Genomic DNA, 57,671 nt, shown 5'->3' with positions numbered 1-57,671 from the left:
TCGACCGGTACGAGGCGGCCCCCGTGGGGTCGCAGGAGATCGACGCCCTGGAGCGCTCGGTCGAGGTCTTCCGCGCCTGGGACGCGGCCCGCGGCGGCGGGCTGCAGCGCAAGGCCGTGGTGGGCCAGCTCAACGAGGTGGGCGGCATGCTCGCCTATCGCCACCCCGAGCACCTGCAGCGCAGGCTGTGGGGGGTGGCGGCCAACCTCGCCGTCCTGGCGGGCTGGATGTCCCACGACGTGGGGCTGGAGCCCACCGCCCAGAAGTACTTCGTCATCGCCGCCCACGCGGCGCGCGAGGGCGGCGACCGGCCGCGCGCGGGCGAGGCGCTCTCCCGGGCGGCCCGCCAGATGGTGCACCTGGGCCGCCCCGACGACGCCCTGGACCTGATGAAGCTCGCCAAGTCCGGTTCCGGTGGCGAGACCCTGCCCCGCACCCGCGCGATGCTCTGCACGATCGAGGCGTGGGCCCAGGCGAGCAAGGGCCAGGGCCAGGCCATGCGGCGCACCCTGGGCGAGGCGGAGGAACTGTTCGTCTCCGACCGGGGCGACGTACCGCCGCCGAGCTGGATGCAGATGTTCGACGAGGCGGACCTGCACGGTATGCAGGCCCTGGCGTTCCGTACGCTGGCCGAGCACGACCCCAGGGCGGCGAAGGTCGCCCAGGCGCACGCCAAGCAGGCGCTGCGGCTGCGCGACAACGGCCGGCAGCGGTCGCAGATCTTCGACTACCTCTCGCTCGCCTCCGCCTGCTTCATCGGCAACGACCCCGAACAGGCCGACCGCTACGCCCGGCTGGCCCTGGTCTCCATCAAGGAGAACTCCTCCCACCGCACCTGGGACCGGCTCCGGGAGATGTACCGGCTCACCGGCCAGTACGCGAACTACGCCAAGATCCAGGACCTGCGGGAGGAGATCCAGCGGGTGATGCCGAAGGCGAAGGCCAAGGGGCTGGGGCCGGGGATCGGTCCGGTGAGCGCCGGCCTGCGGATCTGATGCCCGCGGGCGGACGGGTTCCTACGGAGAACTCCTGCTGAGACGGGTTCTTACTGAGACGGGTTCCTACTGAAGAGCCATGACCCGTGACCCCGGTCCTGGCCGTAGGGCGCCGCAGGCGCACCGCGTACCCGTATGCCCGTACGCCTGCCTGGGCACCTGTACGTACCTCACCCGCTCACCCCGGCTCAACCGCTCACCCTGGCGATCAGCACACACGCGTCGTCCTCGCGCTCGGCACTGCCGAACTCCTCGGCGATGACGCGGACACAGTCCTGCGCGTTCCGCGCCGCGGCGAACCGCGGTGCCAGTGACAGGAGGCGCTGGGCCCCTTCGTGGGGTGCGAGCGCGCCGTGCGCCCGGCGCGGCACCAGACCGTCCGTGTGCAGCACCAACAGGTCACCGGGCTGCAACTGTTCGCACCGCTGCGTGTAGACGGCTCCGGTGGTGGCACCGAGCAGGACGCCCTCCGGGGGGTTCAGCGCGCTGCCCGAGCCGCCGCGGAACAGCAGCGGGGCGGGGTGGCCGGCCTGGGCCCAGACGAGCTGACGGGAGGCCGGGTCGAACCGGCAGCAGACGGCGCTGCCCAGGGCGGGCTGCGCCGAGGTGTCGAGCAGCTGGTTCAGGAAGCCCATCAGCGGGCCCGGCTCCTGGCCGGACACCGCCATGCCGCGCAGCGCGCCGAGCACCATGGCCATGCCGGAGGTGGCGGTGGCGCCGTGGCCTGTCAGGTCGCCGACGGTCAGCAGCGTCTTGCCGTCCGGGAGTTGCAGGGCGTCGTACCAGTCGCCGCCGATCAGGGCGCTGGTGGCGGAAGGGAGGTAGCGGGCGGCGAGGTCGAGTGCGACGGGCCCGCCCTGCGGGAACCGCAGGGAGCCGCGCCACGGCGGCAGCACGGCTTCCTGCAGCTCGACCGCAAGCCGGTGCTCGGTCTGCGCCCTGTGCCGCTGACGCTGCAGCGAGTCACGGGTCTCGCGCACCGCCCGCTGGCTGCGGCGCAGCTCGCTGACGTCGCGCAGCACGGCCCACATGCACGCCGTGCTGCCGTCGGCTTCGAGCACCGGCTCGCCCACCATGTGCACCGTACGGACGCTCTGGTCGCCGCGTACGATGCGGAACTCGCCGTCGATCGGCCGGCCGTCCACCAGGCAGTCCGTGACCATCGTGGTCAGCAGCTGCTGGTCCTCGCTGAAGACCAGGGACGGCAGCTCGTCCAGGGTCAGCGGGCCCTCGGCCGGATCCCGGCCGAAGATCCCGAACAGCTCCTCCGACCAGCTCACCTCGTCGGTGAGGAGGTTCCACTCGGCACTGCCGACCCGGCTGAGCAGCGAGCCGCGCGGATGCCCGGCGGGCTCGGGCGGCGCCACCGGCAGCCGGTCCTCCCCGCCCGCGTCCGCGGCCGCGGGGTCGGCGGGCAGGCCCTCCCGGAGCTGGTCCAGGTGCCCGCCGAGGTCGTCGAGGTGGTGGACGGCGAGGTCGCACAGCGCCCGCTGCCAGCGCAGCTGGGGGTCGTCGGGCTCGTCGTCGCCCGCCGAGGTCTCCCGGCGTACGGCGTCCAGGCCGCCCCGCAGCCGGCGTGCCTGGCTGATCAGGGCCTCGACCGCGTCGCGCTCGGGTGGCTGGGCGGGTGGTCGGTCCGCGAAGAGAGGGGACGGCATGACGTACTCCGATATCAGGCGGCGCCGGGGCCTGGTCTGACGGAAGGGCCGGTAACGACTGTTGCACAGGCTGCGACCGCCCGTAAGGGATTTGGCATTACCCGATACGGTGGTGCATTCGGCATATGCCCCCGGCCTTCCGGGGGCCACCCTGCGCCGAATCAGCGGAACCGAGCGTTCCAGGCTAGGCTTCGGCCGCCGTAGCGCGCTCGGTCCCACCGATCCATGGTGGGAACGACGCATACGACCCGTGGTCACCGGCAAGAATGCCGGTCAGCGGAAATCCCGTTGCCAGCCTGTCCCCCGCACCGGATGCTGACCTCATGTTCGATCCAGACATAGCGCCCAGTGGCACCCTGCTCGGCCTCCTGCAGCGAGGCCGCGGCGACGGGGTCCTGCACGCCCTCGCGGCGCCGCGGCCCGAGGCGCTCGCGGCACTGAACGACAGCGTGCTGCGCGACCCCCGCCGTGACTGGCAGGTCGAGAACCGCTCCCTGTACTACGCGCGCCTCTACATGCAGCTCGACGGCGGCCTCGAAGAGATCGAACGGCATCTTTTCCACCCCGACGACCTCACCGACCCCGGCGAGGAGCGCACGGGCCTCGCCCTCGCCGTCCTCGGCCACCTCGCCGCGTACGGCCGGGACGCCGCCCTCCTGCTGCTGCGCAGCTACGCCGCCGCCGGTACGAACTGGCGTTGGGCCCTGGACGAGCTGGCACTGCGGGACGACGACGCGGGCCTGGCGACCCTCGCCCCCGCCGTCCTCGCCCGCTTCCCCGAGACCCCCGAGGGCGACGCCGAGCTGGCCGCCGCCGTACGGGACGCCTTCGAACCCCGCCCGTGGCGGCTGTGGGCCGAGGACCCCCGCTACGGCGAGCGCATCCGCGCCGCCCAGGAACAGGGCTGTTTCGACCGCTGGCAGCGCCAGCTGAGGACCGGCGGGCCCCGCCCGGGCTGGAGCGTCACCGAGGTCCTCGACTGGGCCCAGCAGGGCCTGGAGCTGCACCCCGAGGAGTGGCGCCAGGTCCCGGCCGCGCGCTGCCTGGCGGCCGTCGCGAGCCCCGAGGACCGCCCCGAGCTGCTGCGCGCCGCGCGCACCGGCCCGGACGCCGCCCGCGCCGCCGCCCTGCGCCACCTCGCCGAGCGCGACGACCCGGAAGCCCTCGACCTCATCGAGGCCGCGGTCGCCGACCCCTTCTCCAGCCGGCCGCTCGCCGAGGCCGCGCTCGCCGCCTTCGAACGGATGCGCGGCCTGGCCGCCATCGAACGGGCCCGCCGGTGGGCCCCCCGCCCCGGCCCGCTCGGCGCGGCCGGTGCCACGATGCTGGCCCGCCGCGGCAGCCGCGGCGACGCCGACCTGGTGCTGGCCGCGCTGCGCCGTACGGTACGGACCGAGGGCCCGGACGCGGACGGGCTGTGGGAGCTGGTCGACGGGGCGGGCCGCCTGGGTGTGGCCTGCGCGGCGCCGGTGCTGCGCCACATCTACCGCGAGACCTCCTCGTCCCACCTCAGAGGCCGCGCCGCGGGCGCGCTGGCCGTCACCGACCCGGGGTTCCCGGCGGGTTTCGCCGTCGAGTGCCTGTGGGACTGCGAGGAGAGCACCCGCGAGCTGGCCGCCCGGCACGCCGCGACCGGCGACGACCGCGTGGTGGAGCAGCTGCGCCGGCTGGCCGCCGATCCGGCGGAGGAGGCCGAGGTGCAGACGGCGGTACGCAGCCGCTTCGGGCCGGACGCGCCGGCGCTCTGAGGAGCGCGGCCGGGGACCGTTCCGGCCGCTTTCCGGTCGCGGGCGCCAACGCTCATGGGACGTTCCCCGGCTGGAAAGATCCCCGTGGCCGGAATCACGCCCGGCGGGCGGACAACAGCCGTATGCGTGTCGTCATCGTCACCGAGTCCTTCCCGCCCGACGTCAACGGCGTGGCCCACTGCGCCCTGGAAACCGCCCGGCACCTGGTGCGGCGCGGGCACGACGTGCTCGTCGTCGCCCCGGCCGGCGCCGACGGGACACCGGACGGCGGGCGGGCCGGGCCCTGCCCCGTCGTCCGTGTGCCCTCGATGCCGCTGCCGGGCTACCCGCAGGTCAGGGTGGCTCTGCCCAGCCGCCGGCTGGCCGCCGCGCTGGACGGGCACCGGCCGGACGTGGTGCACCTGGCCGGCCCGTTCGTCCTCGGGGCCCGCGCCGTGGCCGCCGCCGCGCGGCGCCGGGTGCCCGCCGTCGCGGTCTACCAGACCGACCTGGGCCGCTACGCCCGCGCCTACCTGGGCACCGGAGGCGGCGCGGCCTGGCGGCGCCTGCGGTCGGTGCACGCCGCGGCCGACCGGACCCTCGCGCCGTCCGCCTCCGCCCTGCACGACCTGGCCGCCCACGGCGTGCCCCGGCTGCGGCTGTGGCCGCGCGGGGTGGACTCCGCCCGCTTCCACCCGGCCCGCCGCGACACGGTGCTGCGCAGCTCGCTCGCCGCGGGCCGGGAGCTGCTGGTGGGCTACGTCGGGCGGCTGGCGCCCGAGAAGGAGGTGCGGCTGCTGGCCCCGGTCTCGCGGCTGCCCGGCGTACGGACCGTGGTGATCGGGGACGGGCCGAGCGCTGCCGGGCTGCGTGCCGCCCTGCCCGGTGTGCGCTTCCTGGGGAGCCGTACGGGCGACGAACTGGCGCGGCTCATGGCTTCCCTGGACGTGTTCGTGCACACCGGCCGCCACGACACCTTCTGCCAGACCGTCCAGGAGGCGATGGCGGCGGGCGTGCCCGTCGTGGCGCCTGCCGCGGGCGGCCCGCTGGACCTGGTGGCGCACGGCCGGACGGGGCTGCTGGTGCCGCCGGGGGACGGGGCGGCGCTGGGCGACGCCGTAGGGCTGCTGGGCGGCGACCCGGCCGCGCGCGCACGGCTGGGCGCGGCGGGCCGTGCGGCGGTCGAGCACCGCACGTGGGAGGTGGTGGGTGACGAGCTGCTGGGCCACTACGAGGACGTGCTCGCCGGCCGGACGGCGGTGGCGGTATGACGACGGGGCCGGGCACGTCCGCGCGGTTCGTCCTGGACGAGACCCGGTACGTCGGTGCCGGGCTGCGCATCGTACGGCTGGCGAACTTCGTGACGCCGGAGTCGGGCGGGCTGCGCGCACCGCCCTGCGTGCCCTGGGCGCCGGCTACCGCGCCGCCGGGCACGACCCGGTGCTGATCGTGCCAGGACCGGCCGCACGCGACGAGGAGACCGACCAGGGCAGGGTGATCACCCTGCCCGGCCCGGTGCTGCCCGGTACGGGCGGCTACCGCGTGCTGGCCGACCGGCGGCGGGTCCGGCGCGCCCTGGAGGCGTTGGCGCCCGACCGGCTGGAGGTCTGCGACCGTACGACGTTGCGGTGGACCGGCGAGTGGGCGCGGCGGTCCCGCGTCCCGGCGGTGATGGTGTCCCACGAGAGCGTGGACGGCGTGCTGCGGACCTGGGGCGTGCCGCGCGGCCCGGCGCGCGCCGCCGCCGACCGGATCAACGCCAGGACCGCGCACGCGTACAGCCGTGTGGTGTGCACGACGGAGTGGGCGGCGGCCGAGTTCACCCGGGTCGGCGCGCGCAACGTCGTCCGCGCGCCGCTGGGTGTCGACCTGACCGCCCGGCACCCCGCCCTGCACAGTCCGGAGCTGCGGCGGCGGTGCGCGGGCGGCCACGGCGTCCTGCTGCTCCTGTGCTCGCGGCTGTCGCCGGAGAAGCGGCCGGGGCGCGCGCTGGACGCGCTGGCGGAACTGCGGTGGCGCGGTGTCGACGCGGCGCTGGTCGTCGCGGGGGACGGGCCGCTGCGGTCCCGGCTGACGGCCCGGGCCCGTACCGAGCGGCTGCCGGTCGCGTTCCTGGGGCATGTCACTGATCCGGGTGAACTGGCCGCCCTCCAGGCCGGTGCGGACGTGGCCCTGGCGCCCGGGCCGGCGGAAACGTTCGGGCTGGCGGCCCTGGAGGCCCTGGCCTGCGGCACGCCGGTCGTGGCGAGCGCCGCGTCGGCTCTGGCCTCGCTGGTCGGCCCCGGCGGAGACACCGCCCCCGACGACGGCGCCTCCTTCGCGGACGCGGTGCTGCGCGTCCTCGGGCGTCCTGAAGCGCACCGCCGGGCGGCGGCCCGGCAGCGCGCGGAGGGGTACGGCTGGCAGCCGGCGGTGGCCGCCTTCCTCGCGGCCCACGACGCCGCCGTGCTGCCCGTACGGAACGGTCAGACGGACGGTTCGCCCTCGGCCGGCCGGGAGCCCAGGCGCAGCGGCGGCTCCGGTGCGGCCGGAGTGCTCTCCGGGTGACGGGACCAGCGGGCGGCGACGACCGCGCAGACCATCAGCTGGAGCTGGTGGTAGAGCATCAGCGGCAGGATGACCGGCCCGGCCGCGCCGCCGAAGAGCACCGCCGCCATCGGCAGCCCGGTGGCGAGGCTCTTGTTGGAACCGCAGAAGACGATGGTGACGCGGTCCGCCCGGCAGAACCCGAGCCGGCGGGCGGCCAGCGAGGTCGTGACGAGGGCGGTGGCCAGCAGGCCCGCGGCCAGGAGCAGCAGGGCGAGCAGCCGGACGGGGGTGACCTGGTGCCAGATGCCCTCCGCCATGCCCTTGCTGAAGGCCGTGTAGACGACGAGGAGGATCGAGCAGCGGTCCAGGAGGCCGAGGGGTTTCTTGTGCCGGGTGAGGAAGCCGCCGATCCAGGGGCGCAGCACCTGACCGGCGAGGAAGGGCAGCAGCAGCTGGGTGGCGATCGACAGCAGGCCCGCCGCCGAGAAGGTGAGGGCGGAGCCGATCAGCCAGGCCGCGAGCAGCGGGGTGGCGGCCATGCCGAACAGGCTGGAGTACGTGCCGGCGCAGATGGCGGCCGGGACGTTGCCGCGGGCCGTGGCGGTCAGGGCGATGGAGGACTGGACGGTCGAGGGGACGACGCACAGGAAGAGCAGTCCCGTGTAGAGCCGGTCGGTGAGCAGGAACGGGACGAGGCCGCCGGCCGCCAGGCCCAGCAGCGGGAAGAGGACGAAGGTGCTCGTCCCGGTCAGCAGGTGGAGCTTCCACTGCCGTAGGCCGTGCACCGCCTCGCGGGTGGACAGCCGCGCTCCGTACAGCAGGAAGAGCAGGCCGATGGCGAGGTCGGCGGCGGTGTCCGCGGCCACCGCGCCCGCTCCGGCGGCCGGGAGCAGGGTGGCGGTCAGGACCGTGCCGAGGAGAGCCGCCACGTACGGGTCCACGGCCCGCGCCGGCCGGCGCGCGGTGCGGGCGGCCGGTGCCGGGTCACTCATCGTCACCGGTCTGCCAGGGCGGGTGTCCGACACGCGCCGGGTCGGCGCCGGGGCCGTTCGCGTCCCGGGTGTGCACGTCGATGGCGCCGCCGCCCCCGTCGTGGTCGCTGCCCGCCGTTCCCTTGCCGGCGAGGAGGGTGTTCAGTGTCCGGTCGACCTCCAGCCAGGAGTCCGCCGAGGAGTTGTCGACCACCAGCAGGCCGATGGCCGTTCCCGCGCGGGGCGGTGCCGGTGTCTCGTCCTCGTCGTCCTGGGACTCGCACGGGGGCGCCGGTGGCGGTACCGACGGCGGTGTCGTGGCGTGGGCGGTCCCGCCGCCCCACAGCACGCTCAGTACGGCCGCGACGGCGACGGACAGTGCGGACGGGCGCACGGCCCGGGACCGCGTACCGCGGTCCCGGAACCGTCCGGCGCCGCCCCGGAAGGGGTTCGGTGCCATGCAGTCAACCTCGTCTCAGACGGGGGCCGGTTCGCGGTGCGGGTGCCGCCTGCTGATGTTCTTCTCCAACAGCTCGGTGGCGCAGCGCAGTTCGACGCTGCCGGTCTGGCCCGTGCCGGGCAGCCGGCCGTCGGCGTTCTTCAGGTCGGCCAGCGCCCCGTCGATGGCGCCGTGCGCGGCGAACAGGCAGGGGGTGCTGTAGATCGCCACGTCCACGCCGAGTTCGGTCAGTTCACTCAGCGACAGGCGTGGCGACTTGCCGCCCGCGATCTGGTTGAACAGCAGCGGTTTGCTGCCCACGACGGACCGGATCCGTTCGATCCACGCCACGCTGCGCACCCCGTCCACCAGGACGACGTCCGCGTCCGTCTCGGCGAGCGCCGCCGCCCGCCGGACGATCTCCGCCTCCTCCGTGGCGTCCGTACGCGCCACCACGACCAGGTCCTTGCGGCTGCTCAGTACGAGGTCGAGCTTGTCCAGGTACTCCTCCAGGGGGAGGATCAGCTTGCCGTCCGCGTGACCGCACCGGCGCGGTCTCTTCTGGTCCTCCAGGATCACGCCCGAGGCCCCGGCGCGCTCCAGGCTCTGCACGACGTGACAGGCGACCTCCGGGTCCACGTAACCGTCGTCGATGTCCACCAGCAGGTGGTGGGACGGGAAGGCCAGACGCAGCCGCTGCGTGAACTGCACCATGTCCGGCCAGGCGATGAACCCGATGTCGGGCAGGCCGTAATACGATGCGGCGAACCCGAATCCGGAGACGAACATGCCGTCGTAGTGCTGGGCGGCGATGGAAGCCGAATACATGTCGTAGATGCCGATGAGCGGTGTGGTGCGAGGCGACCGGACCGCCTCGCGCAGGGCGCTGCCGTACTGCATGTTTCTCCTGCCTCCCGGACCTGCCGGCCGCGGGTCCTTGGGGTGTTCTTGACCCGACGGTCCCAGGAAACCAAGAGCTAGTAAAAGGATTCCGGGAAGCAACACTCGATTGAGGAAACGCCGCAGGTCGCAGGGGTAATTCGGAAATGATGACGGAGTGATGGGCATACCGCGGAAGTGACGTTTCGGCGGGGGCTCACGGGGGCGTAAACGCGATGAGCTGAAATGCGCCGGACGCTGTGGCCCGTTCAGGAGCGGCCCGGCCCGCCCGCCCGGGCGGACACCGGGGCGGAGAACACCGGCGCCGCCAAGTCCGCTGCCACAATGGCGGTATGACGGGACGCTGGGAGTTCTGGGTCGACCGGGGCGGCACGTTCACGGACGTGGTGGGGCGGCGGCCGGACGGGCGGCTGGTCACCGGCAAACTGCTCTCGCACCGACCGGGGAGCACCGAGGACGCCGCCGTCGCCGGCATCCGGTCCCTGCTGGGGCTCGCGCCCGGCGAACCGGTGCCCGCCGAGCGGATCTCCGTCGTCAAGATGGGGACGACCGTGGCGACCAACGCCCTGCTGGAACGGAAGGGCGAGCCGACCGTCCTGATCGTCACCGAGGGTTTCCGGGACGCGCTGCGCATCGCCTACCAGAACCGGCCGCGGATCTTCGACCGGCGGATCGTGCTGCCCGAGGCCCTGTACGAGCGGGTGATCGAGGTCCCGGAGCGGGTGGACGCGCGCGGCGGTGTCGTCCGGCCGCTGGAGACGGACCCGGTGCGGGCGGAGCTGGCGCGGGCGTACGGGGACGGGCTGCGCAGCGCGGCGGTGGTGCTGCTGCACGGCTACCGCCATGCCGGCCACGAGAAGGCGGTCGCCGCCCTGGCGAAGGAGGCGGGGTTCACCCAAGTCAGCTGTTCGCACGAGGTCAGCCCGCTGATGAAGCTGGTGCCGCGCGGCGACACCACCGTCGTGGACGCCTACCTCTCGCCGGTCCTCGGCCGGTACGTGTCCGACGTGGCCCGTCAACTCCCGGGCGTACGGCTGATGTTCATGCAGTCCAACGGCGGCCTGCGGGAGGCCGCGCACTTCCGCGGCAAGGACGCGGTGCTCTCCGGTCCGGCGGGCGGCGTGGTGGGCATGGCGCGCGCCTCCGCCGAGGCGGGCGACGGGTACGACCGGGTGATCGGCTTCGACATGGGCGGCACCTCCACCGATGTCTCGCACTACGCGGGCTCCTTCGAGCGGGTCTTCGGCAACGAGGTCGCGGGCGTACGGATGCGGGCGCCCATGATGAACATCCACACCGTCGCGGCGGGCGGCGGCTCGGTCCTGCACTTCGACGGGCGGCGCTACCGCGTCGGCCCCGACTCGGCCGGTGCCGTCCCGGGCCCGGCCTGCTACCGGCGCGGCGGCCCGCTGACCGTCACGGACGCCAACGTGATGCTCGGCCGCGTCCAGCCCGCGCACTTCCCGGCGGTGTTCGGCCCGGACGGCGACCAGCCGCTGGACGCCGCGACGGTACGGGAGCGTTTCGGCCGGCTGGCCGAGGAGGCGGCCGAGGCCACCGGCGACCGGCGCGGCCCGGAGGAGGTGGCCGCCGGGTTCCTGGACATCGCGGTGCTGAACATGGCCAACGCGGTCAAGAAGATCTCCGTCCAGCGCGGTCACGACGTCACGCGCTACGCGCTCACCAGCTTCGGCGGCGCGGGCGGCCAGCACGCCTGCGCGGTCGCCGACGCGCTGGGCATCGGCACGGTCGTCGTACCGCCGCTGGCCGGGGTGCTGTCCGCGTACGGCATCGGGGTGGCCGACGCGACGGCCATGCGTGAACAGGCTGTCGAGGTGGAGATCGACCCGGAGTCGGACGAGACGGACCTCGCCGCGGTGCACGGCGTCTGTGACCGGCTGGCCGGACGGACCCGCCGCGAACTGCTCGCCGACGGCGTACCGGAGGAGAGCGTGACCATCCGGGCGCGCGTGCTGCTGCGCTACGCCGGGACGGACTCCGCGATCGGCGTGGCGCTGGACTCGCCGCGCGCGATGGCCGCGGAATTCGTCGCGGCGCACCGCGCGCGGTACGCGTTCACGATGGACAGACCGCTGGTCGCCGAGGCGGTCTCGGTCGAGGCGGCCGGCGCGGCGGGCGGCACGGCCGGGTACGAGGTGCCGGCGGGGAAGCGGTCGGGGAAGCTGCGGCCGGTCGCGACGGTACGGATGTTCGCACAGCGGCGCTGGCAGGACACGGAGCTGTACGCCCGCGGTGACCTGCGCCCCGGGGACACCCTCACCGGCCCCGCGATCATCGCCGAGGACGACGCGACGACGGTCCTGGACCCGGGCTGGCAGGCCCGCGCGGGCGAGCGCGGCCATCTGCTGCTGACCCGGACACGGCCCCGCGCGGGCGGGCCGGCGGTCGGCACGGACGCCGACCCGGTCATGCTGGAGGTGTTCAACAGCCTCTTCATGGCCATCGCCGAGCAGATGGGCGTCCGCCTGGAGAACACCGCCCACTCGGTCAACATCAAGGAGCGCCTGGACTTCTCCTGTGCCCTCTTCGATCACGAAGGCAACCTCATCGCCAACGCCCCGCACATTCCCGTGCATCTGGGGTCGATGGGGGAGTCCATCAAGGAGGTGCTCCGGCGCCGGCGCGGCGCGGGCGGCCTGCGGCCGGGCGATGTGTACGCGGTCAACGACCCGTACCACGGCGGTACGCACCTGCCGGACGTCACCGTCGTCACCCCCGTCTTCGACGACGCCGGCCAGGAGCTGCTGTTCCTGGTCGCCTCGCGCGGCCACCACGCCGAGATCGGCGGCATCACCCCGGGCTCGATGCCCGCCTTCAGCCGCACCATCCAGGAAGAGGGCGTCCTCTTCGACAACTGGCTGCTGGTACGGGACGGCAGGCTGCGCGAGGAGGAGACCCGCGAGCTGCTCGCCTCCGGGCCGTACCCCTCAAGGGCACCGGACGCCAACATCGCGGACCTGCGGGCCCAGATCGCCGCCAACGAGAAGGGCATCCGCGAACTGCGCAGGATGACCGGGCAGTTCGGCCTGGACGTGGTGCGCGCCTACATGGGGCACGTCCAGGACAACGCCGAGGAGTCCGTACGCCGGATCATCGCGGACCTGGAGGACGGCGCGTACCGCTACGAGACGGACAGCGGCGCGGTGATCCAGGTGGCGCTGACCGTGGACCGCGCGGCGCGCACCGCGGTGCTGGACTTCGCCGGGACCTCACCGCAGCTGCCCGGCAACGCCAACGCGCCCAGCTCGGTGGTGACGGCCGCGGTGCTCTACGTCTTCCGCACCCTGGTCGCCGAGGACATCCCGCTCAACAGCGGCTGCCTGAAGCCGGTCGAGGTGCGCATCCCGCCCGGCTCGATGCTGGCGCCCGAACACCCCGCCGCCACCGTCGCGGGCAACGTGGAGACCTCCCAGGCGGTCACCGGCGCGCTCTACGCCGCGCTCGGCGTCCAGGCCGAGGGCTCGGGCACGATGAACAACCTCACCTTCGGCAACGACCGGGTGCAGTACTACGAGACCGTCGCCAGCGGCTCCGGCGCGGGCGACGGCTTCCACGGCGCGGACGCCGTGCAGACCCACATGACCAACTCCCGGCTGACCGACCCCGAGGTGCTGGAGTGGCGCTATCCCGTACGGGTCGAGAGCTTCGCCGTACGGGAGGGCAGCGGCGGCGCGGGCCGCTGGCGCGGCGGCCGGGGCGCCGAACGGTGCCTGCGCTTCCTGGAGCCGGTGACGGTGGCCCTGCTGACCGGCCACCGCCGGGTGCCGCCCTACGGGATGGCGGGCGGCGGACCCGGCGCGACCGGCGCCAACCTGGTCCGGCGGGCGGACGGTACGGAGGAGGCGCTGGAGGGGTGCGACGTGGCGGAGATCGGCGCGGGGGACGTGCTGGTGATCCGTACGCCGGGCGGCGGCGGGTACGGAACGCCCGGCTCAGCCGGCGGCGCGTGAGGGCCTGGGGACGAACCGGACCGGCGTTCCCGGGGCCGCCTGCGCCGCCGCGGCCAGGAAGCGCTCCGGGACCACTGCGACGACCGGGTAGCCGCCGGTGGTCGGGTGGTCGTTGAGGAACAGGACGGGCAGGCCGTTCGGCGGGACCTGGAGGGCGCCCAGCGGCATCCCCTCACTGGGCAGCTCGCCGTCCTTGCGCCGCTCCAGGGGCGGGCCCTCCGTGCGCAGGCCGATGCGGTTGCTCGCCGAGGAGACGCGGAACCGGCCGGTGGCGAGCGTGCGCAGACCCGCCTCGGTGAACCAGTCGTCGCGCGGTCCCCGTACGCAGGGCAGCACCAGTTCCGCGAGCGGCAGGCCCGTGCGCGGCACGGCCTCCACGCGGGCGGGCGGGCCGTACGGGGCGCCGAGCGGCAGCACGCCGCCGTCGGACAGCGGCGCGGGCCCGAGGCCGGAGAGCAGGTCGGCGGCGCGGCTGCCGAGCACCGGTTCCGCGTCGACGCCGCCGGCGAAGGCGAGGTAGGAGCGGAGCCCGGCGGTGGCCGGACCGGCGTCCAGCACCGCGCCTTCCGGTATGCGCAGCGGCGCGCCCCAGGCGGCGGGGCGGCCGTCGACCGTGACCGGGCAGGGCGCGCCGGTCACCGCGGCCACGGTGTCCGTGCGGACCCGTACGGCGCAGCCGGTGAGGGTGGTCTCCAGGGTGGCGGCGGTCCCGGGGTTGCCCACGAGGCGGTTGGCGAGCCGGTGGGCGGGCTCGTCCAGGGCGCCTGCGCGCGGTACGCCGAGGTGGGCGTGGCCCGCGCGGCCGAGGTCCTGGACGGTGGTCAGGGCTCCGGCGCGTACGACGCAGAAGGCGCGGTCGGTCATCATGCCCCCTGAGAATCGGTCGTGACCGGGACGAAGCGGACGCGGGTGCCGGGGGAGAGCAGGGCCGCCGGGTCGCGGTCGGGATTCCACAGCTCGACGTCGCTGGTGCCGATGAGCTGCCAGCCGCCGGGCGACGAGCGTGGGTAGACACCGGTGTACGGGCCCGCCAGGGCGACCGAACCGACCGGGACCTTGGTGCGCGGCGTGGCCCGGCGCGGCACGTGGTGGCGCTCCGGCAGGCCGGTCAGGTACCCGAAGCCGGGGGCGAACCCGCAGAAGGCCACGTGGAATTCCGTACCGGAGTGGATCCGGACCACCTCCTCGGGCGTGGTGTCCCACAGGGCGGCCACGTCGGCGAGGTCGGGGCCGTCGTAGCGCACCGGGATCTCGACGGCGGCCCGGTCGTCGGCGGTGGCCGGGGGCACGTCCCAGCCGGCCAGCTCGGCGGCCAGCCGGCCCGGTTCGGCCAGCCCGTCCAGCAGCACCGTACGGGCCGCCGGGACGATCTCGCGGACCGCGGGCAGGGTGCCGGCGGCGGCCCGGCGCAGCAGCTCGGCGTGGAACGCCTCGACGGCAGCGGCGTCGTCCAGCTCGACGAGCAGCCCGTGGTCGCCGACCGGCAGGGGGCGCAGGGGCAGCCGGGACCGGCCGGCCGGGGTGCGGCCGCCGGACGTACCGGTGCTCACGCGAAGCTGCCGATCCGCACGCCGGCCGAGGTCAGCTCGTCGCGTACCCGCCGTGCGAGGTCAGCGGCGCCGGGGGTGTCGCCGTGCAGGCACAGCGAACGCGCTTCGATCCGTACGGTGCTGCCGTCGACGGCGGTGACGGTGCCCTCCGTCGCCATGCCCAGCGCGCGCTTGACGACCTCGTCCGGGTCGTGGATGACGGCGCCCGGCTCGCGGCGGGAGACCAGGGTGCCTTCGGGGGTGTAGGCGCGGTCGGCGAACGCCTCGCCGACGACGGGCAGGCCGACGCGGCGGGCCGCCTCGTGGAGCTGGGAGCCGGGCAGGCCGAGGATGGGCAGCGGGGTGCCGGCGGTCCGTACGCCCTCCAGGACGGCGGCGGACTGTGCCTCGTCGTGGACGCAGCGGTTGTAGAGGGCGCCGTGCGGCTTCACGTAGCCGACCCGGGTGCCGGCGGCGCGGGCGAAGACCTCCAGTGCGCCGATCTGGTACGCGATCTCGTCGGCCAGCTCGCGCGGCGGTACGTCCATGGCGCGGCGCCCGAAGCCCGCGAGGTCGCGGTAGGAGACCTGGGCGCCGACGACGACGCCGCGTTCGGCGGCCAGCTCGCAGACCCGGCGCATCGTGCTGGGGTCTCCGGCGTGGAAACCGCAGGCCACGTTGGCGCTGGTGACGACGGACAGCAGGGCCTCGTCGTCGGTGAGTTCCCAGCGTCCGAAGCCTTCCCCGAGGTCGGCGTTGAGGTCGACGAGGGGGGTGGTCACCGGGTCGCTCATAGAAGTCGCAAGTCCGTTCCGGAGGTGGCCGCCACGCGGGCGGGCGCACAGGCCGCAGAGGTTCAGGACCGGCCGGCCCTGATCCGTAGTGGCTCTCCCCCTGAGGGCACTGGGGCCGGCCGGTGGTCAGGCCAACGTAAGCGATCGTTCAACGATCCGACAAGAGGTGTGTTGTCTCGTTCTGCCATCTGGGATTGACTGCCGCTCACAGCACAAGGGGTGCAGGTACGGGGCGAAAGCGGGGACGACGATGGCGGGCGGGACCACACGGGGCGATCGGCACAGGCTCGCCGAGGTGTCGGAGCTGGCGGGCGACCGGGTGCTGCTGGGCCGCTCCAGCACCGCGGAGCGGGTCGCCGACATTCTCCGGGACCGCATCACCGAGGGCTACTTCCCGCCCGGCGCGCGGCTGTCCGAGGAGAGCATCGGCGGGGCCCTGGGGGTTTCGCGCAACACCCTGCGGGAGGCGTTCCGCCTGCTCACGCACGAACGCCTGCTGGTGCACCAGCTCAACCGCGGGGTCTTCGTGCGCATCGTGACGGTCGCGGACCTGGACGACATCTACCGGGTCCGTACGCTCGTGGAGTGCGCCGCGGTACGCAGCCTGGGCGAGCCGCCGCACCCGGTGGACGCGATGGAGGCCGCCGTGGTGGCCGGCGAGACCGCCTTCGAGGAGCGGGCCTGGCGCGACCTGGGCACCGCGAACCTGCGCTTCCACCAGGCGGTGGTGGGCCTGGCGGGCAGCCCGCGCACCGACGAGCTGATGCGCGGGGTCCTCGCGGAGCTGCGGCTGGTCTTCCACGTGATGGACGATCCGCGCCGCTTCCACGCGCCCTACCTGACCCGCAACCGGCAGATCCTGGAGGAGCTCCAGGCCGGGAACGGGGCCGCTGCCGAGCGGCTGCTGGAGTCGTATCTGGAGGACTCCAGGACGCAGCTTTCCGGGGCGTACGCCCAGCGCATCGCGGCGCAATAGGGCGCGTGGGAGCGCTGGAGTTTCGCTCCCGTCAACCCCTTGTCGGATCGTTGAACAATCGCCTAGCCTCCTCGCATCCTCCTCACGATCCGCGTGGGGCCCCGTATGCGGAAGGCGGACCCATGATCGTGCTTCTCGGCGTGCTCGTGGTCGTGGTCGGCTTCGCCACCAAACGCAATGCCCTCCTGGTCGTGGGCGTGGCGGGCATCGTCACCGGCCTGCTCGGCGGCCTGTCGCCGCAGGAGGTCCTGGCGGCCTTCGGCGCCGGCTTCGCGAGCAGCCGGGCGGTGACGATCTTCGCCATCACCCTCCCGGTGATCGGCCTGCTGGAGCGCTACGGCCTCCAGGAGCAGGCCCGCCGGCTGATCGCCCGCTTCGCCAAGCTGACCACCGGCCGCTTCCTCGCGATCTACCTGGCCATGCGGCAGGTCGGCGCGGCCGTCGGGCTGACGCACGTCTTCGGGCACGCGCAGACCGTGCGCCCGCTGGCCGTGCCGATGGCCGAGGGCGCCGCCGAGCGCAAGCACGGACGGCTCAGCGAGAAGAGCCGGGAGAAGGTCCGCTCGTTCTCCGCCAGCGCCGACAACGTGGGCCTGTTCTTCGGTGAGGACGTCTTCCTCGCCGTCGGCTCGATCCTGCTGATCACCAGCTTCGTCAACACCACGTACAACACCCACCTGGAGCCGCTGCACCTGGCGCTGTGGGCCATCCCCACCGCGCTGTGCGCCCTGGCCGTGCACGGCTGGCGGCTGCTGCGCCTGGACCGGTACCTGGAACGCGAACTGGTCGCCGCCAACATCGAGCCCGTCGCCGCCGAGGGAGCAGCCAAGTGATCAAGGCAGAGTGGTTCTACTGGCTCGTCGGCCTGAGCTTCCTGGTGATGGCCTCCCAGATGCTCACCGACCGCAGCAACCCCAAGCGCCTGGGCACCACCGCCTTCTGGGGCCTGCTCGGTGCCGGCTTCGTCTACAGCAGCTGGGTGGTCGAGAAGAAGGCCCCCGCCGAACCGCTGGGCGCGGCCGTGCTGATCATGATCGTGCTGGCCGGCTTCGGGTTCACCGGGCGCGGTACGCCGCGCACCACCACGCCCGAACAGCGCGAGGCGAGCGCCCTGAAACTGGGCAACAAGCTGTTCGTGCCCGCGCTGGCCATCCCGGTCGTCGCGCTGCTGTGCGCGGTCGTCGTCAAGAAGCTCTCGATCGGCGGTGAACCGATCCTCCAGGAGGGCAGCGAGACCATCCTGGGACTCGGCATCGGCGCCGTCGTCGCGCTCGTCGTCGGCATGATCATGCTCCGCGAGAAGCGGATATCCGTACCCGTGCAGGCCGGGCGCTCCATGCTGGAGGCGATGGGCTGGGCGATGCTGCTGCCGCAGCTGCTCGCCACCCTCGGCACCATCTTCCAGCTCTCCGGCGTCGGCACCCAGGTCGGCAAGGTGACCACCTCGATCCTGCCGAAGGACTCCCTGTACGTCGCGGTGATCGTCTACTGCATCGGCATGGCCCTGTTCACCGTGATCATGGGCAACGCGTTCGCCGCCTTCCCGGTGATGACCGCGGCGGTCGGCTGGCCGGTGCTCATCGAGCACTTCCACGGCAGCGCGCCCGCCGTCCTGGCCATCGGCATGCTCGCCGGGTTCTGCGGGACGCTGGTGACCCCGATGGCGGCCAACTTCAACATCGTCCCGGCCGCGCTGCTGGAACTGAAGGACCAGTACGGCCCGATCAAGGCCCAACTGCCCACCGCCGGCGCGCTGCTGGGCTGCAACATCGTGGTCATGGCGCTGTTCGCCTTCTGACCGCGGGTATCGCACGACACGAACCGTACGCGGACCGGGGGGACCGCCGCGCGCTTCACGGACCCTAGGAACGCCCATGACGCGGACCACGCGCATCCTGCTCACCGGCTTCGAGCCCTTCGACGGCGAGAGCTCCAACCCCTCCTGGGAGGCGGTCCAGGAGGCCGCCGCCGCGCCGCCCGCCGGGCTGGAGCTGACCGCCGTCGAACTGCCCTGCGTCTACGGGCGCTCGCGCACCGCGCTCCGTGAGGCCGTCGCGGCGCACGACCCCGGCATCGTGCTCTGCGTCGGCCAGGCCGGCGGCCGGCCCGACCTGACCGTGGAACGCATCGCCGTCAACATCGACGACGCCCGCATCCCCGACGTCTCGGGCGCGCAGCCCATCGACGAGACCATCGTGCCCGGCGGTCCCGCCGCCTACTTCGCCGCCCTGCCGGTCAAGGCGTGCGTGGCCGCCGTACGCGAGGCCGGGGTGCCCGCCTCCGTCTCGAACACCGCGGGCACCTTCGTCTGCAACCACGTCTTCTACGACCTGATGCACCTGATCGCCACCGAGCGGCCCGCCCTGCGCGGCGGCTTCGTGCACGTGCCGTACGCTCCCGGACAGGTCGCCGGCCGGTCGCTGCCCTCACTCGCGGTGAGCGCCGTCGCCGAGGGCCTGCGTGTGATCGCCGCCACCGCCGCCCGTACAAATACGGACATCAAGGCCGTCGGAGGTGCCACTCACTGACCTCGGGCCCCGTGCCGTTTCGTCCGTTGTCAGTGCGAGCGCCTACGCTGTGCGACGTGACTTTTCCTGCCCCGGGGACCGCGACGTCCCAGCTCAACGGCGTGACCCGGCCCGAAGGCCCGGTCCGGCCCGCGCCGGGCCCGGCCGCCGACGAGGGCCTGGCCCGCCGGCTGCGCGCCCTCGCGTGCACCGCGCCGCTGCACGACCTGGACGCGCGCAAGGCCAACCTCGCCGGTGAGTACGGGGTGTACGCGATGGCGGAGGTGGCGCTCGCCGCCATCGACCTGGTCACGCTGCACATGGACTTCGACACCGGCGCCGACCACGAGCAGATAGTGGCCAGGCTGCTGCCGCGGATCGCGGCCCAGACGCCGCACCGCCCCGCCGCCGAGCACGAGCGCGTCGCCCGCTGGGTGCTGGAGAACCTCATCAACGTCGGCAGCGTCGACCGCGGCTTCCGCGCCGTGTACGGCACGTTCGGCCCCGAGGGCGAGTACGTCCGCCGGGACTACGACTTCAAGCTCATCGAGGAGGTCCCGGGCCCCGGCGGCGGGGTCTACCTCCGTACGACCGACGAGGCCGTCAACGTCCTGGTCGGCGCCCTCGACACGGACGTGACCAGCGCCCAGATCGCCGCCGAGGTCAAGCTGGAGGTGCTCATCAGCCGCGGCAGGCTGGCGGACGCCCAGCTCGCCGCCGAGCAGGCCCGTTACCGCACCGTGCAGTACGCCGAGACGCTGCGCCGCACCCTCGACGCCACCCGCCGCAACGTCCGCGCGGTGGACTGGCTGCGTGCCGTCCCCGACATGATCGCCGAAGCCCTCGACCACGTCGCCGAGCGCTACCGCCACGAGAACGCGATCCTCACCAACATCCGCAAGGCCCGCGACGAGGCCGAGGACCAGGAGCACAAGCGGCGCGCCGCCGAACTGGTCGACATCGTCAAGGACTGCATCCGCCGCCACACCCAGCTCCAGTCCCGGCTGCTGGAGGCCGGCCCGCTCTTCCGCGCCGAGCAGGACCGCCAGGCGTTCGCGCCGCCCGCCGGGCGCGCCGGCCTCGACCTGTACGGCCAGCTCGTCGCCCCGGTCCTGCCGCTGCCCGTGGAGCAGGCGATCCGGGTCACCGACGCCTTCTTCGCGCGCGGCACGGGCTTCCGTACGGGCGCCTCCGTACGGCTCGGCGACCTCGTCGGCCTGCTGTTCCAGCCGCCCGTCGAACGTGAGCACCTGGGCGCCGAGATGCCCGAGCCGGACCTGATCGCCACCCCGGACGACAGCCGCTTCTCCGAGGAGCAGCTGGAAGCCGCCCAGGCCCTGCTCGACCTGCCCGCCGACGCGCCCCGCCGGCTGTCCGGACTGCTCGCCGAGGCGCGCCGCAGCGACCCGGACCTGCCGTACCTGGTCGCCCTGCTGGCGGTGCACGCCGCCAGCCCGCCGGTCGGCACGGCCTACCGCCAGGGCGAACAGCACCTGCTCTTCGCCGTCGACGACGGCACCGTGCTGGACGACCCGGAGTTCGGCGGCGCCGACCTCATCGTCGGCAAGGCCCTGCTGGACGCGGCGGGCATGGCGGCCGACCGCTCGGAGGTGGCCTGATGCCGGCGGCCGGACAGGACGCGCGCAGCACACCGCCGGCAGGGCGGCACACGGAAGTTCGCATGGAGGTACGGGCGTGAGTGAGTACGGAACCGCCGCCGAGGGCGGCGTCGAGGACCCGGCGCAGGCGGACCTGACCGCCGGCGCGGACCAGCCGGCCTGGTCCGCGCCCGCCCCGGCGGGGCCCGCCCCCGTCACGCCCGCCGACGCCGCGGACGCCGCGCGGCTGGTCTCCTTCGGGCTCCAGCCCAAGCTGCTGCCCGCCCGCGACGCCGAGTACGGCGAACTGCTCCGCCGCTACCGTGACGAGCCCGCGTTCGCCCGCCTCGCCGACGCCGTCGCCACCGGGCTCGGCCTGGTCGTCCTGGAGGTCTCCCCGCGCGCCGGCATGGCCGTCACCGCCGACGAGGACTCCGTCTTCGCCGTACGGATGGGCGACTACGCCCGCCGCGCGTCCGCCGACTCCGCCGACCGCTTCCTGCACGGCCTGGCCCACCTCGCCGTCGCCGCGCTGGCCTTCCCGCGCCCCGAGGACCTCGCCGACGACGGCTACATCGGCCGTATCACCGTCAACGGCGTGGACGCCTTCGTCCGGCAGGCGTGCCGCCGCCTGGAGGAGCGCGCCGAGGAACAGGGCGAGAACACCGACCCGGCCACCGACGCGCCCGGCCTCGAAGCCGCCTGGCGGACCTACGCGCGGCGCAGCGCGACCGGCGCCACCAAGGACGCGCGGCGGCTGGCCGGTTCGACCACCGGCATCATCGCCAAGGCCGTCGCCTTCCTCGTCGACTCCGGCTTCCTCCAGCGCACCGGCGACGACGCCGGCGGCGCGTACCGCACCACCGCCCGCTACCAGCTCCAGGTGCGCGACATGGCGGGCAGCGCCGCCATGGCCGAGCTGCTGGAGCTGGGCGTCGTCCCCGTCGGCGACGGCAGTGCCTCGCTGCTGCCCGCCGAGGACACCGACGACCTCGACCTGGTCTCCGACGCGGGACTGCCCTTCCACTCCTCCTGACCGCCCGGGGCCGGGCGTCACCGGCCCCACCGACCACCGGTCCACCCACCACCGTCCGCCCACACAACGAGAGTCCGCCGCCATGTACGAGCTGTCCCGGGTCCGCCTCTACTCCATCGGGCCCGCCGGTGCGCGCTATGCCGACACCGTGCTGGACCTGCGCGGAGTCGGCGCGCCCGTGCCCGACCCGGCGCCGGCGCAGGCGGACTTCTTCGAGGACGAACCGGTCGGCCCGCCGCGCCGCCCGGCCCCCGCGGGCGTCCTCTTCCTGGAGAACGGCGGCGGCAAGTCCGTCCTGCTCAAGCTCATCTTCTCGGTGATGCTGCCCGGCCACCGCAACACGCTCGGCGGCGCCAGCTCCGGCGTACTGCGCAAGTTCCTGCTCGCCGACGACTGCGGCCACGTCGCCCTGGAGTGGCAGCACACCCTCACCGGCGAGTCCATCGTGGTCGGCAAGGTCAGCGAGTGGCGCGGCCGGCAGGTCTCCAACGACCCCCGCAAGTTCGCCGAGGCCTGGTACAGCTTCCGGCCCGGCCCCGGCATGAGCCTGGACTCGCTGCCGGTCGCCGAGGCCACCGTCGTCCGGCCGCGCGGCGAGTCGGCCGAGGGCTTCTCCGGAGCCCGGGGCCGCCGCCGTACGATGAAGGGCTTCCGCGACGCCCTGGTCGAGGCCGGCAAGAACTACCCCAACCTCGACGTCTCCTGGGTCGAGATCCACGAGCGGTGGAACGAGCACCTCGGCGAACTGGGCCTGGACCCCGAACTCTTCCGCTACCAGCGGGAGATGAACGCCGACGAGGGCGAGGCGGCCGGCCTCTTCGCGGTCAAGAACGACTCCGACTTCACCGACCTGCTGCTGCGCGCGGTCACCGACACCCGCGACACCGACGGCCTCGCCGACCTCGTGCACGGCTTCGCGCACAAGCTCGGCCGCCGCGCCGAACTGACCGCCGAGCGCGACTTCACCGCCGGCTCGCTCGACCTGCTCTCCCGCATCGCCGACGCCGCCGAGCAGCGCGAGACCGCCCGTGACGTGCACGCCGGCGCCGAGCGCCGCACCCGTACGCTCGCCCAGCGGCTGCACGCCCGCGGCACCGAGGAGCGCGGCCGCGCCGCCGAGTTCGCCGAGCAGGTCGCCACCGCCGCGCACGCGGTCACCGACGCCGAGCGGGTGCGCGAGCGCCGCGCCCTGATCTCCGCCGAGCTGGCCTACCGGCACGCCTCGCTGGCGCTGGCCGCCGCCGAGAAGGGCGCCGCCGCCCAGCGCCGCGAGCTGAACGACGCCCGGACGCTGCACTCCGCCTGGCAGGCCGCCGAGACCGTGCTGCGCCACCGCGCCGCCGCCGACCGGGCCACCCGCGTCGCCGCCGCGATCCGCGAGGCCGAGCGGGACGCCGCGCCCGCGCTCGCCGCCCGGACGAAGGCCGCCACCGAGCTGGTGCGCGCCCTCCAGGCCGCCGCCGACGTCAGCGAGGGCATCGCCAACGAGCAGGAGGAGCGCTCCGCCGCCCTCCAGGAGACCAGCGACACCGCGCACCGCGACGCCACCGCCGCCGCCACCCACGCCCAGCGCGCCCGCAGCGAGGCCGAACACCTCAAGCAGCGCCTCGCCGAGGTCGAGCAGGAGACCGCCGAGGCGGTACAGGCCGGCTGGCTCGACGACTCGGCACCGGACGCCGACCCGGCCCGCGCCGCACTGGCCGCCTCGGACGCGGAGAAGTCCACGGTCGAGGGCTGGGACGCGGCCCGCGAGGCCGCCGCCCGGTCCGCCGACCGGGCCCGGGAGGCCGCCACCCGCCTCGCCGCCGCCGAACTGGCCGCGGCCCGCGCCGAGGACGCAGCCCAGGCCGCGGAACGCGCGTACGACGCGGAACGGCAGGCCGCCGAGTCGATCGGCGCCGAACAGCGGCTCGCCGACCTGCTGGGGCTGCCGCAGGCGCCCGCCAAAGCGGGCGTGCCCGGCCCGCGTACGGGACAGCCCGCGGACGCCCCGGAGGAATCCCACCGCGTCCGCCGCCCCGCCTCCGAAGGTCCCCTGACCGCCGAAGAACTCGACCGCAACGCCGACGACCTGCGCGACCTGCTCGACGAGAGCGTCGCCTCCGCCGAACGCCAGCTCTTCGACCTGCGCACCGCCGCCGCCGACGACGCCCGCATCCTCGGCGCGCTGGGCGACGGCGGCCTGCTGCCGCCCGGACCCGACGTACTCGCCGCCGTCGAGTATCTGGGCGAGCACGGCGTGCCCGCACTGCCCGGCTGGCGCTACCTGGCCCAGTCCGTCGACCCCGCCGACCACACCCGCGTCCTGGCCGCCCGCCCCGAGCTGGTCGACGGCGTCATCATCACCGACCCCGAGACCCACGCCCGCGCCCGCGACGTCCTCGCACAGGCCGCCCTGCTGCCGCGCTCCACCGTCGCCGTCGGCACCGCCGCCGCGCTCCTCGCGCCCACCCCCGCGCCCGACGCCCAGGACAGCGGCGTCTTCCTCGTCCCGCCGAACCCGGCCATGCACGACGAGTCCGCCGCCGACGAGGAGCGCCAGGCGCTGCGGGCCCGCGCCATAGAGCGCGACGAGGAGATCCGCGCGCTCGCCGCCCGGCTGGCCGGCGACCGCGCGCTGGCCGCCCGCCTCTCCTCCTGGCGTACGGGCTGCCCGCCCGGCCGCCTCGCCGAACTGGCCACCGCCGCCGAGGAATCCCGTACGGCCGCCGACGCCGCCGCCGGGGAGCTGGCCGAGCTGCGCACGGCGCGGGCCGAGGCCGACGAGGAGGCCGCCGAGACCGCGCGGGTGCGCGACGAACGGCAGGAGGCCGCGCAGCGCGCCCGCCGGGTCGCCGACGCCCTCGCCGGGCTCGCCCACCGGCTGCGCGAGCGCGCCAAGTGGCAGGCCCGGCTGCGGGAACTGGCCGACGAGGGCGCCGAGTTGGAGGCCCGCGCCGAGGAGTGCGTGGACCGGGCGCGGGCCGCCGACGAGGACCGCCGCACCGCCCAGCGCGCCGCCGACGACGCCCGGCGCACCGCCCACGCGCTGCGCGCCGAGCGCGCCGAGATCGCCGGCGTGCCGGACGACGTGGACGCGGACGGCGCCGAGCCCGCGGCCGGCTCGCTGCCCGCCCTGCGCGAGGCGTACCGCGCCGCTTCCCAGCTCTACGAGAAGGTGGGCGTCGGCGCCGACCTGCGCGCCGAACAGGCCCGCGCCGAAGGTGACGAGAGCGCCGCGCTGGCCGAGCTGAACCGCCTCACCAACAAGGTCCGCACCCGCGCCGAACAGCTGCTGGACAGCCCGGACGCCGCCGACGGCCCGTCCCGGCAGGCCGCGGCCGCCCGCGCCGAGGCCCTGGTCTCCCGGCTGGAGTCGCGCGCCTCGGCCGCCAGCGAGCAGCTGGGCCGCCTGCGCGGCGAGGCCGAACGGCTCGCCCCGGTCGGCGGCGAGGCACACACCGAGCTGCCCGAGGACATGGTCCCGGCCGACGCGGACCGCGCGAAGGAGCTGCTGCGCACCGCGAACGCCGAACTGACCACCGCCGACGATGCGCTGGAGACCGCCCGCGCCACCCACACCGAGCTGCTGCGCGCCCACCGCGCCGCCGAGGACGCCGCCTCCGGCTTCGACGAGATCGCCGCCATGCTGCGCGACCTGCTGCGCGACACGCAGGAGGACGAGGGCGAGCGCCCCGAGCCGTACGCGGGGCGCCTGGAGGACGCGCGGCAGGCCGCCGCCGAGTCCCGCCGGTCGCTGCGCGGCTGCGCGAGCGACCTGTCGGCGGCCGAGGCCGCGGTCCGCGAGGCCAGTGACGTGCTGGTACGGCACGCCAACTCCACCAAGTACGAGCAGGTCCGCACCCCCGCCAGGCAGCAGATCCGCGAACTGCCCGCGGCGGCGCTGCCCGACCACGCCGCCAAGTGGGCCGACGCCTTCGCGCCCCGGCTGCGCGTGCTCACCGACGAACTGGAGCAGTTGGAGCGCAACCGCGACAGCATCGTGGACCGGCTGCGCGGCCTGGTCGAGTCGTCGCTGACCACCCTGCGCTCCGCCCAGCGGCTGTCCCGCCTCCCCGAGGGGCTGGGGGAGTGGTCCGGACAGGAGTTCCTGCGCATCCGCTTCGACGACCCGGACCAGGCCACGCTCACCGAGCGGCTGGGCGAGGTGATCGACGAGGCGACGCGCTCGGCGGTCAAGAAGAACAGCGACCTGCGCCGGGACGGCATGTCCCTGCTGCTGCGCGGCGTCAGCGCGGCGCTCCAGCCGCGGGGAGTGGCGGTGGAGATCCTCAAGCCGGACGCGGTGCTGCGCGCCGAGCGCGTCCCGGTCGGGCAGATGGGCGACGTGTTCTCCGGCGGCCAGCTGCTGACCGCGGCCATCGCCCTGTACTGCACGATGGCCGCGCTGCGCAGCAACGACCGCGGCCGCGACAAGCAGCGGCACGCCGGCACGCTGTTCCTGGACAACCCCATCGGCCGCGCCAACGCGACGTACCTGCTGGAGCTCCAGCGCGCCGTCGCCGACGCGCTGGGCGTCCAGCTGCTCTACACCACCGGCCTCTTCGACACCACGGCGCTCGCCGAGTTCCCGCTGGTCATCCGCCTGCGCAACGACGCGGACCTGCGGGCCGGGCTGAAGTACATCAGCGTCGAGGAGCATCTGCGGCCCGGTCTGCCGCAGCAGGATCCCGAGTCGGAGCCGGTGCACGGGAAGATCACGGCGACGCGGATGTACCGGCGTCCGGAGGACGAACAGCCGCAGACCCGGCCTGAGTCTCAGGTGCCGCAGGAGCACCCGGTGCCGCGGGAGCACCCGGAGCCCCCGGCAGCAGCCGAGTGACCCACCGGTGGAAGTCGCCGATGTGGTGCTCGCTGGGCACGAGCACCCCGCCGGCCCGGTAGGCCCGCGAGTCCATCGCGGGCTGGGTCCGCTCGCAGGCCGCGAAGTCCTGCGTGTTGACCCGGTGGAAGAGCTCCACCGACCGGGTCAGGTCGGCCCCCGAGGCGACGACCTCCGGCGCGTACAGCCAGTCGCACTCCACGACCGTGCGGTCCGCGGCCGCCGGGAACATCCGGTGCACGATGACATGGTCCGGCACGAGGTTGAGGAAGACCTGCGGGCGGACGGTGATGGCGTAGTAGCGGCGGTCCTGGCCCTCGTCGATGCCGGCGATCGGGGCGAAGCCGCCGCTGCCGTCGACCGTGAACCCCTCGGCCTCCTCCGCGAACGCCGCGCCGTGTCCCACGAAGTACTGCGCGGCGTACCCGTCCGCGAACTCCGGCAGCACGTCGGTCAGTTCGGGGTGGATGGTGGCGCAGTGGTAGCACTCCATGAAGTTCTCGACGATCAGCTTCCAGTTGGCGCGTACGTCGTAGGTGATGCGCCGCCCGAGGTCCAGCCCGGCCATCCCGTACCGCTCGATCGCCCCGGCGCCGCCCAGCCGTTCGCTGACCGCGCCGATCACCGTCTCCTCGAAGGAGGGCGGTTCGTCGGCCAGGCACACCCACACGTACCCCAGCCACTCACGCAACCGGACCGGCAGCAGTCCGCGCTGGACCCGGTCCACGTCCGGCATCCGCCGCAGGTTGGGCGCGGCCACCAGCCGCCCGTCCAGGTCGTAGGTCCAGGCGTGGTACGGGCACTGGAGGGTGCGCCGCACCTCGCCGGACTCCTCGGTGCACAGCCGGGCGCCCCGGTGGCGGCACACGTTGAGGTAGGCGCCGAAGCCGCCGCGCCGGTTGCGGACGATCAGCACGCTCTCCCGGCCGACCTGCACCGTACGGAACGCGCCCGGGCGGGGCAGGTCGGCGGCGCGCGCCGCGCAGCACCACAGTGACTCGAAGATGTACTGCTGTTCCTGGCGGAAGACGACGGGGTCGGTGTAGAAGGTGCCGGGGAGGGTGCTGGTGAGGCTGGTGCCGGTGGTGTTTCCGGCGGTCTCGGGGGCGAGGGTCATCGGATGCCTCCTGGGGCGGACGGGGCAGGAGCGGCAACGGCGGCGGTGAGCAGGCGCTCGGGCGCGAACAGTTCGACGGGATGTGCGGTCCGCCCGGTCAGCGCCAGGTCGGCGAGGATCTCGCCCACCACCGGGACGAACTTGAAGCCGTGCCCGGAGAAACCGCAGGCCACGGTCACGGCGTCGGGGTGCGCGGGGTGCCGCGCGAGGACGAAGTGCTCGTCAGGGGTGTTGGTGTACATGCAGGTGACGGATTTGAGGTGGCGGCCGGGCAGCGACGGCAGCAGCCGGGCCGCCTGCCCGGCCATGGCCCGTACCTCGTCCTCGTGCACGGTGCGGTCGATCGTCTCCGGCGTGCAGACAGCGCCCCGGCGGAAGAACGCCACCTTCGCGCCGCGCCCGGGGCCGTCGATGGCGGGAAAGCCGTAGATCTGTACGCCGCCGGTGTCCTCCCAGATGTAGACGGGGTGCCGCTCCGGGACGTACGGGCCGGTGCCGCCGGCGGGCTCGAACCAGTGCATGATCTGCCGCTCGACGGTGAACGCCACCCCGAGGCCGGCCAGCAGCTCCGGCGCCCAGGCTCCGGGACAGATCACCAGCCCGCCCGCCGTGTACGTGTCCTCGGGCGTGTGCACCCGCACGCCACGGCCGCCGGGCAGCGCTTCCCAGCGGGTGACCGGCTCCTGGAAGCGGAGTTCCGCGCCGCCCTGGGTGGCGAGCTGGAGCTGCGCGGCCACGGTGTTCTCCGGGCGCAGGAATCCGGCGCGGGCCTCATACAGGGCGATCTCGTCGTCGGCGGGGGTGAGCGTGGGGAAGCGGCGCCGTATCTCCCGCGCGTCGAGCATCTCGTGGGGCAGGTCCCAGGTACGGGCCGAGCGCAGCGACCCGGCGACGGTCCGGCTCTCCGGGCGGCCCAGCATCACCCCGCCGCACAAGGTGGCGATCCGCCGTCCGGTGGCGCGTTCCAGCTCCTCGTACAGCTCGTAGGCGCGCAGGAGCAGCGGTACGTACGCCGGGTCCTCGAAGTACGACTGGCGGGTGACGCGCGAACCGCCGTGGCTGGAGCCGCGGGCGTGCACCGGGCCGAACTTCTCCAGCCCCAGCACGCGGGCGCCGCGCGCGGCCAGGTGGTGGGCCGCGGCGCTGCCCATGCCGCCGAGGCCGAGCACGATGACGTCATAGGTGGGGGACAAGCGGACCTCCCGGGTCGGCGGGGACACCCGACTGGTTAGCTGCGGATACGTTCCATCGCGGGGTCGAACAGCGGCTCGGCGGCGACGGTGGCCGCGGTCTTCTCCCCGAAGTACTCGATGTGCACGGCCGTCCCGGGCACCGCGGCCCGCGCCGGCAGCCACGCGTACGCGACCGTGCGTCCGACGGCGCAGCCGTACGCCGCACTGGTCACATAGCCCGCGGGCGTACCGTCCACGTAGACCGGCTCCTTGCCCAGGACGACCGCCGCCGGGTCGTCGAGCGTCAGGCACGTCAGCCTGCGCCGTACGGTGTCCGCCGACCGCCCCTCCAGGGCCGCGCGCCCCACGAAGCCGCCCTTGTCCATCCGGACGGCCCAGCCCAGGCCCGCCTCGTACGGGTCGTGCTCGGTGGTCATGTCCTGCCCCCAGGCGCGGTACCCCTTCTCCAGGCGCAGGCTGTCGAACGCGCCACGCCCGGCCGCGATCACGCCGTACGGCTGCCCGGCCGCCCAGAGCGTGTCCCACAGCCGCAGGCCCAGGTCGGCGCTGGTGTACAGCTCCCAGCCCAGCTCGCCGACGTACGACAGCCGCAGCGCGGTCACCGGCACCTCGCCGAGGTACGCCTGCTTCGCCCTGAAGTAGCCGAACGCGCGGTGCCCGAAGTCGGTGCGGGTCAGCGGCTGGACGAGGTCGCGGGCGCGCGGGCCCCAGACGCCGATGCAGCAGGTGCCGGGCGTGATGTCGCGGACCTGGACGCCGGCGGGGGCGTGCCGGGTCAGGTGGGCGAGGTCCATGCCGCTGTTGGCCCCGACCTGGAAGCGGTCGGCCGCCAGGCGGGCCACGGTCAGATCGCTGCGGATGCCGCCCGCGTCGTCCAGCAGCAGCGTGTACGTGACCGAGCCCGGCTTCTTCGCGAGCTGGTTGGTGGTCAGGCACTGGAGGAAGTCCAGGGCGCCCGGCCCGCTGACCTCCAGGCGCTTCAGCGGTGTCATGTCGTACAGCGCGACCCGCTCGCGGGTGGCGCGCGCCTCGGCCACGGCGATGGGCGACCAGTGACGGGCCGACCAGGCGTCCCGCTCGGGCAGTGCGATGCCGTCCGTCAGCGGCGCGTTGGCCTCGTACCACTGCGGGCGCTCCCAGCCCGCGCCTTCGAGGAAGTACGCGCCCAGCTCGCGCTGCCGCTCGTGGAACGGGCTGACGCGCAGCGGGCGCGGGCGGTGCAGCGGCTGGAGCGGGTGGACGACGTCGTACACCTCGGCGAACTGCTGCTGTCCGCGCTCGGCGACGTAGGCGGGGGAGAGCTGGGCCTCCTCGAAGCGGGCGATGTCGCACGCGTGCACGTCGGTCGCGGGACGGCCTTCGGTCAGCCACTCGGCCACGGCCTTGGCGACGCCCGCGGAGTGGGTCACCCACACCGCCTCAGCCAGCCAGAAACCGTGCAACCCGGGCGCCTCACCGAGCAGCGGCATCCCGTCGGGGGTGAAGGAGAAGACGCCGTTGAAGCCCTCCTCGACCCGCGCCCCGTCCAGGGCGGGCAGCAGCCGGCGGCTGTCGTCCCAGCTCGGGGCGAAGTCCTCGGCGGTGAAGGGGAGCGAGGAGGGCATCACGGGCGCGGCGTCGAAGGCGGGCACGGCGGCCGGGTCGACGGGCATCGGCCGGTGCGCGTACGAGCCGATGCCGATCCGGCCCGTACCGTCGGCGCTGTCGTCGACGTGCTCGCGGAAGTACAGGTCGCGTTCCTGGAAGCGCAGGACCGGCCGCCGGCCGTCCGGTCCGGCGATCACGGATGTCTTCGCGTACTGGTGGGCCAGCGGCAGCAGCGGTACGGGCACGCCGGCCATGGCCCCGATCACCGGCCCCCAGAAGCCCGCGGCCGAGACCACGATGTCCGCGGGGAAGGTGCCCCGGTCGGTGACGACGGCCGTGACCCGGCCCGCGTCCTGCTCGATGCCGGTGACGGTGTGCCGGTCCAGGAAGCGGGCGCCCCGCGCCCGCGCGCGTACGGTCTGCGCGCGGGCGGCGGGCAGCGCCCTGGCCAGCCCGTCGCCGGGTGTGTGGAAGCCGCCCAGCACCTTGGCGGTGTCCAGCATCGGCCACAGCTCCGCGCACCGCCGGGCGCCGACGAGTTCGCCCTCGATGCCCCAGGAGGCGGCGAGCCCGGCCTTGCGGTGCAGTTCGGCCCACTGCTCCTCGGTGGTGGCGATCTCCAGCCCGCCGACGGCGTCGAAGCACGGCCGCCCGTCCTCGGTGAGCGCGGAGAACTTTTCGACCGTGTACATGGCAAAGTTGCTCAGGGTTCTGCACAAGTGGGTACGGAAGACCAGGCCCGGCGCGTGCGAGGTGGAACCGCCGGGCGCGTGCAGCGGGCCCTGCTCCAGCACGGTCACCTCGCGCGCCCCGCGCTCCGTCAGCTCGTCGGCGAGCGAGCAGCCGACGATGCCCGCGCCGATGATCACGATGCGCGGCGGCACCGGGCCGCCCGCGGCGGCCGGGGCGGTCACAGGACCACCACCGAACGCAGCACCTCACCGCGCCGCATCCGCGCGAACGCCGCCTCCACGTCGGTGAGGCCCACCGTCTCCGAGACGAACGCCTCCAGATCCAGCTTGCCGCTCAGATGCAGGTCGATCAGGACCGGGAAGTCCCGGCTGGGCAGGCAGTCGCCGTACCAGGAGGACTTCAAGGACCCGCCGCGCGCGAACACGTCGAGCAGCGGCAGCTCGATCCGCATGTCCGGCTCCGGTACGCCGACCTGCACCAGCGTGCCCGCCAGATCCCGCATGTAGAAGCCCTGCCGGAACGTCTCCGGGCGGCCCACCGCGTCGATCACGACATCAGCGCCGTACCCGCCGGTCAGGGCCCGCACCGCCTCGACGGGATCGGTGCCACGGGAGTTGACGGTGTCGGTGGCGCCGAACCGCTCGGCGGCGTCCAGCTTGCCGTCGTCGATGTCCACCGCGATGACCCGGCGCGCACCGGCCCGGGAGGCCCCGGCGATGGCGGCGTTGCCGACACCGCCGCAGCCGATCACCGCCACCGTGTCGCCGCTGCCCACACCCCCGGTGTGCACCGCGGCCCCGTACCCGGCCATCACCCCGCAGCCGATCAGCCCCGCGGCCTCGGGCCGGGCCGCCGGATCGGCGCGCACCGCCTGCCCGGCGGCGACCAGCGTCTTCTCGGCGAAGGCGCCGATGCCCAGGGCCGGGGCCAGCGGGGTGCCGTCCAGGAGCGTCATCGGCTGGACGGCGTTGCGCGAGTCGAAGCAGTACCAGGGGCGGCCCCGGCGGCAGGACCGGCACCGCCCGCAGGGCGCGCGCCACGCCAGCACCACATAGTCACCCGGCGCGAGACCGGTGACGCCCGGGCCGGCGGCCTCGACGACACCGGCGGCCTCGTGGCCCAGCAGGTACGGGAAGGCGTCGCCGACCGCGCCCTCGCGGTAGTGCAGATCGGTGTGGCACACCCCGCAGGCCTGCACGGTGACGAGGACTTCGCCCGGTCCGGGATCGGGGACGAGGATCGGCAGCACCTCGACGGGGGCGCCCTTCTTGGCGGCGACGACGGCGCGGGCTTCGTGCGGCATGACTCACTCCTAAACAGCGCCTGCGGGGCAGGGGCGGGTGCGTGGAGCTGGCACGGATGCCGTTATGGGGGATTGCGGAGGCGCGCGGGGGCCACGGGGCGCGGGCAGCCGCACGGGACTCGGGGGAACCGGAAGAGGCGCAGGGGACCGTGCGGACGGACGAACGCCCGGCGGAAACCCTTGTGTTGCTCATGGCGCGCCACGTTGCGCCATGAGAGACATGCTGGAAGTCCGTGAGCGATCCGTCAAGGGGTGACCGGGTGGCCGTCCGTCAGCCCGCGAAACCCATCCGGCGGGACAGGTCGGCAGCCGCCTTCACCGCCTGCCCGGCCAGCTCCGCGAGCAGCGGTTCCGCCATCCGGTACGCCGGCCCCGAGACGCCGATCGCGCCGATCACCGCCCCGTCGTGGGCCCGTACCGGCGCCGCCACCGCGTTCAGCCCGATCTCCAGCTCCTCGCAGGAGCAGGCGTACCCCTCGTCGACCGCGGCGGTCAGCTGCCGGCGCAGCTCCGCCGGCGTGGACAGGGTGCGGGGGGTGAACCGGGCCGGCTTGCGTTCCACCAGGCGTTCGCGCCGCTCCCTGGGCAGGTGCGCGAGCAGCACCTTGCCGCTCGCCGTGGCGTGCAGCGGCGTCCGCCGGCCCAGCCAGTTGTACGCGGTGACCGCGGCCGCGCCACGCGCCTGCATGATGTTGACCGCCGCGTCCCCGTCCAGGACCGCGATGTTGGCGGTCTCCCCGGTCTCGTCGGCGAGCGCCCGGCACACCGGCTGGCCCTCCTGCGAGATGTCCAGCCGGATCGCGGCGGCGCCGGCCAGCCGCAGCACCCCCGCGCCCAGGTAGTACTTGCCGCGCTCGTGCTCCTGCTCCACGAGACCGCGGTGTTCCAGGACGCCCAGGATGCGGAAGGCGGTGGACTTGTGCACCCCCAGCTCCTCGGCGATCTCGGTGACCCCGGCCTCGCCGAGGCGGGCCAGGATCTCCAGCACACTCACCGCGCGGTCCACGGACTGGACGGATCCGGCCGTGCCCCGCTTCTCCTCGGACCGGTCGTCGGCCGCCTCACTCGTCTTCGCCATGGGTTCTGACGTCACCACCCGTCGGCCCCGGCGGGGCACGTCGAAGGGGGCCCGGCCAAGAAGCGTCGGCGGCCCCTTGACGGCTCACTCCCCGGACTGGATTCTGTTGCGCATTGCGCTACGCGATGCGTTATTCAGAACGCCATGATACCGATCAGCGCTGAGGGGGCCAGATGATTCCCGTCTGCCGCACCGAGGATCTGCCCGAAGGCGGAGCCGTACGGATCGAGATCGACGCCACCACGCCCGCCATCGCCGTCTTCCGCAGCGAAGGAGCGCTCTACGCCCTCGACGACCGGTGCAGCCACCAGGACGCCTCGCTCTCCGAAGGCTGGGTGGAGGACTGCCAGGTCGAATGCCCGCTGCACGCCGCCCTGTTCGACCTGCGCACCGGTGAACCCAGCTGCCTCCCGGCCCGCCGTCCGGTACGCACCCACGAGGTCACCGAGACGGACGGCATGATCCACGTCGAGCCCGCCGCGCGGGAGGACACCGTACGGGAATCCACCGTACGGGAAGCCACTGGACGGGAACCCGCCGCGCGGGAGGCCGCCGAACGGGAACCCGCCGCTCGCGAAGACGCTTACGCATGAGGACCGTCACCGTCGTCGGCGCCTCACTGGCCGGGCTTTACGCGGCCCGGGCGCTGCGCGCCGAAGGCTTCGACGGCCGGCTGGTGATCGTCGGCGCCGAGCGCCACCGCCCGTACGACCGGCCGCCGCTCTCCAAGACCTTCCTCACCCAACGGGCCCCAGAAGGCCCGGGGTCGGCCGGCCTCCGGCTGTCCGACCCGGACGAGGAGGACGAACTGGCCGCCGAATGGCACCTCGGTACCCGGGCCACCGCGCTGGACACCGCCGGACGCACGGTCACCCTCGACGACGGCCGCACCTCCCGCTCCCTGCGCACCGACGGTGTCGTCATCGCCACCGGAGCCGTCCCGCGCACCCTGCCGGGCCCGCCGCTCACCGGCGTACACGTCCTGCGCACCTACGACGACGCCCGCGCGCTGCGCGCCGCCCTGCACGACGGAACGCCCCGCGTCGTCGTCATCGGCGGCGGCTTCATCGGCGCCGAGGCCGCCTCGTCCTGCGCCGCGCTCGGCCTGCCGGTGACGGTCGTCGAGGCCGCGCCACTGCCGCTGGTGCCCCAGCTCGGCCCGGACCTGGCGCGGATCTGCGCCGGGCTGCACGCCGGCCACGGCGTACGGCTGCTGTGCGGCACGGGCGTCGGAAGGCTGCGCGACGACGGCACGGGCCGGGTACGGGCCGTCGAACTCGCCGACGGGCGGCTGCTGGACGCCGACGCGGTGATCGTCGGGATCGGGGTGCGGCCCGCCACCGGCTGAGGGGACCGGTTCCGGGCTGCGCCTGGACGACGGCGTGGCGTGCGACGCGGGCGGTGTGACGTCCGTGCCGCAGGTCGTCGCCGCGGGCGACGTGGCCCGCTGCGCGGGGATCCGCAGCGAACACTGGACCAGCGCCACCGAACAGCCCGCCACGGCCGTACGCAACCTGCTCGCCGGCGCCACCGTCGCCCGGCACACCGCCCCGCCCTACTTCTGGTCGGACCAGTACGGCGCGCGCATCCAGCTCGCCGGGCAGCGCGGAGCGCGGGACACCGTACGGATCGTCGAGGGCGACCCCGGCGACCGGAGCTTCCTGGCCGTTTACGAACGCGACGGACGCATCACGGCAGCGCTCGCCGTCAACCGCCCCCGGCCCTTCATGCGGCTGCGCCGCCGACTCGCTGCGGACGCTCGCGCCGCGCCTTGCGGGCCGCCCGCCGCGCCTGCCGGCGCTCCCGGCGCAGCTCCCTGGCCGTACTGCTCGGCTGCGAGCGCACCCCGTTGCGCTGCACCCACACCTGACGCGTCACCCACACGTCCAGCACCGCCCAGGTCGCCACCACCGTGCTCGCGACCGTACTGAGCACGGCCGGAAAGGCGAACCAGGCGCCCGCCATCGTGCAGAAGAACGCCACCATGGCCTGGACGAGGGTCACCGCCGCGATGATGACGGCGCGCACCGCGGCCGTACGCACCGGGTCCGCCATCCGGGGCCGGGCCGCCGGCTCCTCCTGCCACAACGCGCGCCTGCCGTCGCTGAGGTGGACCCCACCGTCGTCGTGAACCATCTTCGGCGTCACTCTCCCCGTACCCGCACGTACCCGCCTGCCCCGCTTCCCGGGTGCCTGCCCGGCTTTCACCCGTTGCATGTCCGCACCGGCACACACCACCGCCCACCATGGTCACGAACGGGAACGCCGCCGGGTTCCCGGCCGATGTGATTTTCGGCCAACCACCCCGGTGCACGAGCGGGCGCCGGAGGGGTGTTCGAGGCCACATGGGTGGGCGGGTTGTCCGGTAATCAGCCGACAACTGCGGACGATCCTCCCCTGACCTGCGGATCCGGCGCCCGGGCGGGGCTTCGGTCAGGTCCCCCGTCAGTAGTAGGCTCGCGCCGTTTGTTGACGGAACGCCATCCCCGTGCGCCGGGGTCGACGTAGGGGAGGCCATGCGCTTTCGAGGGAAGACGATCACTCGGAAGATCGCAGCGCTGCTGCTGGTGCCGCTGGTGTCCCTCACGGCCATGTGGGCGTTCGCCACGTACCTCACGGGACGCGAGGCCAACCAGCTGCTCGACGTCGGCAACGTCGTCGCCAAACTCGGCTACCCCGCCGAGGACGCCGTCCAGGCGCTCCAGCAGGAACGGCGGCAGAGCCTGCTCTACCTCGCCGACCGGCGCGGCGCCGACTCCCTGGCCGAACTGCGCGACCGCACCCGCGAGACCGACAAGATCGTCAACAAGCTGCGCGACAACGCCGCCGACCCCGCCGTGCGCGACGACCTCAACGGCGTCGCCGGCGAGCGCATGGACGACATCGTCAAGAGCCTCGACAGGCTCTCGTCACTGCGCACCCAGGTCGAGGACAACACCATCTCCCGCAACGCGGCGTTCGAGGCGTACAACGACCTCGTCGACCCCAACTACGAGTTCCTGGCGGCGCTGCACGCGCTGGAGAACGTCGAGATGGACAAGCAGGGCCGCGCCCTGGTCAACGTCACCCGCGCCCGCGAGGCCGTCTCCCGCGAGGACGCGCTGCTGTCCGCGGCGATCGTCTCCGGCACCATGAGCAAGCAGGACCTGCGCAACTTCGCCGACCGGGTCGCCGAGCGCCGCGTCCTGTACACGACCAGCCTGCCCGTGCTGCCCGGCGACGACCGCAGCATCTTCACCGATTACTGGGACTCCGCACCCGCCCGCGAACTGATCGCCTACGAGGACCGCGTCATCGGCGGCGGCGCCGCCACGGCCCCCCGCGCCGTCAACGCCGAACGCTGGAACGCCGCGGCGGGCAAGGTCCTCGGCGACCTCCAGAAGATGGGCCGGGAAGCCGGCGACCGCTACAAGGAGCGCGTCGAGCCGGTCGCCATGGCCGTCCTGCTCAAGGCCGGCGTCGCGGGCGTCCTGGGCTTCCTCGCCCTGCTGGTCTCCGTCATCGTCTCCGTCCGCATCGGCAGCAAGCACGTCAAGGACCTGATCCGGCTGCGCAAGGCCGCCCACGAGGTCTCCGGCGTCCGGCTGCCCAGCGTCATGCGGCGCCTCGCCGCCGGAGAACACGTCGACGTGGAGACCGAAGCGCCCCGCCTGGAATTCGGCCAGAGCGAGACCGAACAGGTCGGCCAGGCCCTCAACACCCTCCAGCGGGCCGCCGTCGAAGCCGCCGTCAAACAGGCCGACATGCGCCGCGGCGTCTCCGAGGTCTTCGTCAACCTCGCCCGCCGCAGCCAGGTCCTGCTGCACCGCCAGCTCACCCTCCTGGACGCGATGGAACGCCGGACCGAGAACGCCGACGAACTCGCCGACCTCTTCCGCCTGGACCACCTCACCACCCGCATGCGCCGGCACGCCGAGGGCCTGGTCATCCTCTCCGGCGCGGCGCCCTCCCGGCAGTGGCGCAAGCCCATCCAGCTGATGGACGTGGTGCGTGCCGCGGTCGCCGAGGTCGAGGACTACGAGCGCATCGAGGTGCGCCGGCTGCCGCGGCTGGCCGTCCAGGGCCCCGCGGTCTCCGACCTCACCCACCTGATCGCCGAACTCCTGGAGAACGCCACCGTCTTCTCGCCCCCGCACACCGCCGTGCAGGTGGTCGGCGAGCGGGTCTCCAACGGCTTCACCCTGGAGATCCACGACCGCGGCCTGGGCATGGCCCCCGACGTCCTGCTCGACGCCAACCTGCGGCTCGCCGAGACCCCCGAGTTCGAACTCTCCGACACCGACCGGCTCGGCCTGTTCGTGGTCAGCCGCCTCGCCCAGCGCCAGGGCGTCCGCGTCTCGCTCCAGCCCTCCCCGTACGGCGGCACCACCGCCGTCGTCTTCCTGCCCGCCGCGCTCCTCACCGAGGACACCGGCCGCGACGACGACACCGGCAGCCGGCGCATCGACGGCGGCCGCACCGGGGAACTGGAGGCGCCCGGCGGCAAGCTCGCCGCGCTGGCCCAGGTGCCCGTACCGTTTCCCGACCCGCCGGACCGCACCCCGGACGTCATCGACGGGCCGGTCGAACTGGAACCCCCGCTCACCCGCGCGGAACTCGCACAACGGGCGGAAGCGGACGACGAGGGCAGCCTCTTCCGCGGCCGGTACGCGCACCGCGGCCCGCGCGCCCCCGCCGGTGACCCCGCCCGGGGCACCGACCGGGAGCCGGACACCCTGCACCGCGCCCGGACCCGCCGCGACGGCAGCACCCCGCCCGTCGCCCCCGTGCGGCCCGCCGGCGAGCAGCACCAGCAGACCCGCGACCAGGCACCGGCCGGCGACGGGCCCACGCCGCTGCCGCGCCGGCACCGGCCGCCCGTGCTGGTCTCCGACCACGGCAGGCCGGTCGACGGAGCGGCCCGCGCCGACGTACGCTCCGACGCGGAAACCGACGGCGACACGGATGCGGACATGGACACCGGTACGACGACGGACACGGGGCGCGCCCCGTCCGGCCGGCCCGCGACGACGGCAGGAGGGCTGCCCCGCCGCGTGCGGCAGGCCAGCCTCGCCCCCCAGCTCAAGGCCGAACCCGCCGCACAGGACGAGCCGGGCACCGCACCCGACGGCGCCGCGGACGACCGCGACGCCGAAGAGGTCCGCGCCCGCATGGCCTCGCTCCAGCGCGGCTGGCAGCGCGGCCGCCGGGACAACGGCGAGGACGCCGGGCGGGACGGCAGACCGAGCACAGCACCAGGAACCACATCGGGAGGGGACGGTCGATGACCGCACCGAAGGCAGCAGCGGCCAGTGCCGAGTCGAAGGGCCCGCAGGGGTCGGGCGAGCTGAGCTGGCTCCTCGACGAGCTGGTCGACCGGGTGGGCAGCATCCGCAAGGCGCTCATCCTCTCCAGCGACGGCCTGGCCACCGGCGCCTCCGCCGACCTCACCCGGGAGGACAGCGAACACCTCGCGGCGGTCGCCTCGGGCTTCCACAGCCTCGCCAAGGGCGTCGGCCGGCACTTCGAGGCGGGCCGGGTCCGGCAGACGCTGGTCGAGCTGGAGGAAGCGTTTCTCTTCGTCAGCGCCGCGGGCGACGGCAGCTGCCTGGCCGTCCTGGCCGACGCGGACTCCGACGTCGGACTGGTCGCGTACGAGATGACGCTGCTCGTCAAGCGGGTGGGCGCCCACCTGGGCACCGCGCCCAGGGCCGGGCAGCCCGCCGGCGGCTGACCGGAGGATGACGGCACGGTGACGCCATGACCACAGACGGCCCGCCCACGCCCGGGCAGGGGGACGCCAGTTGGTACGACGACGAGGCGGGCCCCGTGGTGCGCCCCTACGCGATGACCCGCGGCCGGACCAGCACCGAGGCCGAGGAGAAGCTCGACCTGATCGCCCTGGTGATCGCCGAGGACCGCCAGGGCGAGCCGCTCGACGACCAGACCCTGTCGCCGGAACACGTGGACATCGTCGGCCTGTGCCGCGACGCGCCGCTGTCCGTCGCGGAACTGGCCGCCGAGCTGGACCTGCCGCTCGGCGTCGTACGGGTCCTGATCGGCGACCTGCTGGACGCCGAACTGGTCCACGTGAGCCGGCCCGTGCCCCCGGCGGAACTGCCCGACGAGCAGATCCTCCGCGAGGTGATCGACGGACTCCGGGCGCTGTGACCCCGCGCGGGCGCGCCGCGGCGCGCCCGCGGCCGGCACCCCCCACGAACTGCGAGGACCGAGGAATGCGAGAGAACAGCACCAGCGGCGAACCGGGAGAAGACGGCCATGGTCTTCGGGCGCTCTGACAAACGCCGCAAGCAGGACGCCCCCGACCCCGTCACCCTCAAGATCCTGGTGGCGGGCGGCTTCGGGGTGGGCAAGACGACCCTGGTGGGCGCGGTCAGCGAGATCAAGCCGCTGCGCACCGAGGAACGGCTGACCGAGGCGGGCCGGCCGGTCGACGACCTCGCCGGCATCGAGGGCAAGAAGACCACCACCGTCGCCATGGACTTCGGGCGCATCACGCTCCGCGAGGACCTGGTGCTCTACCTCTTCGGCACGCCCGGACAGGACCGCTTCTGGTTCCTGTGGGACGAGCTGGCCCGCGGCGCGCTCGGCTCCGTCGTGCTGGCCGACACCCGGCGCCTGGAGGACTCCTTCGCCGCCATCGACTACTTCGAGCGCCGCGGCATCCCGTTCATGGTGGCCGTCAACTGCTTCGACGGCGCGGAACGCTACCCCGCGGAAACGGTGCGCGACGCGCTGGACCTGGACCCCGAGGTACCGGTGATGCTCTGCGACGCCCGCGAGAAGGACTCCGCCAGGGACGTACTGATCGCGGTCGTCGAACACGCGATGCACGTCAGCGCCCGGCGGCGGGAGCCCGCGCTGTCCTGAGAGCTTGTGTCATCACCCCGGCGCGCGGCAGCACGGCCCGCACCCCGCCGTCCGGGGTGCGGGCCGTACGCCTGCCGAGCGGGTACTGCGGAAACCGGGCCTGGAAGCCCGCCGGAACGGCTACGCGCCGCCGCCCGCACCCGCCTCGTGCCACCCGAAACTCCGCTCCACCGCCCGGCGCCAGTTGCCGTACTCACGCTCCCGCGTCGGACCGTCCATCCGCGGCGTCCACTCGGTGTCCCTCTTCCAGTGCGCCGTCAGCTCGTCCAGGTCCTGCCACACGCCCGTCGCCAGCCCGGCCGCGTACGCCGCGCCCAGGCACGTCGTCTCCGCCACCACCGGCCGGATCACCGGCACCCCCAGCACGTCCGCCTGGTGCTGCATCAGCAGGTTGTTGACGGTCATGCCGCCGTCCACCTTCAGCGCGGTGATCTGCACCCCGGAGTCCTGGTACATCGCGTCCACCACCTCGCGCGTCTGCCAGCTGGTCGCCTCCAGCACCGCACGCGCCAGGTGCGCCTTGGTGACGTAACCCGTCAGACCCGTGATCACGCCCCGCGCGTCCGAGCGCCAGTACGGCGCGAACAGCCCGGAGAACGCCGGGACGATGTACGCGCCGCCGTTGTCCGGCACCCGCGCCGCCAGGTCCTCGATCTCGTCGGCCGAGTCGATGATGCCCAGCTGGTCCCGGAACCACTGGACCAGCGCGCCGGTGATGGCGATCGACCCCTCCAGGCAGTAGACCGGCGCCTCCCCGCCGAGCTGGTAGCCCAGCGTCGTCAGCAGCCCGCTCTTGGAGGGCACCGGCCGCTGCCCGGTGTTCAGCAGCAGGAACGAGCCGGTGCCGTACGTGTTCTTCGCCTCGCCGACCCGGTAACAGGTCTGCCCGAACACCGCCGCCTGCTGGTCACCCAGCGCCGCGGCCACCGGCACCCCGCGCAACTGGCCCACCGCCGTCCCGTACACCTCCGCCGAGGACCGGATCTCCGGCAGCACCGCCTCCGGCACCCGCATCGCGGACAGGATCGCGGTGTCCCACTGGAGCGTGTGCAGATTCATCAGCATCGTGCGCCCGGCATTGGTGACGTCCGTGACGTGCACCCCGCCGTCCGTACCGCCCGTCAGCTTCCAGATCAGCCACGAGTCGACCGTCCCGAAAGCGATCTCCCCGGCCTCGGCCCGCGCCCGCAGCCCCGGCACGTTGTCCAGCAGCCAGGCCACCTTCGGCCCGGAGAAGTAACTGGCCAGCGGCAGCCCGGTGGCGTCCCGGAAGCGGTCCTGGCCGTCCGCGCCGCCCAGCTCGTGGCAGAGCTGCGCCGTACGGGTGTCCTGCCACACGACCGCGTTGTGCACCGGCTTGCCCGTCGAGCGGTCCCACAGCACCGTGGTCTCACGCTGGTTGGTGATGCCCAGCGCGGCGAGCTGGTCGGCGCGCAGTCCCGCCTTGGCGAGCGCGCCCGCCACCACCGCCTGCACCTTGGCCCAGATCTCCTCGGCGTCGTGCTCCACCCAGCCGGGCTTGGGGAAGATCTGCCGGTGCTCGCGCTGGTCCACGGCGACGGTCGCGCCGTCCTGGTTGAAGATGATGCAGCGGCTGGAGGTCGTGCCCTGGTCGATCGCGGCGACGTACCTGTCCGTGATGCCGTCCGTCATGACGTCTCTCCTGACTCCTCGAAGCTGGTCGGGTCCGGCTGCCGTACCGTCGCCGCCGGTCAGAAGACCGCGGTGAACACCAGGCCGGAGAGGACCGCGCCGATCAGCGGGCCGGCCACCGGGATCCAGGCGTAGGACCAGTCCGAGGTGCCCTTGTTGGGGATGGGAAGCAGTGCGTGGGCGATGCGCGGCCCCAGGTCGCGGGCCGGGTTGATGGCGTAACCGGTGGGCCCGCCGAGGGAGAGACCGATGCCGACGACCAGCAGGGCGACGAGCAGGACGTTGATGCCGGACCCGTAGACACCGGCATCCTGGCCCGGCACCTGCCCGATCCCGATGCCCTCGTTCTTGCCGAAGAACAGCAGCGGCAGCACCAGCGCCACGGTCGCGATGATCTCGGTGACCAGGTTCGCCACCGGGCTGCGGACCTCGGGAGCCGTCGAGAAGATCCCCAGCGTCGGCTGCGCCTTGTCCGCCTCCTTGTTCGCCGCGAACTGCGCGGAGTACAGCGCCCACGCCAGCACGGCGCCGAGCACCGCCCCCACCAGCTGCGCGGCCACGTACAGCGGCACTTTCGACCACGGCGTACCGCCCGCGACCGCCGACCCCAGCGTCACCGCCGGATTCAGGTGCCCGCCGGACAGCGGCGCGGCGGTGTAGGCCCCGGCGAGCACCCCGAGACCCCAGCCGAACGCGATGACGACCCAGCCCGCGCCCCGCGCCTTGGAGTGGTGCAGGGTGACGGCGGCGCACACGCCGGCACCGAAGAGGATCAGAAGGGCGGTGCCGATGACCTCACCGACGAAGATGTCCCCGTTGGAATACATGGCGGCTCCTTGTCCCTGGCCCGGGGGAGTGGCCCCGGTCCTCCGTGCAGGGTGCGTACTTCCCGTGCCACAAGGAGGGCGGCGGGCGCTCGGCCGCCGCGCCCCGCGCGGCGTCCGCGTCGAGCGTGCCGGTGCGCCGGAACCACCCCTGGGGAGTCGGGCAGCGCGTACCGCTGCCACGCGGCCGGGTCACCCGGCTGTGGCGGTGCCGACGGACACCCGGAAGTGTTCACCGCAGGTGACGGGGCGTCAAGGTGCGGGGGCGTACGGCACTCAGTCCCCGCGCCGCCGCCCCCGGCGCACTTCGTGCCCCGGCGCGCCGGGCACCCCCAGGACCCAACTGCTCGCCCCCGTCAGCGCCTTGGCCGCCTTCTTCAGCGGCGCCAGCGCCGCCGCGGCCTGCGCGTGACCGGTCACGCTGCCCGGCGCGCACACCACCGTCGCCAGCGACAGCGTCACCGGCAGCCCGCCCGCCGACCACGGCGTGTCCAGCACGGCCGCGGCGAACGGCTCCAGCTCCTCCGGCGCCGCCAGCACCAGGAAGTCGTCCCCGCCGATGTGCCCCACCCGCGCCGCGGGCAGCTCCGCCGCCGTACGGGCCAGCGCCTGCCCCACGGCACGGATCAGCGCGTCCCCCGCCGCGAACCCCGCCCCGTCGTTGACCTGCTTGAACCCGTCCACGTCCAGCCAGCACAGCGCGAACGCCCGGCCGCCCGCGATCCGCCGGTCCACCTCCGCGTTCACCGCGTCCGAACCCGGCAGCCGGGTCAGCGGATTGAGCCGCGCCGCCTCCTCCACCCGGCTCTCCGCCAGTGCCCGCAGGATGTCGGCCAGGTGCACCACGCCCATGCAGCGGCCCTGCTCGTCGACCACCGCCACATCGTCACCGGTCCGGTCCCGGTCGCCGCCGGTGACCACGTCCAGCACCTCCCAGGCGGTGGCGTCGGCGCCCACCGTCAGCGGCCGGTCGGCCAGCCGCAGCGCCGGGCGGTCGGCGTACAGCGCGTGCCCGTACCGGCCGGACAGCGACAGCAGGAAGCGGTCCCGGTCGATGGCCCGTACGGGCACGCCGTCCGGATCCACCAGCAGCACGCCCGAGACCCCCGGGAACCCGGTCAGATGGCTGCGTACGGAACCCGCCGAGGCGGACATCGGCAGCAGCGCGGCGGGCTGCAGGAACTGCGTCACGGGCGGCCCGGCCGGCGGCAGCCCCGTCCCGGACCCGATCCCGCCGGCGTACCCGCTGGCCACCGGCCCGTACCCGTCGCGCGGCTCCGGTACGTACACATCGGCCGCCGGCCGGCGCGCGGGCGGCGCGAACAGGAACCCCTGCGCCAGCTGCGCGCCCGCCGCCCGCACCGCCGCGTACTGCCGCTCCGTCTCCACCCCCTCCACCGCCAGCACACTGCCCAGCACCTCGCACAGCTGCCGCATCGCGGCCACGGCCGCCCGCCCGCCCCGGTCGTCGTCCAGCCCCGCGCACAGCGAGGCGTCCAGCTTCACCAGGTCGGGGGCGAGATCGCCGAGCAGCCGCAGCGGCAGGTCCCCGTCGCCCACCCCGTCGGCCCCGACGCGGTACCCGTCCTGCCGCAGCCCCGCCACCGCCTCCAGCAGCGCCCGCCGCGGTACGTGGGTGAACGGCCCGCCGACATCGATCGTGATCTCCCACGGCCGGCGGCCCACGTCGTGCACGGCCTTGCGCAGCGCGGTCAGACCCGGCAGCTCGGCGAGGGTCGCCGCGAACACGTTCACGTGCAGCGGCAGCAGCGTCTCCTGCCGCGCGGCGGACCGTACGGCGAGCCCGGCCAGCTCGGCGTCCAGCTCGGCGGAGCGCCGCGCCGCCGTCAGCACGTCGCCGCGTTCGGGGCGGGCGAGTATCTCCAGGGCGGCGACCGAACCGGTCGCCAGGTTCACGACGGGCTGGAAGGCGAATCGGAGCTGGTCCGTCCAGGCAGGCACGGCAGCAGAATGCCCACTCGGAACGTGCACGGTGCGCCATTCACGCACTGTTCACGCACCCTTACGGCGCACTCGAACGGACGCCCGCGAAAGCGCTTCCGGCGCGCCTCACCGCACCGCGACCACCGCCGAGCCGTGCCCGAACAGCCCCTGGTTCGCGCTGATCCCGGCCCGGGCACCCGGCACCTGCCGTGCCCCGGCCTGCCCGCGCAGCTGCCACGTCAGCTCGCAGACCTGCGCGATCGCCTGCGCGGGCACCGCCTCCCCGAACGACGCCAGACCGCCGCTCGGGTTCACCGGCAACCGCCCGCCCAGCGCCGTCGTCCCGTCACGCAGCAGCTTCGCGCCCCCGCCCTCGGCGCACAGGCCGAGGTCCTCGTACCACTGGAGCTCCAGCGCGGTGGACAGGTCGTACACCTCCGCCAGCGACAGCTCGTCCGGCCCGAGCCCCGCCTCCTCGTAAGCGGCGGCGGCGAGGGAGGGCCGGAAGGCGGTCGGCGGGTGCGGTACGGCCGGTGGCTCCGGTGCGCCTGGTGATTCCGGTACTTCTGGTGTTTCCGGTACGGCCGGAGCGTCCGGTGCGCCTGAGGGGCCGGGGGTGCCCGCCGAGTCCGTCGCGATGTCTGGCAGGTCCAGTTCCGTACGGGGGTACCGGGGCGTCCCCGTGGAGACGGCCCGGATACGGACGGGATCCGGCACGCCCCGCCGACGCGCGTACTCCAGACCGCACAGGACCAGCGCCGCCGCGCCGTCCGACGTCGCGCAGATGTCCAGCAGCCGCAGCGGATCGGCGACCACGGGCGACGCGGCGACCTCCGCGGCCGTCACCGGTGTGCGGTACCGCGCGTACGGATTGAGCGCGCCGGCCGCCGCGTTCTTCACCTTGACCTGCGCGAAGTCCTCGGCCGTGTCCCCGTACACGGCCATCCGGCGCCGCGCGTACAGCCCGAAGTAGGCCGGGTTGGTCGCGCCCAGCAGCCGGAAGCGCAGCCAGTCCGGATCGTCGGGCCGGTCACCGCCCGCCGGGGCGAAGAACCCTTTCGGCGCGGCGTCAGCGCCCACCACCAGCACCACCTCGGCCAGCCCCGCCAGGATCTGCGCCCGCGCGCTCGCGATGGCCTGCGCCCCGGAGGCGCAGGCCGCGTACACGCTCGTCACCCGCGCCCCCTGCCAGCCCAGCGCCCGCGCGAACGTCGCGCCCGCCACGTACCCCGGATATCCGCCGCGCACGGTGCCCGCACCGACCACCGACGCGACATCGCCCCATGCCAGCCCGGCGTCGGCCAGCGCCGCCCGCGCCGCCACCGTCCCGTACTCGACGAAGCGCCGCCCCCACTTCCCCCAGGCGTGCATCCCCGCCCCCAGCACAGCGATGTCACCGGTCACGGCCGTCCCCCGTTCCCGTCGTGTCCGCACGGTCGCCACCACCACGTCGTCCACACGGTCTCCGCGTCCTCACTCAGCACCCCGGGCACCAGCTCGACGGCCGCCCCCACCCGCAGATCGGCGGCGGTCACCCCCGGCGCGGCCTGCCCCAGCACCACCATCCGCTCCGCCGCCAGCTCCACCGCGACCAGGGTGCGCGGCTGCCACGGCACCGCGGGGTCCGAGACGTAGGGCGGCGGCGGCCGGTAGCGCCCGTCCGTGTACGACCACACCGTGCCGCGCGCCGACAGCGGCACCTCGGCCGGCTCGGTCCCGGCACAGCCGGGATCCCGGCAGAAGAAGTCCTCGCGCGGGAAGAAGACGGCTCCGCAGGCACCGCACCGAGTCCCCAGCAGCCGGAAGTCCGCCCCGTCCCCCGCGTCGGTGAACCACCCCGGCACCACCGGCTTACGCGTACGTGCCACGACCCCTCCCGGAACCCGCAACGGACACGCCGGGGCCGCTACCTGACGGCCCGTCAGGAGTCTGGCACGCGAGAACCGCCCGGCGGAACCCCGCACGGCGCGCCCGCACCGCACCCCGCCGAAAGGATCATGCCGTTCCCCGCGAAACCGGCTGAACCGGATACGGCCGCACGGCGTCCACCAAGGCAGGGCCGGGGCGCGGGATCCACGGGGGTGGTTCCGCGCCCCGGCCGCGGCCGCTCAGCGCCGGCCGCTAGCGCCGGACGTCCGGTGCCCGCCGCTCAGCGCCTCCCGTGCAGCGCCCGCCGCGACACCGGAAAATCGAAGTACGTGTCCGGGAACGTCTCCGGCGTGAAGGTGTAGTGCCACCACTCCTTGTCGTAGTTGCGGAACCCGGCACGCTCCAGCCCCTCCTTGAGCAGCAGCCGGTTCGCCCGCTGCCCGCCCTGCACCCGCGGATCGAGGGTGTGCGCGAGCGTGTCGAAGCAGTCGAAACCGGTGCCCATGTCGAGCGAGTTGTCGGGAAAGCGTTCCGCCTTCGGCGCGTAACACTTCGCCAGGGGCTCCCCGGGGACGTACGGCCGGGTGGGCAGGCCCGGCAGCCGTACCAGCGTCAGATCGACGGTGCTGCCCCGGCTGTGGCCCGACTTCTCGGCGATGTAGCCGTCACGGAAGAGGGTCGACTTGTCGATCCGTGGATAGAACTCGCCCTTCATCCGCTGGTCGCCCAGGTCCTTCGCCCAGTCCACGAAGTGGTTCACGGCGCGCTGCGGCCGGTAGCAGTCGTAGACCTTGAGCGTGTAGCCGCGCCGCAGGAAGGAGAGCTGGGCCCGGTGCAGCGCCCGCGCCGCGTCCCGGGTCAGGACGCAGAGCGGCTGCCGGTAGCCGGTGACCGGTACGCCCATGAAGTTGTGCGGCGTGAAGTAACGCATCTCCTGGCGGATCGTCGGATCCACGTCGCGCAGCGCGACGAACTCCCCGGGGGCCGTCGCGGTCGCCGGCGTACGGGTGACGGTGCCGCCGGAAGGCCGCGGTCCGGCGGCCTCTCCCGGCGGCGCGGCAGCGGTGGTCAGGACAAGGGCGGCGGCGGCCACAGCGAGGCCGCGCAGCGCGGCAGCGAGTCTCGGCATGCCACCCGTCTATCACCGGTACCGCGCCACGCGTAAGAGCCCGGCGCCGGCGGCCGGGGGACCGGGCGCGCGACAGGAGCTACGAGCCCGCGGCCACCATCTCCACCACCGCCAGGCCGCCCGCCCGGTGCACCCCCGCCACCCGCAGCCCGGCCCCGCCCGCCAGGGCCGTCAGCTCCGTCACGCCACGCTCCCGCGCCCCGAAGTACACCAGCACCCGCAGATCCATGCCCGTGTGCACCGACTCGCCGTCCGCGCCGACCCGCTCGATGACCAGCACCCGGCCCCGGCTGCCCGCCGCCTCGGCACACCGGCGCAGGATCGCCCTCGCCGCGTCGTCGTCCCAGTCGTGCAGGACCGCACAGAGGACGTACCCGTCCGCCCCGGCAGGCAGCGCCTCGAAGAAGTCGCCCGCCACCGCGTCCGCACGGTCGGCCAGTCCGGCCGCCGCGAGCGTGGCGCGCGCCGCCCGCGCGGTCTCCGGCTGGTCCAGCACCGTGCCCCGCAGCCCGGGATACGCGGCGAGCAGCGCCGCGAGGAACGTGCCGCTGCCCCCGCCGACGTCCACGATCCGCTCCAGCGAGCCCCAGTCGAAGGCGGGCACGACGGCCTCGGCCCACCGTGTGACGTCGACGCCCATCTGCGCGTCGTAATCGGCGGTCCGCTCCGGCGACGCCCCCAGGTCCGCCCAGAAGGTCTGCCCGAACTGCCGCGGGAACGCCGCCTCTCCCGTCCGTACGGAGTGGGGGAGCGCCACGAACGCCAGGTCGGCCCGGCCGATGGCACTCTCCACGTCCAGCAACCGCCGCGCGCCGGAGGGATGGCCGTCGCGCAGCTCCTCGCCGCGCGGCAGCAGCCCGTAGCGGCCTTCCGCGTCACGGCTGAACACCCCCACCGTCACCAGGTGCCGCAGCACCCGCTCCAGCACGTCGGCGTCCGCCCCCGTGACGGCGGCCAGTTCCCGCGCGGTCCGCACCCCGCCCGCGAGGTGGTCGGCCACCCGCAGCGTCGCCACGGTCCGGACCGCCATCGGCGTCACCAGGTCCGCGATCGCCCAGATCCCCGCCCCGTCACCGTCAGCCATCGTGTCCGTCCTCTCCGCACGCCGAGTTCCGCTGCCGTTGCTGCTGCCGCTGTACGAACGGACCAACCTACGCAATCCGCAGCCATCCGCCTATACGCCGTCGTCCGGCAGCCCGCGCACCCGCACCCGGTACCCGACCTCGCCGCCCCCTTGCCGCTCGACGACCACCCGCCCGTCCACCAGCCGCGTCGTGAAGCGCTCGACCGCCGGGCGCTGCCACCCGTCACCCGCGTCCGGTACCACCAGACCGCCGCCGGTCCGGCCGTCCTTCGGAGCCCACACCTCCAGTTCCGTCGTGCCGTCCGCGGCCGCCACCGGCAGCACCGCACCGGCCCGTGCCAGCACCGGGATCCGCGACAGCGGCGCGTCGATCAGCACCTGGCCCGGTCCGTCGTACGCCCGCCCGTCCGCCGTGTCGTACCAGCGCCCGCGCGGCAGCCGTACCGCCCGCCGCGTCACCCCGGGGCCCAGGACGGGCGCCACCAGCAGCGCGTCACCCAGGAGGAAGGCGTCCTCACAGTCGCGCAGCTTCCGGTCACGCGGGGTGTTCCACCAGACGGGGCGCACGTACGGCGCCCCGGACAGGCGCGCCAACTGCGCGAGCGTCACGAAGTACGGCAGCAGGCGGGCCCGCTCCAGCAGCGCCGCCCGGGCGTGCTCCAGCACCTCGGGCCCGTACTCCCACGGCTCCCGCCGGCCCGCGTACTTCGCCGAGTGCGTACGGAACAGCGGCAGGTACGCGGCTGTCTGGAACCAGCGCAGATACAGCTCCGGCGACGGCACCCCGGAGAACCCGCCCACATCCGGGCCGCTGTACGGCACGCCGCACAGCCCCATGCCCAGCACCAGCGACAACGAGGCCCGCAGGCCCGGCCACCCGGTCGCCACGTCACCCGACCACGTCCCCCCGTACCGCTGCATGCCCGCCCACCCGGAGCGGGAGAACAGGAAGGGACGCTCCGCGGGCCGGAGCTCCAGCAGCCCGTCGTACCCGGCGCGCGCCATCGCCAGCCCGTACACGTTGTGCGCCTCCCGGTGGTCGCCGCCGCGGCCCTCCAGCGCGTGCCGCGCCGAACGCGGCAGCGACGGGTCGCCGAACGCCGCGAACGACACCGGTTCGTTCATGTCGTGCCACACCCCGGAGAAACCCTGCGCCAGCCGCTCCGCGTACAGCCCGCCCCACCACTTGCGCACCCGCGCGTCCGTGAAGTCCGGGAACACCGCCTCGCCCGGCCACACCACCCCGCGTATCTCCCGGCCGCGCGCGTCCCGTACGTACGCGTCCGCCGCGGCCCCGCCCTCGTACACCGCGTTGCCCGGCTCGGCCTTCACCCCCGGATCGACGATCGACACCAGCCGCACCCCCTCCGCGCGCAACTCGCGCGCCAGCCCGGGCAGGTCGGGGAAGGCCGTGCGGTCGACGGTGAAGACGCGGTGACCGTCGTAATGGTCGATGTCCAGGTGGACGGCGGACAGCGGCAGCCCGCGCTCCTGATAGCCGGAGACGACCCGCCGCACCTCCGCCTGGCTGCCGAAACCCCACCGGGCGTGCTGCGGGCCCAGCGCCCAGCGGGGCGGCAGCGCCGGCGCCCCGGTCAGCGCCGTCCAGCCGAGCAGCACCCGGGCGGGCGTACCGACCAGGACCCAGTACCGCAACGGCCCGCCGTCCATGCGCAGTTCGGAGCAGCCCGGCCGGTCGTGCCCGGAACCCGCGCCCTCGGCGCCCTCGCGCAGCGTCACCGTGCCGTCCCACGAGTTGTCGTGGAAGACCAGGTGCGTACCGGCGTCCGCCACCACGAGCTGCACCGGCATCGTGACGGACAACGGGTCGTCGCCCGGCACGAACGCGCCGCCCGGATCGGTGTTCCACAGCCGGTACGTGCCCGCGCGCAGCCGAGGCCCGGCCGACCGGCCACCCAGCCCGAAGAACCGCGCGTCGGCCGCCACCTCGGAACGCTGCACCCACCGCGAGTCGCCGGCCCGCTCACCGGGCGCGCCGGCCCGGTCTTCGGCGGCCCCTCCTGTGTCTTCGGGCGCGCCGCCCCGGTCTTCGGCACCCTCCCCGTCTCCGGGCGCGCCGCCCCCGTACCGAGGCGCACCGTCCTCGTCCCCGGGCACCCGGTCCCACCACCGCGGCGGCAGCTCCCGCCGCAGCACCACCCCACCCGGTGTCCGCACCTCCACCGCACCGAGCCGGGACACCGTCACCGTCACCCGCTCCGACACCACCCGCCAGCCGCCCTCCGTGCCGGGCTCCAGCACCGCCCGCGCGTCCGGCTCCGGACACGCCCCGGCCAGCGCGTACGACGGCTCCGGCGCCGCGCCGTCCCAGCCGCAGAACACCGCGCCGCCCGACGCCACCCGCACCCGCAGCGACGAGCGCGCGAAATGCACCACCCCGCCACCCGGCTGCGGCTCCGCCCGCACCGCCGCCCCCGGCACCCGCGCCCGCTCCCGCCCGCCCCGCGGCAGCCCCAGCGCGTCCGCACGGCGCCGCCGCCACGCCCACCGCCACGTCCGCAGCCCGCGCACCGACCCGAGTGCTCTGACGGCCCGGACCGCACCGGCCGCCCCGTCCCACCGCGGCCACCGCACCGACCGCTCTTGATCACGCCCGTCCATGCTGCTCAGCCTGCCATCGACGGCGCGCGGCGGGGGCGCCGTTCAGCCGCCGTTCACCTGGGAAGAACCAGGACCACACACGTGGCACACCGGTGGCGGCCGCACCGTGGCCCCGGGTGCCGGGCCGCTTCCCGGCCTCCGCCCGCCCCGAATGTGCGGTCGACCCTGGCGCACAAGTCGATCACGTGGCATCGTCCTGCCCAGCCGTGTCACACGCACGCGCCCCCGCGCTGCGCCCGGGGTGATCCCCCGGCCGTACGGGGACCACGCAACCGCGTACCGCACGCCCACACCGCGTCCACGCAACGCCGCGTACAGCCGGGAGCCGATCATGACCACCGCACCGCAGTCCGTCCCGCAGCCGGAACCCCTGTGGCAGCCCGGCCCGGACCGCATCGCCGGCGCCCAGCTCACCCGGTTCCACGACTGGGCGGCCACCCACCACGGGGCTCCCGCGCGCACCACCGGTGACCCGGTGGCGGACTACGCCGCGCTCCACCACTGGTCCGTGACCGAACTGTCTCGTTTCTGGCAGGCCGTCGCCGCCTGGTTCGACGTCCGCTTCAGCACGCCGTACGAAACGGTCCTCGCCGACCCCGCCATGCCCGGCGCCCGCTGGTTCCCCGGCGCCACCCTCAACTACGCGGAACACGCGCTGCGCGCCGCCGAGGACCCGGCCCGCGCCGACGCGCCCGCCCTGCTGTACGTGGACGAGACCCACGACCCCGCCACCGTCACCTGGGCCCAGCTGCGCGCCCGGGTCGGCTCCCTGGCCGCCGAACTGCGCCGCCTCGGCGTCCGCCCCGGCGACCGCGTCAGCGGCTACGTCCCCAACATCCCGCAGGCCGTCGTCGCCCTCCTGGCCAGCGCAGCCGTCGGCGCCGTCTGGACCTCCTGCGCCCCCGACTTCGGCGCCCGCAGCGTCCTGGACCGCTTCCAGCAGGTCGAGCCGGTCGTCCTGTTCACGGTCGACGGATACCGCTACGGCGGCAAGGAACACGACCGGCGCGACACCGTCGCCGAACTCCGCCGCGAACTGCCCACCCTCCGGGCCGTCGTCCACATCCCCCTCCTCGGAACCGCCGCCCCCGAAGGCGCCCTGGAGTGGTCCGACCTGATCTCCTCCGCGACCGAACCGGTCTTCGAACAGGTTCCGTTCGACCACCCCCTGTGGGTCCTGTACTCCTCCGGCACGACCGGCCTGCCCAAGGCCATCGTCCAGTCCCAGGGCGGCATCCTCCTCGAACACCTCAAGCAGACCGGCCTGCACTGCGACCTCGGCCCCGACGACCGCTTCTTCTGGTACACCTCCACCGGCTGGATGATGTGGAACTTCCTCGTCGCCGGCCTCCTCGTGGGCGCCACGATCGTGCTCTACGACGGCAGCCCGGGCCACCCGGACACCGCCGCCCAGTGGCGGATCGCCGAACGCACCCGCACCACCCTCTTCGGCACCTCCGCCGCGTACGTGATGGCCTGCCGCAAGGCCGGCGTGCAGCCCGGACGCGACCTCGACCTGTCCACCGTCAAGTGCGTCGCGACCACCGGCTCGCCACTGCCGCCCGACGGCTTCCGCTGGCTGCACGACGAGGTCGCCGCCGACCTGTGGATCGCCTCCGTCAGCGGCGGCACCGACGTCTGCAGCTGCTTCGCCGGCGCCGCGCCGACCCTGCCCGTCCACATCGGCGAACTCCAGGCCCCCTGCCTGGGCACCGACCTCCAGGCGTGGGATCCCCAGGGCAAGCCGCTGACCGACGAGGTCGGCGAACTCGTCGTCACCAACCCCATGCCGTCCATGCCCATCCGCTTCTGGAACGACCCCGACGGCAGCCGCTACCACGACAGCTACTTCGACACCTACCCCGGCGTCTGGCGGCACGGCGACTGGATCACCCGCACCGCGCGCGGCACCGTCGTCATCCACGGCCGCTCCGACTCCACCCTCAACCGCCAGGGCGTACGGATGGGCTCCGCGGACATCTACGAGGCTGTCGAACGCCTCCCCGAGATCCGGGAATCCCTCGTCATCGGCCTCGAACTGCCCGACGGCGGCTACTGGATGCCGCTCTTCGTCCACCTCGCCCCCGGCGCCGCACTCGACGACGCCCTGCGCGACCGCATCAAACGGACCATCCGCACGCAGTGCTCCCCGCGCCACGTCCCCGACGAGATCATCGAGGCGCCCGGCGTACCGCACACCCTCACCGGCAAGCGGATCGAGGTCCCGGTCAAGCGCCTCCTCCAGGGCACGCCGCTGGAGAAGGCCGTCAACCCCGGCTCGGTCGACAACCTCGAACTGCTGCGGTTCTACGAGCGGATCGCGGCCGAGCGCGCCGCGGCCGAGCGCGCCGGGTAACGGCGCGGGACGGCGGTCCGAGGCGGCCGTGTGAGCCGTCGCGGGCGGCCGTTGTCAGACCCTCCGATTACTCTCAGTCACCAGTGAGGCTCGTGGAGCGAGCAGCACACACCGACCGAGGGGGAGTCATGACCGCACCGTCCCGACGCACCGCACAGACCCGCACCGCGCCGAGCGGGCCCGCCGCCGCACGCCGCATGCTGCGCCGCGAGATCCCGAGCACCGCCGCCGTCCTGGCGGACGCCCAGGATTTCGCGGCCATGCGCCGCTACCGCACCTTTCCGTTCGACGACCACACCGCCTACCTCCAGCAGTTGGAGACCCTGCTGCGCTCACTGACCGCCCAGGGCATCCACACCACCGTCGCCCTCTTCGACCCCGTCGCGTACGAGACGTTCTGTACGGACGCCGGCCTGGACCCCGACCGCCCCGACAGCCGCTCCCGCTACACGGCCGAGCTGGCCTGCACCGGCGCCACCCTGCCGTATACGGGCGAATCCCTGTCCCGGCTGCTGCCCGTCCTCATCGACGAGGCGGAGCGCCAGGCGACCTGGGACCGCGCCACGGCACTCCTCGCCCGCGTAGGAGCCTGCGCTGACTGCGGCGAGGATCTCGCGCGGGCCGCCTTCGCCCGCGCCTCCCGGGCAGTCACCGGCCTGCTGGACACCCTCGGCGACGGCAACCACCACCTGGTGTGCAGCGTCCCGGCGAGCGGCGCCCCGCTCCTCGCCGTGCTGCACGCCGACTCCCGCGACGAGGGGCGGCTGGAGCTGGACGAGGCCGCCACCCTCGTCTTCTGCACGGTCCTCGCCGCCGGTGTCGCCCTGCGCAGCCCCGGCGGCATCGTGTCGCGTACGGCCGAGACCGCCGGGCGCGACACGGTCCGCGGCTGGGTCCTGCGGAACGCCTGGCTGCACCCGCTCAGCGCCGCGGAAGTCTTCACGGCCTACTGCACCGACGCCGACACGGGGGAGCCCGTCCCGCCCGAGCCGGGCGTCGACCACCAGGCGGGCCTCGCCCTGCCCGATCCGCCGCCGACGGACGGGCACGAGCACCGCCGGCCCTGACCCGGCGGCCGCCCTGGAGCGAGCGCTCGACGGGCGCCCCAGGGGTGAACACCCGACGGGAGTCCTGGGGCGAACACCCGACGGGGACCGCGCGGCAAACGCCGGACGGCCGCCCCGCCACAAGGGCGGGACGGCCGTCCGTACCAGCATCGTGCTGTCCGCTCGGCGGGCCCGGCCGGTCACTCCCGGCCGGGTCCGCCGGGAATCACTCCCCGGAGAGCACCGCCTGCGCGGCAGCGCGCGCGTCCTCGGCGGTGTCCGCGGCCCGCGCGGCCGCGGCCGCGCGCTCGCACTGCGCCAGCGTGTGCTTGGCCAGCGTCGCGCGCACATAAGGAATCGACGCCGCGCCCATGGACAGGCTCGTCACGCCCAGCCCCGTCAGCACACAGGCCAGCAGCGGATCGGAGGCCGCCTCACCACAGACACCACAGCTCTTGCCCTCGGCCTTCGCCGACTCGGCCGACAGCGCCACCAGGTCGAGCAGCGCCGGCTGCCACGGGTCCTGCAGACGCGAGACGGCACCGACCTGACGGTCGGCGGCGAAGGTGTACTGCGCCAGGTCGTTGGTCCCCAGCGACAGGAACTCGACCTCCTGCAGGATCGAGCGGGCCCGCAGCGCGGCGGACGGAATCTCCACCATCGCGCCGAACTTCGCCTGCAGCCCGGCCTCGCGGCACGCGTCCGCGAACGCCTTGGCGTCGGTACGGTCCGCCACCATCGGCGCCATGACCTCAAGGTAGACCGGCAGGCCCTCGGCGGCCTGGGCCAGCGCGGCCAGCTGCGTGCGGAGCACCTCGGGGTGGTCCAGCAGCGTCCGCAGACCCCGTACGCCCAGCGCCGGGTTCGGCTCGTCGCCCGGCGTCAGGAAGTCCAGCGGCTTGTCCGCGCCCGCGTCCAGCACCCGCACGACGACCCGGCCCTCGGGGAAGGCCTCCAGCACCTTGCGGTACGCCTCGGCCTGCTTCTCCTGCGACGGCGCCTTCGCACTGTCGTCGAGGAAGAGGAACTCGGTACGGAACAGCCCGACGCCCTCGGCGCCCGCCTCCACGGCCGCCGGCACGTCCGAGGGGCCGCCGACGTTCGCCAGCAGCGGCACCTTGTGACCGTCCGACGTGGCACCCGGGCCGGTCGAAGCAGCCAGCGCGGCCTTACGGGCCTGGGCGGCCTGCTCCAGCTCGGCGCGCTTCTCGGCGCTCGGGTCCACGAAGATCTCGCCGGTGCTGCCGTCGACGGCGACGACGGTGCCCTCGACCAGTTCGCCCGCGCCCGGCAGTGCGACCACGGCCGGCACGCCCAGCGCCCGCGCGAGGATCGCGCTGTGGCTGGTCGGCCCACCCTCCTCGGTCACGAACCCGAGCACCAGCGTCGGGTCCAGCAGCGCCGTGTCGGCCGGCGCCAGGTCCCGCGCGATCAGTACGTACGGCTCGTCGCTGTCCGGCACACCCGGCATCGGTACGCCCAGCAGCCGCGCGACGATACGGTTCCGCACGTCGTCGAGGTCGGCGACCCGCCCGGCCAGGTACTCGCCGGCCCCGGCCAGCAGCGCCCGGTAGGCGGCGAACGCGTCGTACACACCGCGCTCGGCGGTGCTGCCCACGGCGATGCGCCGCTCGACGTCGGCCATCAGCTCGGGGTCCTGGGCCATCATGGCCTGGGCCTCCAGCACCGCCTGGGCCTCGCCGCCCGCCAGGTTGCCCCGCGCGATCAGGTCGGCGGCCACAGCTTCCACGGCCTTACGGGCACGCCCCTGCTCGCGCTCCGCTTCCTCGGCCGGAATCTGCTTGGCCGGCGGCTCCAGGACCGCCGTACCCATGTGCCGCACCTCGCCGATCGCCACACCGTGGCTCACGCCGACGCCTCGCAGCGTTGTCTCCATCTCACCCGTCTCCGGTTGGTGCGGCGGTCACTGCCGCCGCGGTGGTTGTCGTACGTGCCGTCAGGACGGCGGCGCGGCTACTGCCAGCTGAAGAGCTGCTCACCGGCCTTGACCTCGCCGTCCTCGACGACGTCGCCGAGGGAGTCGGCGGTCGCCTCCAGCGCGACGACGGGGCAGACCGGCGACTTGCCGGCCTGCTCGACGGCGGCCGGGTTCCAGCGCACGACGGCCTGGTTGCGGGTGACGGTGTCGCCCTTGTTGACGAGCAGCTCGAAGCCCTCGCCGTTCAGCTGCACGGTGTCGATGCCGAGGTGCGTCAGCACGCCGTGGCCCTCGCTGTCGACGACGACGAACGCGTGCGGGTGCAGCGAGACGACGACACCGTCAACGGGCGAAACGGCCTCGGAAGGCTCGCGGACCGGGTCGATGGCGGTACCGGGCCCCACCATCGCGCCGGAGAACACCGGGTCGGGCACGGCCGCGAGTCCGATGGCGCGTCCAGCAAGCGGGGACGTCACGGTGGTCATGGGAGTCCTCCCAGGGGTGGAGATCTTTCAGGCCGCCGTCACTACCTGTCCTGGACGGCGTGCCGATCAGAGCGTAAGTCATAAGAAGTGAGGGTTCCGCACGCGCGACACCGCCCCCGGAGCAGCGGCCCCGGGGGAATCGATTTGCCCCGTCCGGCGCGGCCCTGTACTGTCTGACACCTGCCCCGGTCCGACAGAACGCGATCACATCGCGGTGCGGACGGCGGGTGGCACTCCTTCAGAACTGATCGAGATTTTCGACCTCGTTTCTGCATGTCTGCGGAAAACACGGTGGTCAGGAAGACCGAAAAGGCCTGATAGAGTGGTGGAACACCGAAGGGAAGCGCCCGGAGAGCCTGGTGAAACAGGCACAAAGGAAGCGTCCGTTCCTTGAGAACTCAACAGCGTGCCAAAAGTCAACGCCAGA

At 74.2% G+C, this 57,671-nt stretch carries 39 protein-coding genes and 4 pseudogenes (1 of these 43 running past the window's edge); 20 read left to right on the top strand and 23 right to left on the bottom strand.

What is annotated here, in order from left to right:
* A protein-coding gene (locus AB0L45_RS35490) for a hypothetical protein (RefSeq protein WP_365847531.1) crosses the window boundary here: on the top strand, positions 1 to 995 show its 3' portion. Its footprint begins 511 nt before the window's first position; 995 of the gene's 1,506 nt are visible here — the last part of the coding sequence; its start codon lies off the left edge, out of view; the stop codon is at positions 993 to 995.
* 188 nt (positions 996 to 1,183) lie between these two features.
* Here the strand turns inward: AB0L45_RS35490 and AB0L45_RS35485 are convergent, their stop codons facing one another.
* Positions 1,184 to 2,653 (bottom strand): SpoIIE family protein phosphatase, encoded by a 1,470-nt coding sequence (locus AB0L45_RS35485; protein WP_365847529.1) that lies wholly within the window; start codon positions 2,651 to 2,653, stop codon positions 1,184 to 1,186.
* Positions 2,654 to 2,976: 323 nt separating this feature from the next.
* Between AB0L45_RS35485 and AB0L45_RS35480 the strand changes: the two genes are divergently transcribed.
* From AB0L45_RS35480 to AB0L45_RS35470, 3 genes and pseudogenes are all read left to right on the top strand, one after another.
* Positions 2,977 to 4,401 carry a HEAT repeat domain-containing protein gene (locus AB0L45_RS35480; protein WP_365847528.1) on the top strand — a complete coding sequence of 475 codons (1,425 nt, stop codon included), beginning with the start codon at positions 2,977 to 2,979 and terminating at the stop codon, positions 4,399 to 4,401.
* A 122-nt stretch (positions 4,402 to 4,523) separates the two neighbouring features.
* Complete coding sequence (locus tag AB0L45_RS35475) at positions 4,524 to 5,651, top strand: glycosyltransferase family 1 protein (protein ID WP_365847526.1); 1,128 nt, start codon at positions 4,524 to 4,526, stop codon at positions 5,649 to 5,651.
* Positions 5,648 to 6,927: pseudogene (locus tag AB0L45_RS35470) on the top strand (glycosyltransferase). The gene AB0L45_RS35475 and the pseudogene AB0L45_RS35470 overlap by 4 nt, the downstream one beginning before the upstream one ends.
* Here AB0L45_RS35470 and AB0L45_RS35465 read toward each other — a convergent pair.
* Genes AB0L45_RS35465 through AB0L45_RS35455 form a run of 3 tightly spaced genes read right to left on the bottom strand, consistent with a single transcriptional unit; the run spans position 6,846 to position 9,219 of the window.
* A complete protein-coding gene (locus tag AB0L45_RS35465) occupies positions 6,846 to 7,901 on the bottom strand; it encodes a bile acid:sodium symporter family protein (protein WP_365847524.1) in 1,056 nt (351 codons plus the stop codon). The pseudogene AB0L45_RS35470 and the gene AB0L45_RS35465 overlap by 82 nt on opposite strands.
* Entirely contained in the window at positions 7,894 to 8,340 is a 447-nt protein-coding gene (locus AB0L45_RS35460; RefSeq protein ID WP_365847522.1) for a hypothetical protein, read from the bottom strand. The genes AB0L45_RS35465 and AB0L45_RS35460 overlap by 8 nt, the downstream gene beginning before the upstream one ends.
* A 15-nt stretch (positions 8,341 to 8,355) precedes the next feature.
* Complete coding sequence (locus tag AB0L45_RS35455) at positions 8,356 to 9,219, bottom strand: isocitrate lyase/PEP mutase family protein (protein ID WP_365847520.1); 864 nt, start codon at positions 9,217 to 9,219, stop codon at positions 8,356 to 8,358.
* 332 nt (positions 9,220 to 9,551) lie between these two features.
* On the opposite strand from AB0L45_RS35455, the gene AB0L45_RS35450 reads away from it, so the two are divergent.
* On the top strand, positions 9,552 to 13,190 hold the full coding sequence (locus AB0L45_RS35450; RefSeq protein WP_365847518.1) for a hydantoinase B/oxoprolinase family protein: 3,639 nt from the start codon (positions 9,552 to 9,554) through the stop codon (positions 13,188 to 13,190).
* On the opposite strand, the gene AB0L45_RS35445 is transcribed toward AB0L45_RS35450, so the two are convergent.
* From AB0L45_RS35445 to AB0L45_RS35435, 3 genes are read right to left on the bottom strand one after another with little or no spacing between them, the layout of a single operon-like run.
* Complete coding sequence (locus AB0L45_RS35445; RefSeq protein ID WP_365847516.1) at positions 13,173 to 14,054, bottom strand: biotin-dependent carboxyltransferase family protein; 882 nt, start codon at positions 14,052 to 14,054, stop codon at positions 13,173 to 13,175. The genes AB0L45_RS35450 and AB0L45_RS35445 overlap by 18 nt on opposite strands.
* Positions 14,054 to 14,692, bottom strand: coding sequence for a 5-oxoprolinase subunit PxpB (gene pxpB, locus AB0L45_RS35440; protein ID WP_365847538.1), 639 nt, complete (start codon positions 14,690 to 14,692; stop codon positions 14,054 to 14,056). Before pxpB ends, AB0L45_RS35445 begins: the two co-directional genes overlap by 1 nt.
* 44 nt (positions 14,693 to 14,736) lie before the next feature.
* Positions 14,737 to 15,513 carry a 5-oxoprolinase subunit PxpA gene (locus AB0L45_RS35435; RefSeq protein ID WP_365847514.1) on the bottom strand — a complete coding sequence of 259 codons (777 nt, stop codon included), beginning with the start codon at positions 15,511 to 15,513 and terminating at the stop codon, positions 14,737 to 14,739.
* Positions 15,514 to 15,763: 250 nt separating this feature from the next.
* Between AB0L45_RS35435 and AB0L45_RS35430 the strand changes: the two genes are divergently transcribed.
* The 7 genes from AB0L45_RS35430 (at position 15,764) to AB0L45_RS35400 (ending at position 26,452) form a co-directional block, all read left to right on the top strand.
* Complete coding sequence (locus tag AB0L45_RS35430; protein WP_365847512.1) at positions 15,764 to 16,489, top strand: GntR family transcriptional regulator; 726 nt, start codon at positions 15,764 to 15,766, stop codon at positions 16,487 to 16,489.
* A 122-nt stretch (positions 16,490 to 16,611) separates the two neighbouring features.
* Positions 16,612 to 17,322 (top strand): DUF969 domain-containing protein, encoded by a 711-nt coding sequence (locus AB0L45_RS35425; RefSeq protein ID WP_365847510.1) that lies wholly within the window; start codon positions 16,612 to 16,614, stop codon positions 17,320 to 17,322.
* The gene (locus AB0L45_RS35420; protein ID WP_365847508.1) at positions 17,319 to 18,287 is read left to right on the top strand and encodes a DUF979 domain-containing protein; all 969 of its coding nucleotides are present in this window, start codon (positions 17,319 to 17,321) and stop codon (positions 18,285 to 18,287) included. Before AB0L45_RS35425 ends, AB0L45_RS35420 begins: the two co-directional genes overlap by 4 nt.
* Before the next feature lie 76 nt (positions 18,288 to 18,363).
* Complete coding sequence (pcp, locus tag AB0L45_RS35415; protein WP_365847506.1) at positions 18,364 to 19,017, top strand: pyroglutamyl-peptidase I; 654 nt, start codon at positions 18,364 to 18,366, stop codon at positions 19,015 to 19,017.
* Positions 19,018 to 19,073: 56 nt separating this feature from the next.
* Entirely contained in the window at positions 19,074 to 20,615 is a 1,542-nt protein-coding gene (locus AB0L45_RS35410; RefSeq protein WP_365847504.1) for a hypothetical protein, read from the top strand.
* Between the two features lie 133 nt (positions 20,616 to 20,748).
* A complete protein-coding gene (locus AB0L45_RS35405; protein WP_365847537.1) occupies positions 20,749 to 21,630 on the top strand; it encodes a hypothetical protein in 882 nt (293 codons plus the stop codon).
* Between the two features lie 82 nt (positions 21,631 to 21,712).
* The gene (locus AB0L45_RS35400; protein WP_365847502.1) at positions 21,713 to 26,452 is read left to right on the top strand and encodes a hypothetical protein; all 4,740 of its coding nucleotides are present in this window, start codon (positions 21,713 to 21,715) and stop codon (positions 26,450 to 26,452) included.
* Here AB0L45_RS35400 and AB0L45_RS35395 read toward each other — a convergent pair.
* The 5 genes and pseudogenes from AB0L45_RS35395 to AB0L45_RS35375 form a co-directional block, all read right to left on the bottom strand.
* Positions 26,448 to 27,569, bottom strand: a pseudogene (locus AB0L45_RS35395) (aromatic ring-hydroxylating dioxygenase subunit alpha); the annotation flags it as partial. The gene AB0L45_RS35400 and the pseudogene AB0L45_RS35395 overlap by 5 nt on opposite strands.
* Positions 27,566 to 28,762: an N-methyl-L-tryptophan oxidase gene (solA, locus tag AB0L45_RS35390; RefSeq protein WP_365847500.1), complete on the bottom strand. Its 1,197-nt coding sequence runs from the start codon at positions 28,760 to 28,762 to the stop codon at positions 27,566 to 27,568. The gene solA and the pseudogene AB0L45_RS35395, both read right to left, overlap by 4 nt.
* Before the next feature lie 35 nt (positions 28,763 to 28,797).
* The gene (locus AB0L45_RS35385) at positions 28,798 to 31,263 is read right to left on the bottom strand and encodes an FAD-dependent oxidoreductase (protein ID WP_365847498.1); all 2,466 of its coding nucleotides are present in this window, start codon (positions 31,261 to 31,263) and stop codon (positions 28,798 to 28,800) included.
* Positions 31,260 to 32,345 carry an S-(hydroxymethyl)mycothiol dehydrogenase gene (locus tag AB0L45_RS35380; protein ID WP_365847496.1) on the bottom strand — a complete coding sequence of 362 codons (1,086 nt, stop codon included), beginning with the start codon at positions 32,343 to 32,345 and terminating at the stop codon, positions 31,260 to 31,262. The genes AB0L45_RS35385 and AB0L45_RS35380 overlap by 4 nt, the downstream gene beginning before the upstream one ends.
* Positions 32,346 to 32,616: 271 nt before the next feature.
* On the bottom strand, positions 32,617 to 33,423 hold the full coding sequence (locus AB0L45_RS35375) for an IclR family transcriptional regulator (RefSeq protein ID WP_365847494.1): 807 nt from the start codon (positions 33,421 to 33,423) through the stop codon (positions 32,617 to 32,619).
* 173 nt (positions 33,424 to 33,596) lie between these two features.
* Between AB0L45_RS35375 and AB0L45_RS35370 the strand changes: the two are divergent.
* A pseudogene (locus tag AB0L45_RS35370) lies at positions 33,597 to 33,902 on the top strand (bifunctional 3-phenylpropionate/cinnamic acid dioxygenase ferredoxin subunit); the annotation flags it as partial.
* A 110-nt stretch (positions 33,903 to 34,012) separates the two neighbouring features.
* Positions 34,013 to 35,174 (top strand): annotated as a pseudogene (locus AB0L45_RS35365) (FAD-dependent oxidoreductase); the annotation flags it as partial.
* On the opposite strand, the gene AB0L45_RS35360 reads toward AB0L45_RS35365, so the two are convergent.
* Entirely contained in the window at positions 35,149 to 35,559 is a 411-nt protein-coding gene (locus tag AB0L45_RS35360) for a hypothetical protein (protein WP_365847492.1), read from the bottom strand. The pseudogene AB0L45_RS35365 and the gene AB0L45_RS35360 overlap by 26 nt on opposite strands.
* Before the next feature lie 380 nt (positions 35,560 to 35,939).
* Between AB0L45_RS35360 and AB0L45_RS35355 the strand changes: the two genes are divergently transcribed.
* The 4 genes from AB0L45_RS35355 (at position 35,940) to AB0L45_RS35340 (ending at position 40,293) form a co-directional block, all read left to right on the top strand.
* Complete coding sequence (locus tag AB0L45_RS35355) at positions 35,940 to 38,690, top strand: nitrate- and nitrite sensing domain-containing protein (RefSeq protein ID WP_365847490.1); 2,751 nt, start codon at positions 35,940 to 35,942, stop codon at positions 38,688 to 38,690.
* Positions 38,687 to 39,136 (top strand): roadblock/LC7 domain-containing protein, encoded by a 450-nt coding sequence (locus tag AB0L45_RS35350; protein ID WP_365847488.1) that lies wholly within the window; start codon positions 38,687 to 38,689, stop codon positions 39,134 to 39,136. Before AB0L45_RS35355 ends, AB0L45_RS35350 begins: the two co-directional genes overlap by 4 nt.
* 26 nt (positions 39,137 to 39,162) lie before the next feature.
* Positions 39,163 to 39,573 carry a DUF742 domain-containing protein gene (locus tag AB0L45_RS35345; RefSeq protein ID WP_365847486.1) on the top strand — a complete coding sequence of 137 codons (411 nt, stop codon included), beginning with the start codon at positions 39,163 to 39,165 and terminating at the stop codon, positions 39,571 to 39,573.
* A gap of 108 nt (positions 39,574 to 39,681) precedes the next feature.
* Positions 39,682 to 40,293, top strand: coding sequence for an ATP/GTP-binding protein (locus AB0L45_RS35340; RefSeq protein ID WP_365847484.1), 612 nt, complete (start codon positions 39,682 to 39,684; stop codon positions 40,291 to 40,293).
* Positions 40,294 to 40,413: 120 nt separating this feature from the next.
* Here the strand turns inward: AB0L45_RS35340 and glpK are convergent, their stop codons facing one another.
* The 8 genes from glpK to AB0L45_RS35300 form a co-directional block, all read right to left on the bottom strand.
* Positions 40,414 to 41,946: a glycerol kinase GlpK gene (glpK, locus tag AB0L45_RS35335; RefSeq protein WP_365847482.1), complete on the bottom strand. Its 1,533-nt coding sequence runs from the start codon at positions 41,944 to 41,946 to the stop codon at positions 40,414 to 40,416.
* A 59-nt stretch (positions 41,947 to 42,005) separates the two neighbouring features.
* Complete coding sequence (locus AB0L45_RS35330) at positions 42,006 to 42,773, bottom strand: MIP/aquaporin family protein (RefSeq protein ID WP_365847480.1); 768 nt, start codon at positions 42,771 to 42,773, stop codon at positions 42,006 to 42,008.
* Positions 42,774 to 43,046: 273 nt separating this feature from the next.
* Complete coding sequence (locus tag AB0L45_RS35325) at positions 43,047 to 44,732, bottom strand: GGDEF domain-containing protein (protein WP_365847478.1); 1,686 nt, start codon at positions 44,730 to 44,732, stop codon at positions 43,047 to 43,049.
* A 108-nt stretch (positions 44,733 to 44,840) separates the two neighbouring features.
* Positions 44,841 to 46,118 carry a lipid-transfer protein gene (locus AB0L45_RS35320; protein WP_365847476.1) on the bottom strand — a complete coding sequence of 426 codons (1,278 nt, stop codon included), beginning with the start codon at positions 46,116 to 46,118 and terminating at the stop codon, positions 44,841 to 44,843.
* On the bottom strand, positions 46,115 to 46,561 hold the full coding sequence (locus tag AB0L45_RS35315) for a zinc ribbon domain-containing protein (RefSeq protein WP_365847535.1): 447 nt from the start codon (positions 46,559 to 46,561) through the stop codon (positions 46,115 to 46,117). Before AB0L45_RS35315 ends, AB0L45_RS35320 begins: the two co-directional genes overlap by 4 nt.
* A 302-nt stretch (positions 46,562 to 46,863) precedes the next feature.
* Positions 46,864 to 47,712 carry a M15 family metallopeptidase gene (locus AB0L45_RS35310; RefSeq protein WP_365847474.1) on the bottom strand — a complete coding sequence of 283 codons (849 nt, stop codon included), beginning with the start codon at positions 47,710 to 47,712 and terminating at the stop codon, positions 46,864 to 46,866.
* Between the two features lie 79 nt (positions 47,713 to 47,791).
* The gene (locus AB0L45_RS35305) at positions 47,792 to 48,796 is read right to left on the bottom strand and encodes a methyltransferase (RefSeq protein ID WP_365847472.1); all 1,005 of its coding nucleotides are present in this window, start codon (positions 48,794 to 48,796) and stop codon (positions 47,792 to 47,794) included.
* A gap of 90 nt (positions 48,797 to 48,886) precedes the next feature.
* On the bottom strand, positions 48,887 to 51,418 hold the full coding sequence (locus tag AB0L45_RS35300) for a TIM-barrel domain-containing protein (protein WP_365847470.1): 2,532 nt from the start codon (positions 51,416 to 51,418) through the stop codon (positions 48,887 to 48,889).
* A 331-nt stretch (positions 51,419 to 51,749) separates the two neighbouring features.
* On the opposite strand from AB0L45_RS35300, the gene AB0L45_RS35295 reads away from it, so the two are divergent.
* Together AB0L45_RS35295 and AB0L45_RS35290 are read left to right on the top strand one after the other, a co-directional pair.
* Positions 51,750 to 53,774 carry an acetoacetate--CoA ligase gene (locus AB0L45_RS35295; RefSeq protein ID WP_365847468.1) on the top strand — a complete coding sequence of 675 codons (2,025 nt, stop codon included), beginning with the start codon at positions 51,750 to 51,752 and terminating at the stop codon, positions 53,772 to 53,774.
* A 128-nt stretch (positions 53,775 to 53,902) separates the two neighbouring features.
* Positions 53,903 to 54,841, top strand: a complete 939-nt coding sequence (locus AB0L45_RS35290; protein ID WP_365847466.1) for a hypothetical protein — start codon at positions 53,903 to 53,905, stop codon at positions 54,839 to 54,841.
* Between the two features lie 205 nt (positions 54,842 to 55,046).
* Here AB0L45_RS35290 and ptsP read toward each other — a convergent pair whose 3' ends face one another.
* Positions 55,047 to 56,717 (bottom strand): phosphoenolpyruvate--protein phosphotransferase, encoded by a 1,671-nt coding sequence (ptsP, locus tag AB0L45_RS35285; protein WP_365847464.1) that lies wholly within the window; start codon positions 56,715 to 56,717, stop codon positions 55,047 to 55,049.
* Positions 56,718 to 56,794: 77 nt separating this feature from the next.
* The gene (locus AB0L45_RS35280) at positions 56,795 to 57,244 is read right to left on the bottom strand and encodes a PTS glucose transporter subunit IIA (RefSeq protein ID WP_365847462.1); all 450 of its coding nucleotides are present in this window, start codon (positions 57,242 to 57,244) and stop codon (positions 56,795 to 56,797) included.
* Positions 57,245 to 57,671 lie beyond the last annotated feature (427 nt).

Origin of the sequence: Streptomyces sp. NPDC052496, assembly GCF_040679095.1 — a bacterium.
In the GTDB taxonomy this organism is placed as follows: Bacteria; Actinomycetota; Actinomycetes; order Streptomycetales; family Streptomycetaceae; genus Streptomyces.
Note: the sequence above shows the minus strand (reverse complement) of the source record. Positions and strands in the feature narration are given on the sequence as shown.

Coding starts and splice junctions, on each gene's coding strand:
- AB0L45_RS35305 (WP_365847472.1), bottom strand. CDS start 48,796: ATGGCTGACGGTGACGGGGCGGGGATCTGGGCGATCGCGGACCTGGTG.
- AB0L45_RS35300 (WP_365847470.1), bottom strand. CDS start 51,418: ATGGACGGGCGTGATCAAGAGCGGTCGGTGCGGTGGCCGCGGTGGGAC.
- AB0L45_RS35330 (WP_365847480.1), bottom strand. CDS start 42,773: ATGTATTCCAACGGGGACATCTTCGTCGGTGAGGTCATCGGCACCGCC.
- AB0L45_RS35355 (WP_365847490.1), top strand. CDS start 35,940: ATGCGCTTTCGAGGGAAGACGATCACTCGGAAGATCGCAGCGCTGCTG.
- AB0L45_RS35435 (WP_365847514.1), bottom strand. CDS start 15,513: ATGAGCGACCCGGTGACCACCCCCCTCGTCGACCTCAACGCCGACCTC.
- AB0L45_RS35400 (WP_365847502.1), top strand. CDS start 21,713: ATGTACGAGCTGTCCCGGGTCCGCCTCTACTCCATCGGGCCCGCCGGT.
- glpK (WP_365847482.1), bottom strand. CDS start 41,946: ATGACGGACGGCATCACGGACAGGTACGTCGCCGCGATCGACCAGGGC.
- AB0L45_RS35450 (WP_365847518.1), top strand. CDS start 9,552: ATGACGGGACGCTGGGAGTTCTGGGTCGACCGGGGCGGCACGTTCACG.
- pcp (WP_365847506.1), top strand. CDS start 18,364: ATGACGCGGACCACGCGCATCCTGCTCACCGGCTTCGAGCCCTTCGAC.
- AB0L45_RS35485 (WP_365847529.1), bottom strand. CDS start 2,653: ATGCCGTCCCCTCTCTTCGCGGACCGACCACCCGCCCAGCCACCCGAG.
- AB0L45_RS35340 (WP_365847484.1), top strand. CDS start 39,682: ATGGTCTTCGGGCGCTCTGACAAACGCCGCAAGCAGGACGCCCCCGAC.
- AB0L45_RS35290 (WP_365847466.1), top strand. CDS start 53,903: ATGACCGCACCGTCCCGACGCACCGCACAGACCCGCACCGCGCCGAGC.
- AB0L45_RS35430 (WP_365847512.1), top strand. CDS start 15,764: ATGGCGGGCGGGACCACACGGGGCGATCGGCACAGGCTCGCCGAGGTG.
- AB0L45_RS35345 (WP_365847486.1), top strand. CDS start 39,163: ATGACCACAGACGGCCCGCCCACGCCCGGGCAGGGGGACGCCAGTTGG.
- AB0L45_RS35375 (WP_365847494.1), bottom strand. CDS start 33,423: ATGGCGAAGACGAGTGAGGCGGCCGACGACCGGTCCGAGGAGAAGCGG.
- AB0L45_RS35425 (WP_365847510.1), top strand. CDS start 16,612: ATGATCGTGCTTCTCGGCGTGCTCGTGGTCGTGGTCGGCTTCGCCACC.
- AB0L45_RS35350 (WP_365847488.1), top strand. CDS start 38,687: ATGACCGCACCGAAGGCAGCAGCGGCCAGTGCCGAGTCGAAGGGCCCG.
- AB0L45_RS35460 (WP_365847522.1), bottom strand. CDS start 8,340: ATGGCACCGAACCCCTTCCGGGGCGGCGCCGGACGGTTCCGGGACCGC.
- ptsP (WP_365847464.1), bottom strand. CDS start 56,717: ATGGAGACAACGCTGCGAGGCGTCGGCGTGAGCCACGGTGTGGCGATC.
- AB0L45_RS35380 (WP_365847496.1), bottom strand. CDS start 32,345: ATGCCGCACGAAGCCCGCGCCGTCGTCGCCGCCAAGAAGGGCGCCCCC.
- AB0L45_RS35480 (WP_365847528.1), top strand. CDS start 2,977: ATGTTCGATCCAGACATAGCGCCCAGTGGCACCCTGCTCGGCCTCCTG.
- AB0L45_RS35295 (WP_365847468.1), top strand. CDS start 51,750: ATGACCACCGCACCGCAGTCCGTCCCGCAGCCGGAACCCCTGTGGCAG.
- AB0L45_RS35280 (WP_365847462.1), bottom strand. CDS start 57,244: ATGACCACCGTGACGTCCCCGCTTGCTGGACGCGCCATCGGACTCGCG.
- AB0L45_RS35475 (WP_365847526.1), top strand. CDS start 4,524: ATGCGTGTCGTCATCGTCACCGAGTCCTTCCCGCCCGACGTCAACGGC.
- AB0L45_RS35360 (WP_365847492.1), bottom strand. CDS start 35,559: ATGGTTCACGACGACGGTGGGGTCCACCTCAGCGACGGCAGGCGCGCG.
- AB0L45_RS35445 (WP_365847516.1), bottom strand. CDS start 14,054: ATGACCGACCGCGCCTTCTGCGTCGTACGCGCCGGAGCCCTGACCACC.
- AB0L45_RS35455 (WP_365847520.1), bottom strand. CDS start 9,219: ATGCAGTACGGCAGCGCCCTGCGCGAGGCGGTCCGGTCGCCTCGCACC.
- AB0L45_RS35465 (WP_365847524.1), bottom strand. CDS start 7,901: ATGAGTGACCCGGCACCGGCCGCCCGCACCGCGCGCCGGCCGGCGCGG.
- AB0L45_RS35310 (WP_365847474.1), bottom strand. CDS start 47,712: ATGCCGAGACTCGCTGCCGCGCTGCGCGGCCTCGCTGTGGCCGCCGCC.